Source organism: Clostridium muellerianum, assembly GCF_012926525.1.
Lineage (GTDB): Bacteria > Bacillota > Clostridia > Clostridiales > Clostridiaceae > Clostridium_AM > Clostridium_AM muellerianum.
In genome coordinates, this window is record NZ_JABBNI010000063.1 from 1 (window position 1) to 57,671 (window position 57,671).

General features: G+C 29.5%; 54 protein-coding genes (1 of these 54 running past the window's edge). 4 read left to right on the forward strand and 50 right to left on the reverse strand.

Annotated elements, in window-relative coordinates:
* The 12 genes from HBE96_RS20855 to HBE96_RS20910 form a co-directional block, all read right to left on the reverse strand.
* The coding region (locus tag HBE96_RS20855; RefSeq protein ID WP_169299630.1) for a sigma-54 interaction domain-containing protein at nt 1-1,047 on the reverse strand (1,047 nt) is incomplete at its 3' end.
* A 209-nt stretch (nt 1,048-1,256) separates the two neighbouring features.
* Nucleotides 1,257-2,261 carry an electron transfer flavoprotein subunit alpha/FixB family protein gene (locus HBE96_RS20860; RefSeq protein ID WP_169299631.1) on the reverse strand — a complete coding sequence of 335 codons (1,005 nt, stop codon included), beginning with the start codon at nt 2,259-2,261 and terminating at the stop codon, nt 1,257-1,259.
* Nucleotides 2,262-2,279: 18 nt separating this feature from the next.
* Nucleotides 2,280-3,059, reverse strand: a complete 780-nt coding sequence (locus HBE96_RS20865; protein ID WP_169299632.1) for an electron transfer flavoprotein subunit beta/FixA family protein — start codon at nt 3,057-3,059, stop codon at nt 2,280-2,282.
* Nucleotides 3,060-3,071: 12 nt separating this feature from the next.
* The gene (locus HBE96_RS20870) at nt 3,072-4,211 is read right to left on the reverse strand and encodes an acyl-CoA dehydrogenase (protein ID WP_169299633.1); all 1,140 of its coding nucleotides are present in this window, start codon (nt 4,209-4,211) and stop codon (nt 3,072-3,074) included.
* A 162-nt stretch (nt 4,212-4,373) separates the two neighbouring features.
* A complete protein-coding gene (locus HBE96_RS20875) occupies nt 4,374-5,552 on the reverse strand; it encodes an acetyl-CoA C-acetyltransferase (RefSeq protein WP_169299634.1) in 1,179 nt (392 codons plus the stop codon).
* Nucleotides 5,553-5,611: 59 nt separating this feature from the next.
* Nucleotides 5,612-6,457: a 3-hydroxybutyryl-CoA dehydrogenase gene (locus HBE96_RS20880; RefSeq protein ID WP_169299635.1), complete on the reverse strand. Its 846-nt coding sequence runs from the start codon at nt 6,455-6,457 to the stop codon at nt 5,612-5,614.
* 31 nt (nt 6,458-6,488) lie between these two features.
* A complete protein-coding gene (locus HBE96_RS20885; RefSeq protein ID WP_169299636.1) occupies nt 6,489-7,268 on the reverse strand; it encodes a short-chain-enoyl-CoA hydratase in 780 nt (259 codons plus the stop codon).
* A 416-nt stretch (nt 7,269-7,684) separates the two neighbouring features.
* Nucleotides 7,685-10,297 carry an ATP-dependent chaperone ClpB gene (clpB, locus tag HBE96_RS20890; RefSeq protein WP_169299637.1) on the reverse strand — a complete coding sequence of 871 codons (2,613 nt, stop codon included), beginning with the start codon at nt 10,295-10,297 and terminating at the stop codon, nt 7,685-7,687.
* A gap of 203 nt (nt 10,298-10,500) precedes the next feature.
* The gene (locus HBE96_RS20895; RefSeq protein ID WP_169299638.1) at nt 10,501-11,757 is read right to left on the reverse strand and encodes a helix-turn-helix domain-containing protein; all 1,257 of its coding nucleotides are present in this window, start codon (nt 11,755-11,757) and stop codon (nt 10,501-10,503) included.
* 18 nt (nt 11,758-11,775) lie between these two features.
* Nucleotides 11,776-13,080, reverse strand: a complete 1,305-nt coding sequence (locus HBE96_RS20900) for a helix-turn-helix transcriptional regulator (RefSeq protein ID WP_169299639.1) — start codon at nt 13,078-13,080, stop codon at nt 11,776-11,778.
* A 542-nt stretch (nt 13,081-13,622) separates the two neighbouring features.
* On the reverse strand, nt 13,623-13,787 hold the full coding sequence (locus HBE96_RS20905; protein ID WP_169299640.1) for a YtxH domain-containing protein: 165 nt from the start codon (nt 13,785-13,787) through the stop codon (nt 13,623-13,625).
* 96 nt (nt 13,788-13,883) lie between these two features.
* Nucleotides 13,884-14,798, reverse strand: coding sequence for a ribonuclease H1 domain-containing protein (locus tag HBE96_RS20910; RefSeq protein ID WP_169299641.1), 915 nt, complete (start codon nt 14,796-14,798; stop codon nt 13,884-13,886).
* A 263-nt stretch (nt 14,799-15,061) separates the two neighbouring features.
* On the opposite strand from HBE96_RS20910, the gene HBE96_RS20915 reads away from it, so the two are divergent.
* Nucleotides 15,062-16,807, forward strand: coding sequence for an ATP-dependent metallopeptidase FtsH/Yme1/Tma family protein (locus HBE96_RS20915; RefSeq protein WP_169299642.1), 1,746 nt, complete (start codon nt 15,062-15,064; stop codon nt 16,805-16,807).
* A 231-nt stretch (nt 16,808-17,038) separates the two neighbouring features.
* On the opposite strand, the gene HBE96_RS20920 is transcribed toward HBE96_RS20915, so the two are convergent.
* The 3 genes from HBE96_RS20920 to HBE96_RS20930 all read right to left on the reverse strand — a co-directional run bounded on the left by HBE96_RS20920 (nt 17,039) and on the right by HBE96_RS20930 (nt 19,646).
* Complete coding sequence (locus tag HBE96_RS20920; protein ID WP_169299643.1) at nt 17,039-18,010, reverse strand: rhomboid family intramembrane serine protease; 972 nt, start codon at nt 18,008-18,010, stop codon at nt 17,039-17,041.
* A 76-nt stretch (nt 18,011-18,086) separates the two neighbouring features.
* A complete protein-coding gene (locus HBE96_RS20925; protein ID WP_169299644.1) occupies nt 18,087-19,145 on the reverse strand; it encodes an HD-GYP domain-containing protein in 1,059 nt (352 codons plus the stop codon).
* 105 nt (nt 19,146-19,250) lie between these two features.
* Nucleotides 19,251-19,646 (reverse strand): DUF6762 family protein, encoded by a 396-nt coding sequence (locus HBE96_RS20930; protein ID WP_169299645.1) that lies wholly within the window; start codon nt 19,644-19,646, stop codon nt 19,251-19,253.
* Between the two features lie 114 nt (nt 19,647-19,760).
* Between HBE96_RS20930 and HBE96_RS20935 the strand changes: the two genes are divergently transcribed.
* Nucleotides 19,761-20,090, forward strand: a complete 330-nt coding sequence (locus HBE96_RS20935; protein WP_169299646.1) for a hypothetical protein — start codon at nt 19,761-19,763, stop codon at nt 20,088-20,090.
* 16 nt (nt 20,091-20,106) lie between these two features.
* Here HBE96_RS20935 and HBE96_RS20940 read toward each other — a convergent pair whose 3' ends face one another.
* The 9 genes from HBE96_RS20940 to HBE96_RS20980 all read right to left on the reverse strand — a co-directional run bounded on the left by HBE96_RS20940 (nt 20,107) and on the right by HBE96_RS20980 (nt 30,710).
* Nucleotides 20,107-20,541, reverse strand: a complete 435-nt coding sequence (locus HBE96_RS20940; RefSeq protein ID WP_169299647.1) for a Fur family transcriptional regulator — start codon at nt 20,539-20,541, stop codon at nt 20,107-20,109.
* A gap of 50 nt (nt 20,542-20,591) precedes the next feature.
* Entirely contained in the window at nt 20,592-21,143 is a 552-nt protein-coding gene (locus HBE96_RS20945; protein ID WP_169299648.1) for a manganese efflux pump MntP, read from the reverse strand.
* A gap of 215 nt (nt 21,144-21,358) precedes the next feature.
* Nucleotides 21,359-22,081: a YgjP-like metallopeptidase domain-containing protein gene (locus tag HBE96_RS20950; RefSeq protein WP_169299649.1), complete on the reverse strand. Its 723-nt coding sequence runs from the start codon at nt 22,079-22,081 to the stop codon at nt 21,359-21,361.
* A 9-nt stretch (nt 22,082-22,090) separates the two neighbouring features.
* Nucleotides 22,091-23,716 (reverse strand): S41 family peptidase, encoded by a 1,626-nt coding sequence (locus HBE96_RS20955; RefSeq protein ID WP_169299650.1) that lies wholly within the window; start codon nt 23,714-23,716, stop codon nt 22,091-22,093.
* A 194-nt stretch (nt 23,717-23,910) separates the two neighbouring features.
* Nucleotides 23,911-24,798, reverse strand: a complete 888-nt coding sequence (locus HBE96_RS20960; protein WP_169299651.1) for an SLAP domain-containing protein — start codon at nt 24,796-24,798, stop codon at nt 23,911-23,913.
* Nucleotides 24,799-24,983: 185 nt separating this feature from the next.
* Nucleotides 24,984-25,340, reverse strand: coding sequence for a hypothetical protein (locus HBE96_RS20965; RefSeq protein WP_169299652.1), 357 nt, complete (start codon nt 25,338-25,340; stop codon nt 24,984-24,986).
* A gap of 225 nt (nt 25,341-25,565) precedes the next feature.
* Nucleotides 25,566-27,182, reverse strand: a complete 1,617-nt coding sequence (locus HBE96_RS20970; protein WP_169299653.1) for an ABC-F family ATP-binding cassette domain-containing protein — start codon at nt 27,180-27,182, stop codon at nt 25,566-25,568.
* A gap of 265 nt (nt 27,183-27,447) precedes the next feature.
* A complete protein-coding gene (locus HBE96_RS20975) occupies nt 27,448-29,583 on the reverse strand; it encodes a sodium-translocating pyrophosphatase (protein ID WP_169299654.1) in 2,136 nt (711 codons plus the stop codon).
* Nucleotides 29,584-29,906: 323 nt separating this feature from the next.
* Entirely contained in the window at nt 29,907-30,710 is an 804-nt protein-coding gene (locus tag HBE96_RS20980) for an SLAP domain-containing protein (protein ID WP_169299655.1), read from the reverse strand.
* A gap of 187 nt (nt 30,711-30,897) precedes the next feature.
* Here HBE96_RS20980 and HBE96_RS20985 point away from each other — a divergent pair, with 187 nt between their 5' ends.
* Together HBE96_RS20985 and HBE96_RS20990 are read left to right on the forward strand one after the other, a co-directional pair.
* Nucleotides 30,898-32,166, forward strand: a complete 1,269-nt coding sequence (locus HBE96_RS20985; RefSeq protein ID WP_169299656.1) for a cell wall-binding repeat-containing protein — start codon at nt 30,898-30,900, stop codon at nt 32,164-32,166.
* A gap of 156 nt (nt 32,167-32,322) precedes the next feature.
* Nucleotides 32,323-33,201 (forward strand): hypothetical protein, encoded by an 879-nt coding sequence (locus HBE96_RS20990; RefSeq protein ID WP_169299657.1) that lies wholly within the window; start codon nt 32,323-32,325, stop codon nt 33,199-33,201.
* Between the two features lie 43 nt (nt 33,202-33,244).
* Here the strand turns inward: HBE96_RS20990 and HBE96_RS20995 are convergent, their stop codons facing one another.
* The 26 genes from HBE96_RS20995 to HBE96_RS21120 form a co-directional block, all read right to left on the reverse strand.
* Nucleotides 33,245-33,718: a hypothetical protein gene (locus HBE96_RS20995; RefSeq protein ID WP_169299658.1), complete on the reverse strand. Its 474-nt coding sequence runs from the start codon at nt 33,716-33,718 to the stop codon at nt 33,245-33,247.
* A gap of 267 nt (nt 33,719-33,985) precedes the next feature.
* The gene (locus HBE96_RS21000) at nt 33,986-35,170 is read right to left on the reverse strand and encodes an ABC transporter permease (RefSeq protein WP_169299659.1); all 1,185 of its coding nucleotides are present in this window, start codon (nt 35,168-35,170) and stop codon (nt 33,986-33,988) included.
* Nucleotides 35,167-36,342 (reverse strand): ABC transporter permease, encoded by a 1,176-nt coding sequence (locus tag HBE96_RS21005; protein ID WP_169299660.1) that lies wholly within the window; start codon nt 36,340-36,342, stop codon nt 35,167-35,169. Before HBE96_RS21005 ends, HBE96_RS21000 begins: the two co-directional genes overlap by 4 nt.
* A 15-nt stretch (nt 36,343-36,357) precedes the next feature.
* The gene (locus tag HBE96_RS21010; RefSeq protein ID WP_169299661.1) at nt 36,358-37,407 is read right to left on the reverse strand and encodes an HlyD family secretion protein; all 1,050 of its coding nucleotides are present in this window, start codon (nt 37,405-37,407) and stop codon (nt 36,358-36,360) included.
* Nucleotides 37,408-37,828: 421 nt separating this feature from the next.
* Nucleotides 37,829-39,010, reverse strand: a complete 1,182-nt coding sequence (locus tag HBE96_RS21015; RefSeq protein ID WP_169299662.1) for a TolC family protein — start codon at nt 39,008-39,010, stop codon at nt 37,829-37,831.
* Between the two features lie 23 nt (nt 39,011-39,033).
* Nucleotides 39,034-40,227: a TolC family protein gene (locus HBE96_RS21020; protein ID WP_169299663.1), complete on the reverse strand. Its 1,194-nt coding sequence runs from the start codon at nt 40,225-40,227 to the stop codon at nt 39,034-39,036.
* Nucleotides 40,228-40,270: 43 nt separating this feature from the next.
* Nucleotides 40,271-41,473, reverse strand: a complete 1,203-nt coding sequence (locus tag HBE96_RS21025) for a TolC family protein (protein ID WP_169299664.1) — start codon at nt 41,471-41,473, stop codon at nt 40,271-40,273.
* Between the two features lie 42 nt (nt 41,474-41,515).
* On the reverse strand, nt 41,516-41,938 hold the full coding sequence (locus HBE96_RS21030; RefSeq protein WP_169299665.1) for a MarR family winged helix-turn-helix transcriptional regulator: 423 nt from the start codon (nt 41,936-41,938) through the stop codon (nt 41,516-41,518).
* 187 nt (nt 41,939-42,125) lie between these two features.
* The gene (locus tag HBE96_RS21035) at nt 42,126-45,650 is read right to left on the reverse strand and encodes a cell wall-binding repeat-containing protein (protein WP_169299666.1); all 3,525 of its coding nucleotides are present in this window, start codon (nt 45,648-45,650) and stop codon (nt 42,126-42,128) included.
* A 378-nt stretch (nt 45,651-46,028) separates the two neighbouring features.
* On the reverse strand, nt 46,029-46,394 hold the full coding sequence (locus HBE96_RS21040; protein ID WP_169299667.1) for a hypothetical protein: 366 nt from the start codon (nt 46,392-46,394) through the stop codon (nt 46,029-46,031).
* 167 nt (nt 46,395-46,561) lie between these two features.
* Nucleotides 46,562-47,236, reverse strand: coding sequence for an ABC transporter ATP-binding protein (locus HBE96_RS21045; protein WP_169299668.1), 675 nt, complete (start codon nt 47,234-47,236; stop codon nt 46,562-46,564).
* Nucleotides 47,229-48,383: an ABC transporter permease gene (locus HBE96_RS21050; protein WP_169299669.1), complete on the reverse strand. Its 1,155-nt coding sequence runs from the start codon at nt 48,381-48,383 to the stop codon at nt 47,229-47,231. Before HBE96_RS21050 ends, HBE96_RS21045 begins: the two co-directional genes overlap by 8 nt.
* Nucleotides 48,384-48,513: 130 nt before the next feature.
* Nucleotides 48,514-49,410, reverse strand: a complete 897-nt coding sequence (gene galU, locus HBE96_RS21055; protein WP_169299670.1) for a UTP--glucose-1-phosphate uridylyltransferase GalU — start codon at nt 49,408-49,410, stop codon at nt 48,514-48,516.
* 47 nt (nt 49,411-49,457) lie between these two features.
* Complete coding sequence (locus HBE96_RS21060; protein WP_169299671.1) at nt 49,458-49,853, reverse strand: nucleotidyltransferase substrate binding protein; 396 nt, start codon at nt 49,851-49,853, stop codon at nt 49,458-49,460.
* A complete protein-coding gene (locus tag HBE96_RS21065; RefSeq protein ID WP_169299672.1) occupies nt 49,840-50,157 on the reverse strand; it encodes a nucleotidyltransferase domain-containing protein in 318 nt (105 codons plus the stop codon). Before HBE96_RS21065 ends, HBE96_RS21060 begins: the two co-directional genes overlap by 14 nt.
* 146 nt (nt 50,158-50,303) lie before the next feature.
* Nucleotides 50,304-50,585, reverse strand: a complete 282-nt coding sequence (locus HBE96_RS21070; protein ID WP_169299673.1) for a hypothetical protein — start codon at nt 50,583-50,585, stop codon at nt 50,304-50,306.
* Nucleotides 50,586-50,974: 389 nt separating this feature from the next.
* Entirely contained in the window at nt 50,975-51,289 is a 315-nt protein-coding gene (locus HBE96_RS21075; protein ID WP_169299674.1) for a type II toxin-antitoxin system RelE/ParE family toxin, read from the reverse strand.
* A gap of 1 nt (nt 51,290) precedes the next feature.
* Nucleotides 51,291-51,548, reverse strand: coding sequence for a type II toxin-antitoxin system Phd/YefM family antitoxin (locus HBE96_RS21080; protein WP_169299675.1), 258 nt, complete (start codon nt 51,546-51,548; stop codon nt 51,291-51,293).
* A gap of 16 nt (nt 51,549-51,564) precedes the next feature.
* The gene (locus HBE96_RS21085; protein ID WP_169299676.1) at nt 51,565-51,756 is read right to left on the reverse strand and encodes a hypothetical protein; all 192 of its coding nucleotides are present in this window, start codon (nt 51,754-51,756) and stop codon (nt 51,565-51,567) included.
* Between the two features lie 42 nt (nt 51,757-51,798).
* Complete coding sequence (locus HBE96_RS21090; protein WP_169299677.1) at nt 51,799-52,380, reverse strand: metal-dependent hydrolase; 582 nt, start codon at nt 52,378-52,380, stop codon at nt 51,799-51,801.
* 157 nt (nt 52,381-52,537) lie between these two features.
* Complete coding sequence (gene rfbC / locus HBE96_RS21095) at nt 52,538-53,101, reverse strand: dTDP-4-dehydrorhamnose 3,5-epimerase (protein ID WP_169299678.1); 564 nt, start codon at nt 53,099-53,101, stop codon at nt 52,538-52,540.
* Nucleotide 53,102: 1 nt separating this feature from the next.
* Nucleotides 53,103-53,999: a dTDP-4-dehydrorhamnose reductase gene (gene rfbD, locus HBE96_RS21100; protein WP_169299679.1), complete on the reverse strand. Its 897-nt coding sequence runs from the start codon at nt 53,997-53,999 to the stop codon at nt 53,103-53,105.
* An 18-nt stretch (nt 54,000-54,017) separates the two neighbouring features.
* Entirely contained in the window at nt 54,018-54,929 is a 912-nt protein-coding gene (gene rfbA, locus HBE96_RS21105; protein ID WP_169299680.1) for a glucose-1-phosphate thymidylyltransferase RfbA, read from the reverse strand.
* Between the two features lie 38 nt (nt 54,930-54,967).
* Nucleotides 54,968-56,017, reverse strand: coding sequence for a dTDP-glucose 4,6-dehydratase (gene rfbB, locus HBE96_RS21110; protein WP_169299681.1), 1,050 nt, complete (start codon nt 56,015-56,017; stop codon nt 54,968-54,970).
* A 124-nt stretch (nt 56,018-56,141) separates the two neighbouring features.
* Nucleotides 56,142-57,599, reverse strand: coding sequence for an oligosaccharide flippase family protein (locus HBE96_RS21115; RefSeq protein WP_169299682.1), 1,458 nt, complete (start codon nt 57,597-57,599; stop codon nt 56,142-56,144).
* Between the two features lie 30 nt (nt 57,600-57,629).
* A protein-coding gene (locus HBE96_RS21120) for an EpsG family protein (RefSeq protein WP_169299683.1) crosses the window boundary here: on the reverse strand, nt 57,630-57,671 show its end. The gene runs 1,038 nt beyond the window's last position; the window shows 42 of its 1,080 coding nt (coding positions 1,039-1,080); its start codon lies off the right edge, out of view — the gene reads right to left on this strand; it ends in the stop codon at nt 57,630-57,632.

Consider the following 57,671-nt stretch of genomic DNA (forward strand, 5'->3'; position numbering starts at 1 on the left):
ATCTTTTCTTCTTTCTCTTAATGGTAATACCGTAATTGGTATCACATTTAAACGATAATACAAATCTTCCCTAAAAAGCTTTTTATCTACCATATCTTTCAAATCTCTATTAGTTGCTGCTATAATTTTTACATCTATTTTAATGGTTTTAGTTCCGCCTACCCTTGTAATTTCGCTCTCTTGAAGTACTCTAAGAAGTTTAACCTGCATATCTAATGGCAGTTCACCTACTTCATCCAAAAATAGGTTTCCATTATTGCACATTTCAAATAATCCAATTTTGCCTTCTTTATTAGCACCGGTAAAAGCTCCTTTTTCATAACCAAAAAATTCTGATTCCATAAGGTGTTCAGGAATAGCACCACAATTTACCTTTATAAAATTCTTATTACACCTTGTACTATTTCTATGTATATACTTAGCAACCTCTTCTTTACCTACACCTGTCTCTCCAAGTAAAAGCACCGTAGTATCTACCTTTGCTACTTTTTGGGCCATTTCTAAAACGTTAATCATATTTTCATCTTCTACTACAATATCTGAAAAATTTAAAAGATCACTTTTTATATTGTTCGGTTTATAATGCTCTTTATGAGAAATTTCTTCATCTTTTTCTATTTGCTCTTTTAATTCATACAGTTCCGTAATATCCCTTACACTTGTAACTACCATAGTTACGTTTCCTTCTGTATCAAGTATAGGATTACTGGAAACTAACACTGTTTTGCCTGTCTTCAACTTTTGTTCAATTGTTATACCTTTTTTCTCTCTTAAAACTATAAGACTTGCAGACTTTGACATATATCCGCTTTTTTCTAAAACCGCCGTATTTTTTTTGAGCACTTCTTCTCTATTCATACCCGTGATTTTTTCCCAACTCTTGTTTACTAATATAGTATTAGCATACTTATCTGTAACGTAAATACCATCATTAGAGCCTTCAATAATATCCTGTAATTCTTTTAATTTAAACTTAGTACACTCTAACTCCATTTCTACATCATTCAAACTAGAAAAGGAGTTGTTCATTAACTTATGAATTTCCATGATATAATGTAACCTCCTAATCCCTATACATTTTAGTAATATTAAAATAAAATATAAATAATTGTATAAAATGCAATTATTTATATTTTGTATCAATTATACTATATAATTATATTTAATTCAAAAAATAAAAAACTCCGTATATAAGTTTTCACAAACTTATATACGAAATTTTTTATCTATAATCTGAAGTGAGTGTTTAATAAGTATTAGTTATTTAAGGCATTTATTTGAGATACCATTTCTGGTATAACCTTCTTATAATCTCCTACTATAGCTAGATCTGCTATTTTCATTATTGCAGAACTCTCATCTTTATTTATAGCTATAATATAATCACTATCCTGCATTCCTGCCAAATGTTGAATTGCTCCTGATATTCCACAAGCTATATACACTGTAGGTTTAACTGTTTGCCCTGTTTGTCCTACCTGACATGACTTGTCGATCCATCCATTTTCTACTGCTGGTCTTGATCCTGCTACTGCTCCTCCAAGAACATCCGCTAATTCTTTTAATGTAGCAAAGCCTTCCTTGTTTCCTATTCCTCTTCCACCTGATACTATGAACTTAGCTTCTCCTATATCCATAATATCTTTTGCTATTTTAACTACTTCATCTACTTTTACTCTTATATCTGTTTCTTTTAAATCAGCACTTATTTTTTCTATTTTGCCTTTTCTTGATGTATCTTTTTGTAATTTTTCAAATACTCCAGGTCTTACTGTTGACATTTGTGGTCTATTTTCTGAGCATTCTATTGTTGCCATCAAGTTTCCTCCAAATGCTGGTCTTGTCATTTGAAGATGTTTTGTTTCTGCATCTATATCTAAACCTGTACAATCGGCTGTAAGTCCTGTTGAAAGTCTTGCTGAAACTCTTGGTCCTAAATCTCTTCCTATATATGTTGCTCCTACAAGTATTGCTTCTGGTTTTCTTTCATGTACCAGGTCACATATAATTTTTGCATATCCATCTGTTGTATAATGTTTTAATAATGGGCTGTCTGCATATATTACTTTATCTGCTCCATATGCTACTAATTCTTTTGCTATTTCATCAGCTTCACTTCCAAGTAATAATGCTGTTACTTCTGTTCCTAATTTATCTGCTAACTCTTTGCCTTTTCCTATAAGTTCTAATGCCACTTTTTGTAGCTTTCCATCTCTCTGTTCAGCAAATACCCATACGCCCTTATAATCTGCTATATTCATGCTAAAAAACCTCCTAATTTATACATAGTGTTTTTCTTTTAATTTTGAAACCGCATAAGCTGCTGCTTCTTTAAATGGTTTATTTACAACTTCTCCTGCACCTTTTGCTTCCTTTGTTGCTGATTTCTTTACCTTTGTTGGTGATCCTGATAATCCTAAAAGAGATTTGTCTACACCTATGTCATTTGCAGTCCATACTTTTACTTCTTGTTTAAATACATTAAATATATTTTTCATATGCATATATCTTGGTACATTTAACTCTTTTATTGCTGTTAAAAGTACTGGTGCCTTTACAGTTAAAGTCTCATATCCATCTTCCCATGCTTTTTTAACCTTTATTTTATCTCCCTCAATATCTACCTTTTCTACATATGTTATTTGAGGTATTCCTAGATGTTCAGCTATTTCTGGTCCAACCTGTGCCGTATCTCCATCTATTGCTTGTCTTCCTGCAAAAATTATATCGTAATCTAATTTTTTTAATGCTCCTGCAAGTGCATGTGATGTTGCTAAAGTATCTGCTCCTGCAAATGCTCTATCTGTTATTAGTATAGCTTCATCTGCTCCCATAGCCAAAGCTTCTCTTAAAGCTACTTCTGCCTGTGGTGGTCCCATACTTATTACTGTAATCTTAGCTCCTGCATTCTCTTTTAATACTAATGCTTCTTCTAAAGCATTTTTATCATCTGGATTTATTATTGATGGAACACCTTCTCTTATTAATGTTCCTGTCTTTGGATCTATTTTAACTTCTGTTGTATCTGGTACTTGTTTTAAGCAAACAACTATATTCATTTAAAAAACCTCCTATCTTAATCTGCTTCCTGATATAACCATTTTTTGAACTTGAGATGTTCCTTCATATATTTCTGTTATCTTGGCATCCCTCATCATTCTTTCTACTGGATAGTCCTTAGTATATCCATATCCACCGAATAACTGTACTGCCTTAGTTGTTACCTCCATAGCAGTATCTGCAGCAAATAATTTTGCTCTTGCAGCATCTATTGTAAAAGGAAGTCCCTTTTCTTTTTTCATTGCTGCCTTATATACTAAGTTTCTTGCAGCTTCAATTTTTACGTCCATTTCAGCTACCATCCAAGCTAAGCCCTGGAATCTGCTAAGTGATTTTCCAAATTGTTTTCTTTCTTTCATATATTTTATAGCTTCATCTAAAGCACCTTCAGCAAGTCCTAATGCTTGTGCTGCTATACCAATTCTTCCTCCATCAAGAGTTTTCATTGCTATAGGGAATCCTTTCCCTTCTTTTCCTATTAGGTTTTCTACTGGTACTTTAACATCTTCAAATACAAGTTCTGTTGTTGATGATGCTCTTATTCCCATTTTATTTTCAACTTTTCCAAATGAGAAACCTGGCATTCCTTTTTCTAAAATGAAACCTGATATTCCCTTATTTCCTTTACTTCTATCTGTCATAGCAAATACTATAAATATATCAGCATAAGCACCATTTGTTATGAATATTTTCTGTCCGTTTAATACATAATGATCACCATCTAAAATAGCCTGACTTTGTTGTGCTGATGAATCTGTACCTGCATTTGGTTCAGTTAAACCAAATGCTCCTATTTTCTCTCCCCTTGCAAGAGGTGCTAAGTACTTTTGTTTTTGTTCTTCTGTACCGAATTGTTGTATTACACATGCGCAAAGAGAAGTATGTGCTGAAAGTATAGTTGATGTTGTTGCACATACTTTTGCTAATTCTTCTACCGCTAATATATATGAAAGTGTATCTCCACCAGCTCCACCGTACTCTTTAGCAATAGGCATTCCCATCATTCCGTACTTAGCCATTTTCTTTACAGTTTCTAGTGGATATCTTTCTGTTTCATCTATTTCTGCTGCTAAAGGTTTAACTTCATTTTCAGCAAATTCACTTACCATTTGTTTTACAAATTCCTGTTCCTTTGTCAATGTAAAATCCATAAAAAGTCCTCCTAAATCTATTTTATTTAATTCAATAGTACACATTTCTTTAAATATGTAGCTAAAGTTAAAAATAACTTTAGCTACATATTTTAAAATTAAATAAGTTTTAAAGTCTCAAGCCGGTAGAGGTCTCAAGCTCCCACTCTTTAATTTTTTTAATTAACATTTTTCAACTATTACGGCTGTTCCCATTCCTCCGCCTATACATAAAGTTGCTAATCCTCTTTTAGCATCTCTTCTTTGCATTTCATATAAAAGTGTAGTTAAAATTCTAGCTCCTGAACATCCTACTGGATGACCTAATGCTACAGCTCCTCCGTTTACATTTACTTTCTTCATATCAAATTTCAAGTCTCTTGCTACTGCTATACTTTGAGATGCAAAAGCTTCATTTGCTTCTATTAAATCTAGATCATCTACTGTTAAATTAGCTCTTTCTAAAGCTAATTTAGTAGCATAGAATGGACCATAGCCCATTATAGCTGGATCTAATCCTTTTGTTCCATAAGATACTATTTTAGCCATTGGCTTTAATCCTAATTCTTTTGCTTTATCAGCACTCATAAGTACTAGAGCTGATGCTGCGTCATTTATTCCTGAAGCATTTCCTGCTGTAACTGTTCCACCTTTTTTGAAAGCTGGTTTTAATTTAGCTAATGCTTCCATTGTTGTTCCTGGTCTAGGTCCTTCATCAGTATCAAATACTACCTCACCTTTTCTAGTTTTAATAACTATAGGAACTATTTCATCTTTAAATTTTCCTGCTTTTATTGCTGCTTCTGCTTTATTTTGAGAATCTACTGAAAAAGCATCTTGTTCTTCTCTTGTTATATGCCATTGATCTGCTATATTTTCAGCAGTCATTCCCATATGGTAATTATTAAATGCATCAAATAGACCATCATGAAGTAAAGAATCTTGCATTTCTGTTGCTCCCATTCTTTGTCCCCATCTTCCTGATTGAAGTACATATGGTGTTCTTGACATGTTTTCCATTCCACCAGCAACTATAATATCTTCATCACCTGTTTTTATTATTTGTGCTGCTAAGCTTATACTTCTAAGTCCTGAACCACAAAGTATGTTTACTGTCATAGCTGGAACTTCTACTGGAATACCAGCTTGAACTGATGCTTGTCTAGCTGCGTTTTGTCCAAGTCCTGCTTGATATACACAACCCATCATTACTTCTCCAACTTGTTCTGGTTTTATTCCTGCTCTTTTTACAGCTTCTTTAATGACAGTAGCTCCTAAATCAACAGTTGTTACATCTTTTAATGCTCCTCCAAATTTACCTATAGCAGTTCTAACTGCGCTAACTATAACTACTTCTCTCATGTTAATTCCTCCTAAAATTCTTATTTTGTACAATTATGAAATCTATTTATACGGCTTTATTACTTTGTATAGTCATAAAATCCTTTGCCAGTTTTTCTTCCTAATAATTTTCCTCTTACCATTTTTCTAAGTAATGGATGAGGTCTGTATTTTGAATCACCAAATTCTGTATATAAAACATCCATAACAGCTAAGCATACATCAATACCAATTAAATCTGCTAAAGCTAAAGGTCCCATTGGATGATTAGCACCTAACTTCATTGCTAAGTCAATATCTTCTGCTTTAGCAACTCCATCAGCCAAAATTCCAGCTGCTTCATTTATCATAGGAACAAGTATTCTGTTAACTACAAATCCTGGAGCTTCTTCTACTTCTACTGGCTCTTTTCCAATTTCTTTAGCTATTTCAACTATTTTATTTTTAGTTTCTTCTGAAGTACAAATTCCCTTTATAACTTCTACCAATTTCATTACTGGAACTGGATTAAAGAAATGCATTCCTATAACTTTATCTGGTCTATTTGTAGCACTTGCTACTTCAGTAATTGATAAAGATGATGTATTTGAAGCAAGTACTGCTTCTTTCTTACAAATTCCATCTAACTCAGCAAAAATTTTCTTTTTAATAGACATATTTTCTATTGCAGCTTCTACTACAAGATCTGCATCCTTTGCTAAACTCATATCTGTAGTAGGTTTTATTCTACCAAGAATTTCATTTTTAACTTCTTCAGTCATTTTTCCTTTTTTAACACTTCTATCAAGATTTTTAGTAATATTTGAAATTCCTTTTTCAACAAATCTATCTTCAATATCTCTCATTACTACTTCATGACCTGATTGAGCAAATGTTTGGACAATTCCTGATCCCATTGTTCCTGCTCCTAATACAAATACCTTCATATCTTATACCCCCAAATAATAATTTTTTAGTTTATTTTAATGTAAAGTTTGGTTTCCTTTTTTCTAAGAAAGCACCCATTCCTTCTTTTTGATCTTCTGTTGCAAAGCATAAACTGAATAAGTCATTTTCAATTGTCATTCCTGTATCAATATCAGTTTCAAAACCTTTATTTATAGCTATTTTTGAATATCTTATAGCTGCCTGTGCCTTTGAAGCAATTTTTTCTGCTAATGCCTTTGCTTCATTCATTAATTCTTCAGGTGCAACTACTTTATTAACAAGTCCTATTTTTTCAGCTTCTTCAGCCTTAATAATATCTGCTGTATATATTAATTCTTTTGCTTTTCCTGTTCCTATTAATCTAGAAAGTCTTTGAGTTCCTGCAAATCCAGGTATAATTCCTAGTCCAACTTCCGGTTGTCCAAATTTAGCTTTTTCTGAAGCTATACGCATATCACAACTCAAGGATAACTCGCAGCCACCACCTAATGCAAAACCATTAACTGCTGCAATAACAGGTTTCTCCATAAGTTCTATTTTCCTAAATATGCCCAAACCTAACTCAGCAAATTTTCTTGCCTGTTCTGGAGTTTTGTCTTTCATTTCTGCTATGTCAGCTCCAGCTACAAAAGCTTTACCTTCCCCTGTAAGTATAAGTACATAAACACTATCATCATTTTTTATGTCGTCAATACCTTGGTTAATCTCATTTAATACATCACTATTTAATGCATTTAAAGCTTTAGGTCTATTAATAGTTAATATACCAATATGATTTTCCTTCTCTAATTTTATATTTTTATATTCCAAGATAATCACCCCTTATGCCATTTATTATTAGCAAAAGCCGTGCCAATGATATTGATTTTTTAACATATATCTTTTTAAAATATTCTGTAAGTATTGAGATAGTTAAAATATTAACATTTCTTCCATTTTATTGATAATATGTAATATAATTATGTTGCAAAATCACAACACAATGCATATCAGCAACAGGCCTATGCCACTATGCCGATTGTTGCTTATAGTTTATATGTTTATAATTTTCAGAAAACCGAGTTGCAGAATTGCATCTTTTCGTTTCATTTTTAACGATACGCAATATAATATTACCATCATAAATAAAAGCTGTGAAATTAAGGTATTAAACCTATATTTCACAGCTTTTAAATTAAAATTATATTAAATTTTTCAAACTACATTTTAAATATAGCTTCGCCATATTATTGTATACTGCCTTTTATATTTTCAATAATAATTTCATCACTTTTCACATCAACACCTATGGTACACCCTTCATATACATCACCACTGATAATTTTCTTTGCAATAGCTGTTTCTAATGTATTTTCAATATACCTTTTTAAAGGTCTTGCACCATACACTGGATCATATCCTTCTTTTGCCATAAGTTCTTTAGCAGTTTCCGTTATTTTAAGAGATATGTTTTTGTCTTTTAATCTTTTTCTTATATCTTCAAGAAATATTTCTATTATACCTTTTATTTCTGATGTTGATAAAGGTTTAAACAATATAATGTCATCCAACCTATTTAAAAACTCTGGTTTAAACTTTAACTTCATTTCATTCATAACTCTGTCTCTAATATGCTGCTCTATTCCTGTGCTTTCTGTATTCTCTAATAAATAACCACTTCCAATATTTGAAGTCATAATTATTATACAATTTTTAAAATCTACAAGTTTTCCTTGATTATCTGTAAGCCTTCCATCATCTAATATTTGAAGAAATATATTAAACACATCCTCATGAGCTTTTTCTATTTCATCAAATAGTATTACACTATAAGGTTTTCTTCTTACAGCCTCTGTAAGCTGACCACCTTCTTCATACCCTACATATCCTGGAGGAGCTCCTATAAGTCTAGATACAGAATACTTCTCCATATACTCTGACATATCTATTCTTATTATGTTTTCCTCACTATCAAATAAGGTTCTAGCTAAAGTTTTAGCCAATTCTGTTTTTCCAACTCCTGTAGGTCCAAGAAATATAAATGATCCTATTGGTCTTTTAGGGTCCTTCATACCAGCTCTTGCTCTAATAACTGCATTGGACACAGCTGTTACAGCTTCTTTTTGTCCAATTACTCTCTGTGAAAGTTCACTTTCTAATCTTAAAAGTTTTTTTCGCTCACCTTCTACAAGTTTAGATATAGGTATTCCAGTCCAATTTGAAATTATCTGTGAAATTTCCTGCTCTGTTACCTCTTCTTTAAGCATAGCCCCTTGATTATTTTCTTTCAGTATTTTCTCTTTTTCCTTTATTGAAGCTTCAAGCCTTGGTATTAATCCATACTTAAGCTCTGCTACTTTATTTAAATCATATTCTCTTTCAGCTTTTTCAATATCTCCTCTAGCATTATCTAATTGCTCTTTTAAATTTCTAATTTCAGTTATCTGAGATTTTTCTTTTTCATATTTGGCTGTCATTTCATTATCTCTATCTTTTAGATTACTTAATTCTTTTTCCAAGAATTTAAGTCTTTCCATAGAAGCATTGTCTTTTTCCTTAGATAATGCTTCTTTTTCAATTTCTAACTGAAATATTTTACGTTTTACCATATCCATTTCTGTAGGCATGCTATCTATCTCTGTTCTTATCATAGCACAAGCTTCATCGATAAGATCTATTGCTTTATCTGGCAAATATCTGTCTGTTATATACCTGTCCGAAAGCTTTGATGCTGCAATAATAGCTGAATCATGAATTCTTATACCATGATATATTTCAAATCTTTCTTTAAGCCCTCTAAGTATTGATATAGAATCCTCCACCGTAGGCTCATCTATCACTACAGGTTGAAATCTTCTCTCTAGTGCTTTATCTTTCTCTATATATTTTCTATACTCATCAAAAGTAGTTGCCCCTATACAGTGAAGTTCTCCTCTGGCAAGCATTGGTTTTATAAGATTTCCTGCATCCATAGAACCTTCTGTTTTTCCCGCTCCAACTATAGTGTGAATCTCATCTATAAAAAGAATTATCCTTCCTTCGCTGTTTTCTACCTCTTTCAATACTGCCTTGAGTCTTTCTTCAAATTCTCCTCTAAACTTTGCTCCTGCAATGAGAGCTCCCATGTCTAAAGAAAATATTATTTTATTTTTAAGCCCTTCTGGTACATCTCCTTTTACAATTCTCTCCGCTAAACCCTCCACTATAGCAGTTTTACCAACTCCAGGTTCTCCTATAAGTACAGGATTATTTTTAGTTCTTCTAGAAAGTATTCTTACAGTCCTTCTAATTTCATCATCTCTTCCTATAACAGGATCTAATTTATGCTTTTTAGCTTCCTCTACTAAATTTCTACCGTACTTTACTAGTGCCTCATAAGTACCTTCTGGATCTTGAGTTTCAACTCTTTGATTTCCTCTAACCTGAGATAAGACACTTAAGAAAGCGTCTTTAGTAATATTAAATTTATTTAATATCCCTTTTACTTCTTTAGAGTCCACATCCATAATTCCAAGCATTACATGTTCTACACTTATATAAGAGTCTTTAAACTTTTTAGCTTCCTTTTCTGCTTTTGCAAAGACGTCTTCAAATCTTCTAGTTGCATAAAGAGATGAATTTTGAGCCCCTTCCCCTAGAACCTTTGGCATTGTATCTAAAACCTTGCTTATTTCATCTCTTAGTAACTTTATGTCTACTCCCATTTTACTAAATATATTAGGAATAAGCCCATCTTCCTGAGATACTAAAGCTTCCAAAAGATGGATAGTATCTATTTGCTGGTGGTTATGCCTAACAGCCACTAATTGAGCTTCATTTAAAGCTTTCTGAACTTTTATAGTTAACTTTTCTATATCCATAAAATAACCTCCTATTAAAATGTCATAACTTAAACATTATGTTTATCTCGCAAAACACTCTATTATCATTGTTCCTTTTAACTCCTATTATAATCAATTTTACTAACTATTCAATATAAGTTGTAATAATAGTTATTACAAAATTATTAATTTTAAGTATAAAAAAATCATCCTCAATATTAGGGATGATTTTTTATTAAACACTACATCTTTTTTTCTAAATTAATAGCAAAATTAAAATACTTTATGGATTCTCTTACATTATGCATCCTATAGTACATATCACCCATTTCCATATACCTTCTATATATCTCATTGTTACTAGCAAACTTCAACAATGCATCCAGAGATAAGTTCATATACATTTCTGCAGATGTAAGATCTCCTCCCTTTTCCAAAATCAATGATTTATAATAATATGCTCTTTCTATAAAAGTTATATCGTTTAAAGTTATAGCACAATTTACAGCTTCATTGCAAACTGTTTGCGCTTTATCTAACACATTATTTTCAATTAACTTATCTATGCTCATTAACATAAACTTAACTAAGTCTTTCTTGTTATCCTTAGGATAACATTCTAATGCTTTATTTACGTAACTTATTGCCTTATCCTTAATGTTTAAACTAAACATTACTACAGCACAATTATATATTGCTTGAGACTTATGAGCTAAGTTATCGTCATATAAGTCATAAGACTTTTGTTCATACTCGTTAAAGTTATCCATATTATTTCGTCTAAGACATAGTATAGCAAGCATATGATAAGCTTCTGCTTTTTTTATATCATTTTCTATATAATTAACTAACTTTGTAAGATTTACAGCTATTTCATACGCTGTTTCATAATCCTCTAACATTACATAACAGGCTGCCTCATTATAAGTTGCCCTTGCCAACAAAGCATAATCTTTGTTTTTTTTAGAAACTTCTCTTACATTGCTATAATAATTAGCAGCTTGAGAAAATTCTTTTGTACTATAAAAAAATCTAGCTATATCCATGTAATACATTACACCATTTTCTTCTGTAAAACATTTTTTCCAGTAATCATAATACTTAGATATTATAAGCTGTATTTTTTCAATTTTATTTTTATCTAAATAATAATTAAACAATAAATGCATTATCTCAAAAGATACATCAAAATAAAAATATTGCTCTGCAAACTTTAAGTTATATTCTAATACACTTTCATATTCATCTGAGTATCCATTTTTATATACATCCCTAATATTTTTTACTACTTGAGATTTAATATCCTGTTTTAAATATGATGCATCAATCTGAAGTTTTTCTGCTATAAATTCCAATATCCAATCTTCAGGTTTAATTTTATCATTTTCAATACAGCTCATTTTTGAGACCGATATCTTATCCCCACATAAATCTTTTAAGGTGTATCCTTTATATGTCCTAGATCTTTTAATCTTTTCACCTGTAGAAAGTATCTCCATAATTCTCACCTATTCACACTAAGAGTCTTTTAATATTCCAAGTCTTCTAAAAGTTTCCACGCCTTCATTTAAATACCTAGCAGCCTCATTCTCTCTATTGTTGTCCATATAAAACTTACCAACCATAATACTTATTTCAGCAATTTCCTTAGTGTAATCCATATTCCTAACAAAACTTAATGCCATAAGTAAAGTATTTTCTGCATCAGTTAAGTTAGATTCCAACATATCTATTCTATATTTAAGTAGATAATAATGTATTAAAATTCTATCACTGCCATCTTCAATGCTATCCATTATATTTTTAAGCATCATTTTAGCATTTTCTATATCTTTAAGTTTTATATAATTTTCACATATACTTACTAAAGTTTCCACAATACTAGAATCTTTAATCTTTACCTTTAATTCTCTCGCTTTGTTTAAATGTATAAAAGATTCCTCTAAATTACCAAACTCATAGAATAACTTTCCAAGACTATTCTCTATTTTCGCAATATGTGTAACATCATTAATTTCCCTATACACATTTAGAGTTTTTCTAGAGTATTTTATGGCATTATCTATATCACCTTTTTTATTATACTCTTCAGACAATAATAATAATATCTTAGCATATTCTTTTTTATTATCCATCTGTCTAAATTTTTCTTTTGCTAAATAAGAATAATTCATAGCCTTTTCTGTATTTTCCAGCTTAAAATAAACACAAGCTATATTATAATATATTTGTCCAAGTAAAAAGTCATTTCCTATATCATTTTCATTATATACACTTTCTGCTTGTTGAAAATAGCTGCAAGAAGAATGATAAGCTTTTAACTTTATCGTTATTTCTCCAAGATTTACAAATGTTTTAATGGTTTCTTCATAATTATTATTTTTTATAAATATTACATTAGAGGAAAGAAAAAACTGCTGTGACAAAGCATATTCTTCTTTAATCATGTATATAACGCCTCTAAGATATAAATTTTTTGCTTTTCTATATTCTAAATTATACTTTTCCGCATAATATAAAGCTTTTTCTATGTACTCTTCACCTTGATTTAAATCTTCATTTATTATATAAGATTCTGCTATATTTTCAAAATAGGTACATATCTTTTCTGCCTGTGTCTCCTCTGATTCCATAAGGTATTCTATAGAAGTATTAAGCGCACTAGCAAGATACTCAAGCAAATCCATACTAGGATTTGATTTTCCAGACTCTACGAGACTAATTTGTCCCGGAGTAATTCTATCCCCTGCTAAATCTTTAAGCGTCATATTAAGATCTTTTCTTCTTCTTTTTATTTTTTCTCCTAAAGACAATATCTCCATAAACTCACTCTTCCTTTATTACACATATATTTATGCATACATAAACATTCGGGAAAAATTTAGACATATATTATTATAAGTATATGTCTGAAGTAGAACCTATTTTTAATTCAGTTTGTCTACAATTATTAATCCATACACTACATTTGTATAAACAAATGAGTTTTTAAGATTTTTGAACATTTACTACATAACTAAAAAATACAGCAAAGTAAAAAAATTTTACAATGATTATTTTTTATAATACATTTTGTAATTTGTGGTTAAAAATTTTAACCATATTAAACTTTTTCAAATTACACATATCATTATAACATATTTTTTAATGATAACACAAAAATTTTTAATTTAACTATATTATTATCATTATATATGGTATTTATCTTTTCCATTTATGCTTTATTAAGCAAAAAAAATTGCGTATTATAGAATTTATATAAATTTCATAATACGCAATTTTAATCGTTATTAAAATTTTTAGGTGTCTAAAAAACGATACATATATGTTACAACATTATAATATTTTAATGTACAATTGTTTCCTACATCATTTTATCTCTCATGTTATCATAAGCATCCTCTGCCATATTCTTCATATACTTTGCAGTTCTTTTTATTCTTTTTCTTGTTGTTCTATCCATTCCTGGAACTAACATCATCCCTAAAGCAGCTCCTACTAAAGCTCCTGTCACAAATTTACCACGCATATTCTATTCCTCCTTCTTATACATAATTAAATATTTTTGGCTTCATATATAGAATATGCATTTTTGTATATATTAAACAAAGAAAATTATACTAAATTACTGAACACATTTATCTAATAAATAAATAATAAAATTGTTTTTTTCTTCACCACTTAAATTAAATATTAAATTCTCAGCTTCTTTTGGATTTTCATTATATCTTTTAATAACATCCTCAAATGCAGTTTCACCTATTTCATTTTTTTTATCACTAGAATTAATTACATTTATTTTTTTTTCTCCTTTAGGAGCTAACTTCATAATTTCCTGTTTTATCTCTTCGCTTGACACATTTAAAGAATTTGCAAGCAGCCATTTTTCCACAACTTTATCTGACTGAATCAATAACTTTTCCTTACACTTTTCATCTACAAGTTCATTAAAAAAGTCGCCTGTATGACTATCTACTTTAACAAAAATCACCTGAATACCTTTATTCATTAATTTATTCATCTTTTCATAGTATTCTGCCGATGACTGTTCCCTTCTTTCCCAAAATCCTGTAGCATGATGGCAAATACCTTCATAATCATGAAATATAACTACTTTTCTATCCCCTTTATCTAAAGCGTATTCTACTCCTTTAATAGCTCCTTCTAGTTCACCAGCTATTTGCCTGATGTTTCTTTTAGAACTATCTTTTGATGCTTTACTGTCTATATATTCAACTATATTGTTTCTAACAGCCACTACACCATATGAATACATTTCTGTACTACTGTTATAACTACCATCAACATAAATATGCAAACAATCCTCAGGATAATTTAGGTCTTCTTTTTTTAATAATTTACTGCCTTCACTTAGATATTTATTTGCACTATTAATATCCTCAAAACTTTTATACTTAGCCCCCTTAACCCCTTTAACATACTTTAAACACTCTGACCAAGTATTAACTATTTTATTTTCTACTTTCTCATTAGTCTGAAAGTTAAACCCTTCTTTTATTGCATACACCTTTTTTCCCATACTTAACCTCTTTTATTTCCATTCTTACATACTAGAATTTAATGTTCACTTTATAAATAAAGTATACAATAAATTAAAATTTCTGCAATGAATATTTTAGACTTGTTATTTTTTTGAAGATGCCTTATATATACAAATTCCATAAATTACTTTAGCAAATTTTATGATTTTCATTAGACTAAAAATCAAAAATACTATAATATCATAATCAAGGTATTTGAATGGCGTAAAAAACGTTTGAATTTTGGAAAGGTGAGGTATTTATGAAAAAAATTAAGAATAAGTTTATATTAATCCCTATGTTTACCGCTCTGGTTTTCCTAGGCTCTTCTATATTTTTTAATTATGGTCTTAAATCTGCAGACTACAAATCTTATGTACTGTTTTTAAAAGATGTATCCAATAAAAATATCTCTACTGTATACACAACTAATTCTTCTAAAATAACTGTTAAGTTAAAAAATGGATCTATGTATGAAACAGACAATCCTAGAACAAATGACTTTAAAGAATCCATGCTAAAAAGCAACATCACTGTTTCTGAAGATATTCCCTATAATAATAAAGGTCTATTTTCTTCAATCGGTTTAATTATATCTATTATTGCCATTATTGTTATGTGGCTAAAGTCAGCAAACATTACTTCTAAAGGTATGCTATCAGTAGATGCCCTAGATACAATGGAAGTTGAAAATACAGACTATAACTTTGAAAGCATCGCCGGTAACGATGAAGCTAAAGAAAGCGTAAAAGATTTAGTTGATTTTCTAAAAAACCCTGATAAATATGCCTCATACGGTGCAAGAATGCCAAAAGGTGTTATGCTTTATGGGGAACCTGGTACAGGAAAAACTCTTCTTGCAAAAGCTGTAGCTGGAGAAGCTGGTGTTCCTTTTTACGCTGTTTCTGGTTCTGACTTTATTCAGGTGTATGTAGGTGTAGGTGCTAGTCGTATAAGACAATTATTTAAAAAAGCTAGAAATAACAGTACAGGAAAAGCAGTTATATTTATTGATGAAATTGATGCTATAGGTAAAAAAAGGGATTCAGGTAAAAGCAGCGGTGGATCTGATGAAAGGGATCAAACTTTGAATGCACTTCTTACTGAAATGTCCGGATTTAATGAAAAAGAAGGAATTATAGTAATGGCAGCTACCAATAGATTGGATATGCTGGACCCTGCTCTACTTAGACCTGGAAGATTTGACAGGCACATAGAAATAACACTTCCCGACATAAGCGCTAGAGAAAAAATTATTAATTTACATTTAAAAAATAAGCCTACTGGAAATATAAATATAAAAGAATGGGCACAAAAAACTTCTTATTTTTCCGGAGCTAAAATTGAAAACTTATTAAATGAAGCTGCGATACTAGCTTGTAAAGAAAATAGCAAAAATATAGATGATTTACATTTAGATAAAGCATTTTCTATAGTACTAGCAGGTCATGAAAAGAAAAATAGAGATTATATAAAAGATATTGACAGAAAAATTACCGCTTATCATGAAGCTGGACATGCTCTTGTTTCTCTAAAAATTCTTCCTAATGAAACAGTATCAAAAATAACTATTATACCTAGTACTAAAGGTGCTGGAGGATATACATTAAGTATACCTGAAGATAATTTATATCAGAATAAAACTTATTTAAAAAATAGGATAATGGTACTACTCGGAGGAAGAGCAGCCGAAGAAATTATATTTGGAGCTGATTATATAACTACAGGTGCCCATAATGATTTAAAACGTAGTACAAGCATAGCTTTTAACATGACAACTCATTATGGTATGGGTGAAACTTTAGGTCTTTTAAACATGGAAGAACTTTTAAACTTAAACTTAAATCCAGATCAAATTATTAAAGAATGTAAAGAATTTATAGATTCCGTGTATGAAGATGTTAAAACATTACTTTTAAATGAAAAGCACAATTTAGAAAAAATAACTAACATGCTTTTAGAAAAAGAAACTTTATATAAAGAAGACCTTATTTTAGAGGACAATTGACAAAGTACAGAGGACAGTGAAGGTAAATTTTCTTCCTTACGTCAGAAAACTAATACAAATTTAAAGCTTGTTTTGCTAACGCAGAACAAGCTTCAAATTTATGTAAATCAGCAATGTTTCACTTTAGTGAAACGATCTATCCAAAACTTAATTGAAGATTTTTCGTAGTGAAGCGGAGAAAAATCCTCCTTCACTGTCCTCTGTCAATTGTCCTCTGTCCTCTAAAAAAGTTTAGTACCTTCTCCCTATTCCTAGTAAAAGAGTAATAGCAGTTCCTCCAACAAGTCCTCCCAAATGTCCAAAGTTATCCACATTACTCATTGAAAATCCCATAAATAAGTTTATAGCTATTACTGACATGATGTTTGTAAGAAAACCTCTGCCTATTCTGTCTTTCATTTTTACTGAAAATACTAGTGCTGCTCCAAGTAGGCCAAATATTGCTCCTGATGCACCTATGGATACTGAAGATGAAAACATATAACTAAAAATTGATGAAACTATGCCTGCTAAAAAATATATAAATAGATATTTAATCTTTCCATAAATCTTTTCAATAAGTGGCCCTAAAGAATATAATGCATACATATTTAAAGCTAAATGTACAATTCCACCATGCAAAAACATGCAGGTAACTAATCTATAATACTCTCCTCTAGCTATAAGATAGTTAACTTTAGCACCTAAAAATACCAGTACATTTATGTTACTATCTATAAAGTTTCCTGATAGATATGCAGTTAAAATATATGCAAGTACATTTACACTAATTAAAATGTATGTTATAATTGATGCTTCTGATTTTCCATAACTTGATACTGACCTATTCATACAATCTAATAACTCCTCAACTTTACTTTCCAATCCATTGCTATAATAAAGTATTTTTTTATCCACAATGTTAATAAAAATATATTCACACTGTGGATAAGTTCTGTCACTTATATTATTGCCAACTAAAATTTGTATTAATCTTATATTGTCACATTTTAGAGCATTTTTTAGTGAATTTATAAAATTTACTTTATCTAAAGAATTATAATTGTTTGCATCCGAAAAAAATATTACTTCTGCAGAATTTTCTCCTCTTCTTACAGCTCCCCAGGTACTTTGTAGTCCTGGCATCATTCCTTGAAATTCTATAATGCCATAGCCATAATTTTTACATAATGTGCTTATTAATTCTTTTATATACTTTTCCATATTTCCTCCTTATGTTTCTAAAAAAGCGATTTAAAAAACCTCCGAAACTTTAGTGCGGAGGTTTGAGTTATTAATATTAAACAACACCTTCTATTACAATGCTAGGGTTTTTAAGAAGGTCTATTTCATAAAAAGGTATAGGCTCTCTTGTTTTCACATCATACAATAATCTTATTATTGGTCTATCGGGAAATCCTTTATTTTGACTTATTACATATCCTTCGTCACCATTTGAAAGTCTAACACAGGACCCTAGTGGATAAATAGAAAATGTATTTTTAAAGTTTGCAACTACATTACTATCAAAACTAGTCCCAGATCCCGAAAGAATTAATTCATAGGCATCATTAGATTTAAACTTATCTCTATAACACCTGTCATTGCTGACTGCATCATATACATCACATACACATATAACCTTAGCAAACCTAGATATTTGGTTACCAGTTAATCCATATGGATATCCTTTCCCATCAACTCTTTCATGATGTTGTTCTACAACTTTAATTATAGAATCAGGCATAGTAACATTCTTTTTCAATATTTCAGCTCCATATATAGTGTGCTTTTTCACTTCTTCAAATTCTTCTTTTGTTAAAGGTCCCTTCTTATTCAACAAATCAGTAGAAATCTTAGTCTTTCCTATATCGTGAAGAATTGCACCAATGACCATTTCCTTTAGATCCCATTGATTATATTTAGATGCTATACCTAAAAAAGCAGTCATTATACAAGTATCTAAAGAATGTATATATGTATAATTATCAAAAGTTTTTATGTCGTAAAGGCTTTTATTAACGTCTCCCAATTCTATTACATAACTTATCATTTCTTCTACCCTGTTTAAAGATTCTTTAAGTTCTTTACTGTTAACATTATTAACATTTTTCATTATTCCAGAAAGACTTTTTATTGTAACTTGTTTTAATTCTGTTAATCTTTCATCTTCTACATTTACATCATCTAATCTTTCATCTCTCACATAAACATAAAAAACTCCTAATTCTGTCAACTTATTTATGTAGTTAGTGTTTAACTTGACTCCTGCTCTTAAAAGCACACGTCCTTCATTACTTAAAATGCTTTTACCAATTACATCTCCTGGTTTTACTCTATTTATAAACTCTAACCTCATCCTTACACCTCAACAAAATTTAATTAAATTAACTACATAATTTCCATGTGTAACTTTATTCATCTGATAGCCACCTACTGTAGTACTTCTACTAAGTAAGATTTATTAATATTGTTCTTTTTTATCTTTTATATCCTCAAAAACTTTTTCTATGGAATTGTTTATCAAAACACATAGATCATTTATTTTTTCGTTCATTTTTCCATGATCTTCAACATAATCAAATTTTACTAGCCAAGTTGGATTATACTCATCATCTATATCTTCTATGCTGAATCCATTTTCAGAATATACCTTTTCATCAAACAAATCAAATATTGCGGAGTATTCCCATTCCTCTACATCACGATTAGTATCAAAATATACATTTACTTTATCACCATCAAAAAACATTTTTGTAATATATTCTGCACCATCAGAAACTTCATAACTACCCAATTCTTTTACTATAAAATTAGTTTCTTTATCTTTTTCCATTAATACTAAAGAAGAAAAATTCAATGTTATCACCATCCTTATATAAAAATGTATTATTTCTCATTAAATTAATAAGTATTTACTTATTTCCATTTTTTGGTTATTATTATATATGTATCATATTTTAGGAGGTAAGCTATGAAAAAGTTTTTAATTTTATTGTTACCTATTATTCTGGTAAGCTGTTTTATAAGATACAACTATACTATCAGTAAATCTACAGATATAAAGTATGTAATTGAAGAATACTTCACCACTGGTATTCTTAATAGTTATAAAATGTGCACTGTGTCTAAAGTAAACTTAAGCTTTTCTAACGGTAACATAGCTGTAGTAAAAATAGACGGAATGGAAGATAAATCTCCTCATAAGAAAGTATCTTATAATGTCTTTTTAGAAAAAAATAATAAAGGTAATTGGAAAGTAAAAAAAGTATATACCTTAGAACCCAATTTAAACTCTAATTAATAAAAGAATAGCCAATCTATTCTTTACTTTCATGCTTTTTCTTCTTACATTCATTGCAAATTCCTTCAAGATTAATATTTAATTCTTCATCCACAGCTGTAAAACCTGTTGTATTTTTTATCATCTCTCTAATTTGCTGCATTGGACAATCTATTTCTACTTTTTTATGGCATACTTTACACTGTAATATATGCTTGTGATCTTCCTGTTTTATAACATAATTATATTTTCCACAGCCTAGATCAAATTTTCTTATAATATCTTTCTTTTCAAATAATTCTAATGATCTGTATACTGTTGATAAGTCAATATTTATTTCTCTTTGTTTACATTCATCAAATATAAATTCTGCACTTAATGCCCTATCATTTTTCCGTAAAATATCTAATATATTAATTCTAGCTTTTGTTACTTTTATACCATGCTGCCTCAAACAATGATCTATTTCCATAACCTCACCCCGAGTTTTTCATATGATGAATTAATGAACTATAATTTCACTTAAAAAAACATCATCTTTACACCAAAAATAACTAATATAATTCCACCTATGTAATCTGCATATTTACTTACTATTTCTATACGTTTTAAATATTTTGCTAGTAAAAATGCCATAGAAGATATTATTAATGTAACTACACCTATAAATATAGTATCTTGCAAAATAGCAAAATTATCTCCCACTTTATTAAGAATAGTAAACCCTATAACCATAGCATCTATACTTACTGAAATCCCCAAGATTATAGACATACCTGGCTTTATCAGAGGACATTCTTCTTCACTTTGGAATCCTTCTTTAAGCATCATTACTCCAACTATAGCTATTAATGCACCTCCTATAATATTAGGAACTGAAGCTACATATCTATTAAATAGAAAGCCTGCATACGCTCCTATAATTGAAAATAAAAATTGAAAAAATCCAAAGGAACTGGCAAACAAAACTTTGTCATTTATTTTTACACTATTATTTAAGCCTATACACAAAGCCACCCCAAACGCATCTAATGAAAGAGCTATAGCAATTAAAAATAATGAGTAAAAATCCATACTTATTCTCCTTATTAATTACTTATCATTGTATTATAACAATACTATTTTACTTTATATCTATTATAATGTCTAGTTATGCACATGTATTTATAAGTTTAATATTCGTTATAGATGTCCAACTTTAAAATCTAAATTTTGTTATAAAATCAGAATTGAATTTTACCACTCATAGAATCAATGTAAGATTTAATTATGATATTGTATATCTATAATTAGTCTTCTAAAGACCTCATTAGTTTAAATCCGTTGTCTTTAAGCCATTGCCTTCTAACCCTATAATCTGGCAATATCTTCTGCACTGCACTCCAGTATTTTGGGGAATGATTCATATGTATCAGATGGCACAATTCATGCACTACTACATAATCTACTACTTCAATAGGTGCCATTATTATTTTATAATTATAATTTATATTTTTCTTAGAAGAGCAACTTCCCCAAAGAGTTTTTTGATTCTTTATCCTAATTTTTAATGGATATTCACTAATAATCTCACTGTAAAACTTAGTTCTTTCCACTAATATTCTTTCAGCTTCCCTTTTGTATATATTAGCTATAATTTTTTTTATTTTATGCTGATCTAATCTTATATTATAATCGAGATAAACTTTAAACATTCCATGAGAAATTAAAAATTCATAATTACTTTCCTTCCCACAAACTAACTCTAATTTCAAATTTACTCCAAGATATAAAATTTTAGTACCATTATTTAAAATTGTTTTTTCCTCTAAATTTTGATTTTTTATCATATTCAGTTTATTCAATATCCAATGAGTTTTTTTCTTAACTATTCTATCTATAGTTTCTTCACTAATACCAAAGGGAGAAGTAACTATAACTTCTCCCTTATTAGTTATTTTAATACCAATAGTTTTTCTTATCTTTCTAAAAACCTTATAGGTAAATGATTGTAACTTATTATTACTTTCCACGTTCTATTCCTACCTTACAGTATATGATTTAATTGTATCTTTTACTTTTACATAATAAGTTTCACCACTTTTTAACTCTTCCTTAGGTACTAAACTCACTTTTTTGCCATCAACTTTCTTTATATCAAAGGCAGCTCTTTCTCCTGTTTCAACATCTATAATTTCAATATCCATATTATTTTTAATAGTGTTTTCATCTACATCTTTATTAAAAGTTACATTAAACACTTTATCTTTAGATACACTACTTGAAGAATCTAAAGCTTTTACGTTAGAATAGAAGAACTTATACACATTATTAAAGTAATCTTGTGGTGCTTTAGTCCAACCTTCCTTAGTACCTATATAAACATTATCTTTTGAAACTGTGCTCAGTATATACTTAAATGCAGCCCAGTGAAGTTCATCCTTAGCAGTATTTAAATCTATCTCAAAATCTTTTCCTCCTGCATTTACCTTCACATAACCTGTTTTGTCTACATTATTTTTGCATTTCCCGGAAAATAAGTCTGCAACAGCTAAAGAATCTACATTTTCTACCTTAAAATCTGGAGATATTCCAGTTTTTTGTATAACATTTCCCTTAGGAGAATAAAACTTTTCTGTTGTTAACTTTAAATAGCTTCCATCTGATAAAGCAAACATTTGTTGTGCTACTCCCTTACCATAGGTTGTAGTACCTATGAAAAAAGCCTCGTTATAATCTTTTACTGCAGCAGATAAAATTTCTGAAGCACTGGCAGTATACTCATTGACAAGGAAAAATACAGGCTTATCTATAACGCTGCCTTTGTCACTAGCTAAATATCCCTGTTTTTGTCCTTGCTTATTTTCTATGATTATTGCACGCTTCTCTCCTATAAAGTTTCCTGCCATATCTAATGCGGTACTCATATATCCACCGCCATTATTTCTTAAATCAATTATGTAAAACTCAGGATTCTTAGACTTAAGTTCTTGCAACTTTTTAGTAAACAAATCAGATGTATCTGTTCCAAAGGAACTCACCTGTATATACGCAGCATTATCATTTAACATTTTTCCTTCTACTGTTGGTATGCTTATTGATCTTCTTGTAACATTAAAAGTCATTTCAGAATTTTCCCTTTTAATTACTAAGTTAACACTTGTTCCTTCTTCTCCCTTTATATAGGAAGAAGCTTCATCTGAAGCTACACCCGCTAATGATTTACCATCTGCAGATATTATTATATCTCCCTGTTTAATACCAACTTCTGCGGCTGGAGAAGTCTCTATAACACCTTTTACTTTAACTCCTTCTGGAACAATTCCTAAATATATTCCAATCCCATACATTTTATTATCTATAGTATTTACAAAACTTTGTTGTTCCTGCTTAGAAAAATATGCTGAATATGGATCATTAAGTCCTTTTATCATTTCTTCTATAGTAGGTGCATTTAATACGCTATCAGGCACTGTAGTAACATAATTTTGCTTAATTTTGTTCCTAGCTTCTTCTATTACAGAAGAATCAGCTGCTTGTACACTAAATGTAAAACTCGAAATAAAAAATAGTACAAAAGCAAAAGTTGATAGTATACCTGATATACTTGCTTTTTCGCTGCTACTACATTGTTTTTGCTGCTCAATGCACCTAATTTTGTTTTCCATTATTTTCATCCTCCTGAAAATTGTTATATTGTGTATTATAGAAATTATACATCATTTTGGAATTTATTAAAACAAATAATTTGTTAAAATTATCAATGTAAAATTTACTAAAATTGTAATTATAAAAAAAGCATTTTAAAAAATACTTTTTCTAAAATGCTTTTTTATTTACTCATAAATTATTTTTATTCACTTTAATTTTCATTCGAAGGTTCTTTAGCTACTTCCTGTAAGTTAAATTCAACTTTCCAATCATTTAAAGCAACATTTTCTTCTAACTTTAAATTTGTTGGAAATGCAAAGTTGAATATTCTAGCCTTAAGCGCTCCAACTTCAAAATCTTCAAGCTTAAATAAATTTGACTTTACAACATTTCCTTTATCGTCCTTTAATGTTATAGGTATTTCCTTTAACGCTATTTGTTTGTTATTACCATTTCTCATTACCACTGTAACTATTATACTTCCATTTTCTTGAATTCCTATGCTAAACGTAGAAATAGTAAATTCTCCTTCATTTACATCTGGAAGACCTTTTAAAAAGTTATCAAATACAAGCTTATCTTCCAATTCAATACTTTTAGGCAACTTTTCATAATTTACATTAACTCTTCTTGAAGCTTTAATTTTTGTATCAAAACCTAAACTCCAATCATCCATAGGAATTTTTTCTACATACACATTTTTCTTTTCAAAGCAGACTTTTACTGGTCTTGCTCCCTTAGGTGGAATTGCACCCAAATTTTTCAAATTAAAAATTTGATAAGCTAGCATCTGATTTTTAGAATTGTATATAATTAAAGGGATTTTATCCAATGATATTTCTTCTGAAAAACCATTTCTTATATAAGCCTTAACTTCTATCTTTTCTCCTAAATCATAAGCATACACACCAGAAACATTTAGCTGACCTTCCTTTATTGGTGGAAGTTCTTTTATTTCATCTTCTAATATATCTTTTTGAACATCTGACATTACATTATCATCATTTTCTAAAAGAGAAAGAACTGTAGGTACTTCTAATGTTTCAGCATTTACATCTGCAACTCTATTAGATTTGTTGTTTTTCATTTTTTTCATCATTATAATATAAACCTCCAAGTTTTGTGTACTAATTCCTTTATCATACTTATGTTAAAATCAATGATCTCTTATTTTCTTAACTATATTTTTACGTTTCTAACTTAATATAACATACTATATATTCAAAATCAAACTAAATCATCTTTTTAATATTATATCTGTTAGCATTTCATTAGTCCGTAATTTTAATTTTTTACAATTATATTTGCTATATTTTTGTTTTTTTGAACTGCTTGAACATTTATTTTTATACCTTTATATTCCTTTTTCAATGCTTCTACATACTTATTTACTAGTTCCTTAGCTTCTTTTTCACTTATATCATCTTTAAAAACCATAGTTGCAGTTACTATATTATTTCGAACATATACTTGACCATCTATTAAATCTTTTTCCTTCTTAATCTGATTTGTCCTTTTTACATCTTGAACTAGTTTATTAGGATCCTTATCAGGTTTAACAGCTTTATAGCATCCTGTTAAAGACATAAATATAGACATACATATTGTAATTAACATTAGCTTTTTTAAAATCTTTTTCATGAATTAAACATCTCCTCCTGATTTATATAAGCTATTATAATTTTTATCCGCTTTATAAAACAATATTTTAAACAAATAACTCAATATTAATTATATCATTACATTAATATAATTAATATTGAGAAATGTTCAATATTTTGTAAATAATTTCTTAATTTTATCCCCAACTACCCATTATAATATTAATTCTAAATAAAATTTATTTGGTACAATCATTATTAAATATTACTTATACATACTTTCTAATTGCTTTTGAATATCTTCACTTTCTAAATATTCGTCATAACTCATATTTCTATCCATTATTCCAGCAGGTGTAATTTCTATAATTCTGTTAGCAACAGTTTGAACAAACTGATGGTCATGAGATGTGAAAAGTATTGTTCCATCAAAATTTATTAAACCATTATTTACTGCTGTAATAGATTCAAGATCAAGGTGATTGGTTGGCTCGTCTAATATTAAAACATTAGAGCCGCTTAGCATCATTCTTGAAAGCATGCAACGAACCTTTTCTCCTCCTGAAAGGACACTAGCTTTCTTTAAAGCTTCTTCTCCTGAGAAAAGCATTCTTCCAAGGAATCCCCTTATAAAACTTTCTGATTTCTCTTCCGAAAACTGACGAAGCCAATCAACTAAAGTTAAATCTACTCCTTCAAAATACTTATTATTATCCTTTGGAAAATAAGATTGAGATGTAGTTATCCCCCACTTATATTCACCAGCATCAGGCTCCATTTCGCCAATTAATATTTGAAATAAAGTAGTCTTTGCTAACTCATTTGTTCCTGCAAAAGCTATTTTATCCCCTTTATTTACAATAAAACTTAAATTGTCTAAAACTTTTACACCATCTATAGTTTTAGTTAAACCATCAACTGATAAAAGATCATTACCTGCTTCTCTGTCAGCCTTAAAACCAACAAAAGGATATTTACGTGAAGAAGGTTTTATATCATCTAAACTTATCTTATCCAATTGTTTCTTACGTGAAGTAGCTTGTTTTGATTTAGAAGCATTAGCACTAAATCTTGCAACAAAGGCTTCCAACTCTTTAATTTTTTCTTCTTTCTTTTTATTTTGGTCCTTAGCCATTTGAAGAGCCAACTGACTTGATTCATACCAAAAATCATAGTTTCCAACATACATTTGAATCTTTCCAAAATCTAGATCAGCCATGTGAGTACAAACTTTATTTAAAAAATATCTATCATGGGATACTACTATTACAGTATTTTCAAAGTCCATAAGAAAATTTTCAAGCCAATTAATAGACTTTATATCTAAATGGTTTGTAGGTTCGTCTAATAATAGTATGTCCGGTTTTCCAAATAAAGCTTGAGCTAAAAGAACTCTTACTTTCTCCGCACCATCTAAATCTTTCATAAGCTTCTCATGAAGATCTATAGATATTCCAAGTCCCATAAGCAAAGATGCAGCTTCTGCTTCTGCTTCCCAACCATTAAGTTCTGCAAATTCACCTTCAAGCTCTGAAGCCTTTATTCCATCTTCATCTGTAAAGTTTTCTTTAGCATATATAGCATCCTTCTCTTTCATAATGCTGTATAATCTTTCATGTCCCATTATAACTGTCTCTAAAACTTTATGTTCATCGAACTCAAAATGATTTTGTTTTAAAACTGCCATTCTTTCTCCAGGAGTTATTATTACCTCTCCTGTATTTGCTTCAATTTCTCCTGAAAGTATTTTTAAAAATGTTGATTTACCAGCTCCATTAGCACCTATAAGACCATAACAATTTCCTGGTGTAAATTTTACATTAACATCTTCAAATAACTTACGTCCACCATACCTTAAACTAATATTACTTGTACTTATCATATTTATTAAATTCCTCCATTTATAAAATGTATATTCTATTTTAAATCTATGTCAATATGAACTAAAATCGTCGAAACACTGCACTATTATATCATATTTGAAGAAAAAAAAAAGCTATGAAATATACATTAACTTAACTTTTACAATTAAAAAAATGCGAAACAACCTTCTTTTCAGAGGACAATTGTCCTCTGTCCTCTGAAAAAGTTCATTCGCATTAAGCTTATATTAAATCAAAATCGTGTATGGACGAAAGTTAAGTATATTAACTAAACAAGGATACCATTACCAGTGTAAGAGTGCTTACAAGTTTTATTAGCACATGTATTGATGGTCCCGCAGTATCTTTAAATGGATCACCTACAGTATCACCAACAACAGCTCCCTTGTGAGTTTCTGATTTCTTTCCTCCGAAATTTCCAAGCTCTATAAACTTCTTAGCATTGTCCCAAGCACCACCACCGTTATTTAAAAACAATGCCATAATTACTCCAGTTATAGTACATATCATTAAAAATCCTGCACCAGCTTCTTTACCTAAAATTACACCAACTAAAATCGGAGCAGTTATAGGTATAATTCCTGGTAATATCATTTCTTTTAATGCACCCTTAGCAACTATATCAACACAGTTTGCATAATCTGGTTTTGCAGTTCCTTCCATTATGCCAGGTATTTCTTTAAATTGTCTTCTAACTTCTAAAATAACATACTGAGCAGCTTTTCCTACTGAACGTATAGCTGCTGAAGAAAAAATAAAAACTACCATAGCTCCTAAAAAAGCTCCTATAAACACCTCACTTTTCCCTATGTCCACAGGGAATACAGAATCCAAAGGTCTTCCAAGTATAGTTTTAACTTGTTCTAAATATGCAAAGAATAGTAAAAAGGTAGCCAAAGCTGCTGATCCTACGGCATAACCTTTTGTTAAAGCTTTAGTAGTATTGCCACAAGCATCTAATTTGTCTGTTATTAATCTTATTTCATCTGGTGCTCCAGACATTTCTACAATACCACCAGCGTTGTCTGTAATAGGTCCGAAAGTATCCATAGCAAGTATATACGCACAGCTAGAAAGCATCCCTATGGTAGCTATAGCAATACCATAAAATCCTCCATTAGCTATGTTAGGTAGTGCATATTCTCCTAATTTATAGGATGCAAATATTGCTATTGAAACAGCTAAAACAGGAAGTGCTGTAGATTCCATGCCCACCGATACCCCTGTAATTATATTGGTAGCTGCTCCTGTTTTTGAAGCTTCTGCAATGGATTTAACAGGTCTATATTTATAAGAAGTATAATAATCTGTAATTAACACAAATATATAACTTAACGCTATTCCACTAAAAGCACATAAATATAAATAAAAACATTTTATATTTCCACCATTAGGTAAATTACCTGAAAACATAGACTTAATAATAAAATATATAAATATTAAATTTAATATTGTAGTAACTAAATACCCTCTATATAGTGCAGTCATAGGATTATCTGTATTATCATCGGCTTTAACAAAGAATAATCCAATTATAGAAGATACGATACCTACACTTGCTGTTACCAGCGGAAACAAAATTCCTTTCCAACCAAAAACAGGATACAATGCAACTCCAAGTATCATAGCACCTATATTCTCTGCTGCAGTAGATTCAAAAAGATCTGCACCTCTTCCTGCACAATCACCTACGTTATCACCAACTAAATCTGCTATAACTGCTGGGTTTCTTGGATCATCTTCTGGTATACCTGCTTCTACCTTACCAACTAAGTCAGCACCTACATCAGCTGCTTTTGTATATATACCTCCTCCTAATTGAGCAAAAAGAGCTACAAAGGATGCTCCAAAACCAAATCCAACTATTAAGGAAGGCGCTTCCTTTATCAAAATATCATTATTCGACATTCCACCATAAATTAAAAATAATATAGTTACTCCTAAAAGAGAAAGCGAAGTAACTGCAAGTCCTGTAACAGCCCCTCCCCTAAGTGCTATAGTAAGCGCTGAGTTTAATCCCTTTTTAGCACCAGCTGCAGCACGTATATTTGAGTGAACTGCCATATACATTCCTATATATCCTGAAAGCCCTGAACACAACGCACCAGTTATAAAAGCAATTCCAACATGTCCTGCATATCTAAAAGCTATATTAGAACCTTTAGATAAATTACCAAAATAGTTTGCAATAATAATTAATAAGACAGTTATAAGTGCCAAAGAAAATATAGTTTTATATTGTCTTTTTATAAATGCCATAGCACCTTCTTTAATGGCATTTGATATATTTTGCATTTGTTCGCTTCCCTTTTCTTGTGAAAATATATACTTAACAAGAAAAAGTATTACCACTATGGAAATAAGTATGGAGAAAAAAATAAGAAATAAATATGAACTCATATTAATAACCTCCTTCTTATATCAAGTGTAATAACAATATATTTATTTACCTTTAAGGGTATAATAATCTTCCAAAAAATTCAAGTAGACCATTTCCTATTTTTACCACATAATAGTGTGTTACATGATAATATTTTAACTTTTATACATAAATCGTAAAATATCTTTTTTCTTTTAATCATCAGAATAAGTTTAAAAATCATATGCTCAATACATTTTTTAATCTCCTAATTTAATATAATAATCATACACAAAAAGGGCTATCTCAAAATGCGTATATACACATTCTGAGAAGCCCTTTTCCACAATATAATTTAAAACTTTTATTCATAAACAACTTTCCATTTATCTTTTTTCATTACTTCATCAGCGCTTAAATTGGTTTCAAAAGCCAAATTACACATTCTAGCTTTCATTGGACTTACCACAAAATTATTCAAATTAAAATTTCCATTAACTAGTATATTATCATTTTCATCCCTAATTGTTATAGGTATTTGTTCTATTTTTACCGACCTTTTTATAGAATTTCTTATTACAATAGTTACTACTATATTATTATTTTTTTGCACATTTATACTAAAAGTTGATATACTAAGATTTCCACCTTCTATTTTAGGAAGGTCTTCAAGAAATTTGTCAAATTCTCCTTTAAAATTCTGGAATTCTTCTGGAAAATTCTCAAATTCAAATTTTGCATAATTTACAGCTTTTATATTTTTCTCAAAAAGAATTTTACAATCCTGTGTAGAAAACTTTTTCATATCCACACAGGATTTTTCGAAATAAAGTTTCCACGGTCTTGCACCACCCGTTGGAATATCACCCATTTCTCTTAAATCAAATCTTTTAGAAGCCACTATTTCTTTTTTTGAATTTATCATAACTAAAGATACATATTCAAAATTAATATTTGTAGGTAATCCATTTCTAAAATATACTTTAGCCTCTATTTCATCTCCATCATCAAAAGTATAAACTGTAGATATATTTATATCATTTTCTTTTATAGGCTCAAATCCTGAAATTTCTTCATTCATAATATCTTTTTGTACATCTGATACTATAGCTTCAAATCTTTCTGGCAATGATAATTCAATTTTTACATTTTGTTTTTCTTCTGACATGCTATACCTCCACTTTTCTTAATATAATCTAAGTATACCACATATTAATAATTTTATATCATTGATTTGCCATTTTTAGTATACATACCTTGTAGAAAATGCTCAACTTTTACTATATAATTAGTAACATAATATAATATTTATGATAAGAAAATTTTATAATAAAATCTGGGGAGGATTATTTAATATGAATAATAAAACTAAAATAGCAGCTTTAGCAAGCACTGCTTTAACAGCACTAGTTTTAGCTACAGCTTTTAATTCAGCAAATGTTTCTGCAGCAGCAGGTTCAGTTTCAAGAACTAGTGGAGCAGACAGATATGCAACAGCTTCTCAAGTAGCTACAAAAAACTGGACTACTTCTGATAATATAGTATTAGTATCTGGAGAAGGTTATGCAGATGCTGTAAGTGCTTCTGCCTTAGCAAAAAAACTAAATGCACCTATACTTTTAACTCCAGCAAAGAACCTAGATTCTAAAACTAGTGAAGCTTTAAATACATTAAAGCCTAAAAACATTTACGTTGTAGGGGGAAATGCTTCTGTTTCAAAAGAAATTAGAAATTCCTTAAAAAGTAACTATAACCTTATAGAACTTTCTGGAACTGATAGATATGCAACTAATGCAGCAGTAGCTGAAAAACTTGTAGAATTAGGAGTTGATCCAGCTAATGTTATGATGGTAGGGGGAGAAGGTTTTTCAGATGCCTTATCTGTGGCTCCTGTAGCTGCTTCAAAAGGACAAATACTTCTACTTGGAATGAATGATGCTAATTATATAAAGCCTGTAACTGATTTTATAAAAAGTCATAAATCCGTAGTAACTGTAGTGGGAACAATTAATGTAATAAATAACGATATTTATACTGCTATTAACGGCGCTAACAGAATAAATGGTGGTAAGGATAGATTTGATACAAACTTAAAAGTACTAGATGCCTTTAAATCTGATTTAAAAATGGACAAGGCTTATATAGCAAATGCTAGTGGAGACGGTTATGCAGATGCTTTAGTAGCATCTGCTTTAGCTGGTAACGCATCTGCACCTCTTGTAATTGTAGATAATGAAAATTCTTCAGCTACAGCAAGTGCAATTGACTACTTAAAATCAAATATAACTTCAACTACAGATCTTCAAGTTGTAGGCGGTTCAGGTGTTGTCTCAGAAAATACAATATCTAAAATAAATGCTGTAGTTCCAACAACTCAAACTCCACCTGTAACTACAGCACCAACTGTGGATATGACTACTGTAACATGCCGTAATCCAATAGATAACTTTTCAACAGCAGTAACATTCAAATTAACTGGAACAGATGCTGAAAATTACACAGTAACTGTAAAAGGTAAGACTGCTGCATATTATTCATCAACTAAATTATTTGGAGTAATGCTTGATAATAAAGTAGTCTCAACAGATCTTAAAGCTTCAGATTTTGTAATTACACATAAGTAAATACTATATAAGTTTAATATATACTATTAAAGAAAAGGAAAGAATAAATTTTTATACATTCTTTCCTTTTCTTTTAATCTATTATTTGACTATATAAACCTATTATGTTAAATTTAAATTTGTGAAATTTATTTTTTTATCTTGGAGGTTTGAAAAATGAAAAAAAAAGTTATACTAATAGTTGTATTAGTTGTATGCGTGCTATGTATAGGTTTATTTGCCTTTAATAAAAGTAAACAACAAAAAAGCACTACTTCTTCAATGAATGGTACAAACTCTCAATTTAGAGTTAAGGCTGCTTTTGCGGATATAGACACTGATATGATAATACAGGATGCAGATTTAAAAGATGATGATCCTAATGCAGATTATGTATTTATAACTTTCACCAATGCTGTATCCGATACTAAAAAAAGCGATAGTACAAATCCATTTAACATAAAAAATTATAAGTTAGATGGAAAAAATTTACCTGATAAATCTAAAGTAGTTCAAGAGAAGGATTATAATTACAAAGTTACAATAGTATTACCTAATGGATATCTTAAAGGGGCTAACTCTAATCATTCATTAGAAATATCAAAGGACTTAAAAAGCAAAAATGGATTAAATATAACTGGAGATTTAAGTTTAAAATTACCTTATAGTAAGTCTGAAGATAGTACTTCAACCAAAACTGAATCTAAAAATACAAAAGATACTTCAAACTCAACTAAATCATCAAATTCTAGCAATGGTTCTAGTAACTCTGCTAAACCTGTTACTTCTGAAGAAAAAGCTGCCATTGCTAAAAATAATGAAAATATGCCAAAATACACAGTTGAAATTATGAAGACTATACCAATGACTACAATAATATTAGTTAAATTAGACACACCAACTCCTGAAAACTATAAAGTATCTATTACCGGAGTTAATCTTCAAATAAAAACTAATAAAGAAGGCAAAAAAGTATTTGTAAATAGCGTGGATAAAGAATATGAATTAGATGAAGTTAAACAACTTATAAAAATTGAAAAAGTAAATCAAAAATAGTTAAAAAGCAGGATATATAAATTTTATATCCTGCTTTTTAAAATTACTCTATTCCATCTAAATCAAAGTTCTCATCACTAGTACTATCGACTGGCTGAACTGTTCCAGAGTTATTTTTTAATTTTAAAGTGCTTAAAGTTTCAGTTGGTGTTGATGGATTCTCCATAAAAGAGACAAAATCGAAGTTAAGATTATTCATCATTTTAGAAAGTGCTTCACTTTGTATAGCACTATTAGGCACATATACATTTCTTGAATTATCAAAATAAGCTTCTATACTAGTTTTATTGTTCATAAAGTGACTATACAGAGCACCTTCAACAGTATCCCCCATATAGTAACTTGCTGCAGACTGTTTTAATTCATCATAATTATACTCATACTTACTGCCATCACTTGTAGCTATAACTATTGCACTTGCTTTTGCAGAAACTTGTCCAGCATTAATTACTGAAAAAATCATAAATCCGCACAAAAATAACATGGTGGTTAAAAAATAAACTTTCTTTTCTTTCATAATTTCCTCCTAATAGTTTAAATTCATTTATTAACGATAAAACAAATACCCTATATAAAATTTTATCGTTATATTTATATATCTCTTTATATATATAATACTAAACTTTTTTTATAATTTCACTACTTTACTACAAAATTTTATTCTGTTATTAATGTTGACTCGTTCAAAAATTTTTTATAAAAAAACCTACAGCATTTTAACAAAAGCTATAGGCATTTTCAACTTATTAAATTATTTATTATTAAATTAATGTACCAACAATGTTTATGCTGCTTCTTTTTTAACCTCTGAAAACTTTTTATACATATATTTATATACTACAATTTTAATTATATACAATGCAACTCCTATAGGCAGCCACACTAATGCATAATGAATTCCTTGCTGTATATATGGTCTTAGAAAGTCTATATTTGCACCCTTTAAGCTTATTACCCTTAAAGGATCAGCTACATATATAACAGGCCATATAGTCTTAACAACATGACTAAATCCATTTGACATCATATACTCAGGCCATGAATACCCTGCTGTAAGGAATGTAGGCACAGACAAACACATAGAAAACCTATTAAAGTCTGCAACCTTATTGAAAATTACAGAAAGTATAAAGGATACCCCAGTAAGATCTATAATAAGTATAGTCATTAACCTAAAATAGTTAGGCACAGTTCCCCTAAGAGGCATGTTAAAATATCTTCCTGCACAATACAAGCATAGTATAAACCCTATATAAGCACATAACATAGCTAAAACTATCCTTGAACAAATAACAACCACCTTTTTAATTCCTTTTTTTGATCGAAGTTTCATTTTTATTATATTAGGTTTTTCTGTAATTAAAATAGGTGTTATTACTGCTAAATAAGTCTGTTGTATTAAAATCGCTATAAGACCATAAATTAAATACTTTCCATAGCATAATTGAGGGTCATATAATATACGTTCAGTAAAAGATAAAGAACTAACTGACTGCTGAGCCAAATAAGGTATCATATTGTTTCCTTCCAGTACATTAAGTTGAATTTTTGCATTTAAAGTATTTAATATGGCACTTCCATAGGATAATGCATTATTACCTATAACTATATTTGTTTCATCTATTAGCAATATAGTTTTGGGAGCCTTCATTTCTACTACATCTTTACCAAAGTTTTTCGGTATAATAATAGCTGCTTGAACTTTTCCTGACTTTATCTTTTCATTAATATCATCATAGGACTGAGCATGGTAATTAACCTTAAAACCTGGATGATCTTCAAATTGCCTTACAATAGTTTGGGATGTAGATGAATTATCTAAATCTAAAACGCCAAAAGGTATTTGTTCAACAAATACCTTGCTGAATACTAAACAGAAAACCCAGGTGAAGAAAATAGGTAAAAGTACAAGAATTGCAACATTTTTTACTTTTGCAACTGTAACTTTAACAAGTTCTTGTTTATTCATACCTCCACCGCCTCTCCAGTATTCTGTATGCTGTTTTTCTTATTCTTAATATGATTATATCCACTTTTAACTGCTTTTTTTGTATAGAATATTCCTAATGAAAATACCCACATGCACAGTATAAACTTAATAAACCAATTTATCTCTGGATTAATATAATTTGGCCCTATGCCATTTAAAAATATTCTTCTCATAGGTCCTGCATAATGTACAAAGGGAAGAACATTTGATAAACTTTGAAAAAATGGTGGCATTGCAAGTAATGGAAAAGTGTATCCTCCAAGTATACTTGTAGGTAAAACCGTTACTGCTCCAATCTGTATTGAAAGTATCTTTTGAGTTACAATTAACCTAATTAAAACCCCATAACTTACTATTGCAATACAAAATAATATAGTCAGCAAAACAGTTTCTTTAGTTGTACCTCTAAAAGGCACTCCAAAATATTTAACCTGTATTCCTAAAGTTATTAAAGTAGAAGCTGCCCCTGCGAGGCCTCCTAAAATAGTCTTAATCCATATGCTTACATAATGTTTTTCCTTTCTAACCAGGTCTGCACCTAACATTACAAAACATACTTGAACAACAGAAATTAACATTCCTATATTTAAAAAGTTACTATAATTTCTAGCAGGATTGTTTAAAAGCCTGTAATTAAAATACATAGGCAGCATATAGTTTCTAGACACCTCTGGCATTACTCCAAGCTTTCCCTGCATAACCTTCTGTATATATCCTGTCTTTATAGATAAAAGTATTTCATCCATTCTAGATTTTGCCGCACTAGTAATTGACATTTGTGATCCATCATAAAATACAAGAACTTTAGGAGCATTTCCTCCTGTTAAATCCTTTGCAAAAGATTGAGGAATAATAACCCCAACTCTTACTTTATTATTTTCTATTAACTTCTTAACATCATAATCATCCTGACTATAATCAGTTACATTAAATATTTCATTATTTTTTATTTCCTTAATAAGCATTTGACTATAAGAAGAATTATCATGATCTACAATTATAGTTGGTATATTTTTAATTTCTCCCTCACGCATTTCGTTTCCCAAAATAAAACTACATGCAATAGGAATTAAAAATATAAAGAAAATAAAAGTTAAAACTGATTTTACTTTTAAGCCTATTTTCATAAAGGTCAGTATTTTATCTTTCATAATAGATTAATCACTTCACTTTCCAAAGTCAACAAGAGCTGTCATACCTTGGTGGAGTGTTTTATTTGTATCTGTTAATTCAACCTTAACACCGTAGGATAGTACATCAAAATCTCCATTATCGTTTGTAGCTCTCTTAACTGCAAAATCTGGTTTTTCATTTATTCTTACTATCTTACCTGTAAATTTTTCTTTAGGATAGCTTGGAAGTTTTACTGAAACAGTTCCATTTAATTTTACCTTTGAAAGATCTGTTTCTTTTACATTACATTCAATCCATGGCTTAGTTGTATTTGTTACTACAAGAAGAGGCATTCCTGTTGATACAAGTTCACCAACCTCTACATTTAATTGGTTTATAACTCCATCTGCTGGTGCTGTAATTGTAGTATCAGCTATATAACTTTGTACTTCGCTTTGTCCACCTTGAGCTTGTTTAATCTGTGCTTGATAAGCCTGTATTGCTGCATCCGCTTCATTTACCTGTGCTGCTGCTGCTGCTATATCTTCAGATCTTGCTCCAGCTTTTGCCATATCATATTGCTGTTTTGCCACATCATATTGAGCTTTAGCTTTATCTAAATCTACTTGAGCTGCATATCCTTTGTCATTTAGTTCCTTTACCCTATTATATGTAGATAGGGCTAAGTCATATTGGGCTTTAGCTTCCTCAATTTCCTCTGGTCTTGCTCCATTTTGAGCTTTTGAAAGAACTGCTTGCGCTGCCGCTTTTTTTGCTTGTGCTGCTTTTACTTGTCCAGCAGCTGCATCAATTTGTGCTTTGGACTGAGCATCTTTTGCAACTAATGTACTATTATCTATAGTTATTAAAACCTGTCCATTTTTTACACTGTCACCCTCTGCAACATTTATAGCTGTTATTTTTCCTGCAATCTTAGAGTTTATATTTACTTCCTTGGTTTCTATATTTCCCTGAACTACTAAATTTGAGCTACTCTTTTTTGTTAAATTGTCTCCAGTGAGTGCAGCCGCATTATTAGTGCATCCTGTAAAAAAACTTGTTATTATAATTAATGATGTGAAAATTAGACCTCTTTTCTTCATGGAAAAACCTCCTTATCATATTGTAGTTATATTTTTTATTAAGATATAATCTTTTACTACTATTTGTGAATTATTACTTCACCATAAGTAGCTAAATATATAAATAGTAAATATGTTTACTATTTATATAATAATTATACACATACTAATATTATTGTCAATATACCCAACTTTCAGTTTGTATTAATTAGGGCTATAAAGCTTGACTTTTTATAAAAAATCATATTATATAGCAGCCTAGTATCAATAATTATAAAGATTTAGAAATCAATTAAAACTCCAATTGTCTATAAAAGCTTTATGCTGACAACCTTCAAATTAAAATAAAATGTAAGCAAATAAAATTCACTTACATTTTGTACAAAAGCATACATTAAACTAAAACCTTAATATCAGGTCTAATTACCTGTATGCTACTTTTTTATTGAATAGAAGATGCTGTTGAAGCGTGACCATCTAAAGCATATTTAAGCTGTTCCTGCACAACCACATAATCATTTACAGCCTGTTCTGTTGCAACTTTTTGAGTATTTAAAGCTAATTCTGCTGAATCTAGTGATACCTTGTCTATTAATCCAGTATCAAAGCTTTGTTTAGCCTTATCATAACTTAACTGCGCGCTTTCTTGTGCTGTCATTTGAGCTTGTACTGCATCTTCTTTGTTCTTTAAAGTATAATATGCTTTCCACAAATTTACACTAGTGTTCGTATTAGTATCATATGATTTGTTTTGTAAATCCTCTAAATCCATTTTAGAATTCATAGGCTCAGTAAGAGAATCAAAAGCATACTTTGTTTGTATATCTACCTGTATTTTTTTAATATCAATGCTTTTTTGCATACTAGTTAAATTATAATCTCTACTCACAGCCTCTTTAATTCTATCTTCTATATTTTCATCATTAAATTTAACAAATTGCTTTTTAGTAGGTATTAAGTTCAAAGAACTATTTGCATCTATATTTAAATATTTTTTAATATTTGATATAGCTTGCTGTTGCTGCATATAAGGTGTTGCCAATTGGGACAAAAGTTTACTTTTTTGTACATTTAATGTATTAAGGGAATCCTTAGTCAATTGTCCCAAATCTATTTTAGCTTGAGTAGCTTTTATCTGTTCATTTAAATCAGCTATATTTTTATTAATATTGTCCACCTGTTCTTTAGCTGTTATAGCATTCATATACTGTTTTTCTATATCAAATTTTATAGTATTAATTTTTTCATCTTTACTATTCTTAGCATTATCAATACTTTGCTGATCTTCAACTGGTGTAACTTGCTTTTGTATCATAATTCCCGCATATTGTGCAGCAGGATAGTTAACCTGACTTTTACCATTGGACTCTATACCTATAACAGTTCTTTTATCGTTATCAAGCTTCTTATTAAGAGAATCTATTTTATTATTAATAGATTGTACTTCTATATTATTGCTCTCCACACTATTTAAAGCCTGGTCCAATGTTAAATCTGATATATTAATACTTGTAACTATACCATTACTATCACTTATACCAGTTACCACAGATGCTGCCATAGCAGTAGTTGTTAAACTTAAAGAAATAGCTAAAGTGATTATAAGACTTAATCTTTTTCTCATATTTTTACCTCCATATTTGCATTTTAATAATCTATACCTGATGTTCCTATAGATTTAGTAGAAGGTTGCGCAGATGCATGGCCATCTAACATGTACTTAAGTTCTTCTTGTATTATCATATATTCATTTTTTGATCTTTGACTCATATTCTTCTGTTTATCCAAAGCTAAAGCAGCTGTATCTAAAGCCAACTTATCTGTCATCCCATTATTATAATTACTTTTTGCTTTATCATAAGCATCTTGTGCGCTTTTTTCACTTAAAGCTTGAGTTTCAACTGCACTTTCATCACTTTTTAGAGTATAATATTTGTTCCATAAATTTGTTCTTGCAGCAGCCTTTGTTGCAGTTAAATTACTTTGCGCTGTTAATAAATCTGATTCAGCACCAGTAAGTCCTCCACTTATATCATTATCATATTGTTCATATATTTCCTTCTGCTTTTTAGCAATATCTAAAGAATTTTTTGCTTCACCTACACCATAATCTTTTTCTACAGCTTCATTAATTATATTTTCTATACTTGTATCATCAAATATAGAAAATTCCTTTTTTGCAGTAGCTAAATTTAAATTTCTATTTAAGTTTACATTTAAATACTGCTTTATAATTAACATTGAATTATCTATATCAGCATTAATAGAATCAGTTTGACTCATAAGCTGACTTTTTTGCACATTTAAAGTGTTTAAAGAGTCACTAGTTGCTAATCCTAAATCGATTTGCTGCTGTAATTTACTAATTTGTGCATCTATATTTGTTAAAGTCTTGTTTATATTATCTATTTGATCATTAGAAGTTAAAATATTTAAATATTGCCTTTCCATATCAAACTTCATATTGTTAAGTCTAACCTCTAAAGCATACTGTTGATTTTTAATCTCTTGCTGATCTTTTGCTGGAGTAATATCCTGCTGTACTCTAACCTTTATTTTGTCTACCCCATTTGCACTAGTACTAAGCGCTATAGCCGCCTCATGATCTAAATCATACTTTCTATTTAAATAATTAGTTTTATCCTTCATAAGTTTTATTTCTGTATTGTTTTTTTCTATACTACTTACTGCATCATACATTGTTAAATTTAAAGTACTATTATCTACTTGCACACTAGCACTATTACCATTACTTGTATTAATATTTTCTGCTGCAAAGGAAGTAGTAGATGTACTTAAACAAATAACCATTGCAATTAAAATACTTAATTTTTTTCTCATGATTTTACCTCCAATTTTGAATTAAAGTTATAAATGACCATGTTTAATTATTAGCACTTGCAAGAGTTGAACCGTCTGCACCAATATCTGAAGCATAATTAAGATTTGTTTGTGCTAACCATATATCTCTTTGAATAGACTTTAATGCAATTTCTTTAGCTTTAAGACCTACTGCTGCTTTATCAAAGTCAATTTTACTTATTAAACCTAAATTATAACTCTGTGATGCCTTATCATAAGTCTTTTTCATAGAGTCATAGTCCTTCTTTGCAGGTTCTAACTTTTTAACTTTAACCTGTAAATCATTATACAGATTATTTATTTCTATTGATATGTCAATTTTATCTGTCTCTAATTTATTCTTAGCAGCTTCTACAGGATAATTAGCCACTTCATATTGAGGTGACTTATCGCTATTGTATACTCCTCTTACAGAATAAAACTCCATCTTCTTTGTATCAATCATCTCATTATCATTTTTTATTTTAATTCTATTTGCAAGTGCATCTTTTACATAATCATCATAACTTTTAGAAGATGTAGAAGTTGCTAAATTATCCTTAGTAAAGCCTGTATATCTTGTATTAATATCCACACCTAGAAGCTGATTAAGCTGTTTCGTATATGCATCATATTGTCTCTGATACTGATTTAACTTTGCTTTTTCAGCAAGATAAGATGCTTCACTAGTTTTTACATCTGCTTTTGATACTAATCCAAGCTGCAATTGAAACTGTGCCTTTTTATACTGATCTTCCACATTATTAAAATTCTGCTGTTCTACATCTAATCCTTCTTTAAGACTAACAAGGCCTGAATATAATTTATATACACCAGCTTTTAATTCATTTTCTGAAGCTTGTTTTATATTCGTATATTGAAATATAGCATACTTATACTCTAATTGAATAAAATCCCTTCCCTGTATAAGACTTAATTTTTGGCTATTTATAAGATTTAACTTTAAACTATCATTCTTAATCGTGCTACTAAGTTTTTCAAGGGAAGTAAGTTGATCATCATAACCTGCAGCATTCCTTTGAGAATCTACATAATTATTTTTAAGTTGACTTATACTCAAATCTAACTTTTTAAGTGAATATGAGTTTTCGATAGCCATATCTATAGCCTTATCTACATCCAATAAATTTTGTGCAGACTGTGCAGCACCTGCTGCAAAAACTGTTGATGAAAATAATGTAGTAGTTAAAGCTGCTGTTATGCATAATAATCTAAGCCTCTTCATATATAAAAACCTCCTCTATAATTACCCTTTTTATTCTTTATACTAATCCATAAACTTTTCCAATATCTTCAAGCCCCTTAAAATGCAATCAATTTCGTCATCACTGGCATTTTTAAATAAATCTTCAAAATAATCCATTCGGCATTTTATAATTTGTTTTTCCTGTTGTAGTCCTTCATCTTTAATGTATATAAGTACCTTTCTTCTGTCTTTTTCATCTCTCTCCCTTCTGACAATGCCTAATTTTACAAGCTTGTCTACTATTACAGAAACAGTGCTATTGGGAATGCATAAAGTTTCACTTAATTCTGTCAACGTTTTTACATTTCCAATTCTCAATTGATTCATTATCATCAGAGTAGTTATAGTAAACTTTTTGTGTTTACCACTACTTATTTTCCTATTTACTAACTTGGAAATAGAATTAATTTCTTCTACTAACTCATAAATTTTATTTCTATTCATACTATTTCCTTTCAATATTAAATATTTCAATGATGAAATAATTTTACCACATTGGAAATTTTATTTCCACATGTTTTTATTATAAACTCAACTTTGACACATACAAAACTTGGATTTAATATAAAATTGAATAAAAAGACAGAGGCTTCAACATAAAAGCTGAAGCCTCTGTTTTTTATAATATATTTTAAGAAGATACTATATTTATATTTCTTTCCTTTAAATCATCACTTGATGGAATATAATTAACATACTTTCCATCAGAATCCCTTTCAGTTGTTATTAATACTGTATTCTTAACTTTTACGCTAACCTTTCCTGTAAATGCTTGTATATTATTATTATCATTATCGAAATTAAATATAACTGTATTTTTGTTTATTGCTACTGAATCAGGTTTTATTTCTGTGCCATTAGTACCTATAAATACAAAATCATCTGCCTTTATACCGCTATTTGCACTAAGTATTGTATCAAAGGTTATATAAACCCTTCCACCATTTGCATCCTTTGATGCTGTGAAATATTCTGGAGCCGTTTTAGGATTAGCTTCATAATCATATATTGTATTTTGTATACTTGCTGCTTCATCTGATAAAGTATATATAGACGCACCAGTTTCATCTGTTGTTTTAGCATATGTCTTTATTGCCAAATATGCTTTCTGCCCTTGAGATTTTATAAGGTCTATCTTGGTAGTATTAGCATTGCTATTAATTTTTCCATTAGCAAATCTTATTTGAGATACTACATTCTTTTCACTAGCAGTAGCTAAATCTCCATCCTTAAATGTAAGTATTACCTTATTGCCATCGGCGCTTGCACTAGTTGGAGCCACTTTCCCCAATGAAAAATCACTTGGATTTAAATTATCTATAGCCCTATCAAATTGAATTGAAGCTTTTAAGTCATCACCTTCATAATAAACTTTAATTGTATTAGCTTTTACTTTAGCTCCTGTTGAATTAACAAATATTGCACTTGTATATGCTACACCATCTAATACGTTTAAAGATTTATCTTTAACATTAGAAACTATTAACTTAAGCACATCATTAGTTATACCAGTATTCGCAATGTTTCCTTGTGCATCAGCTATTTTAACATGATATCTTGTAGGAAATTCAATTATAACACTTTTATTATCCCCACCAAATATAACATTTGCATCATCTGGTAAAGATTTTGTATCTCCTTCACCGTTTGCAAATTTATAGTTATTCTTATTTATAACAGTATTTACATCCATAGCTTCAGTAAAATAAATAACTACCTGATCCTTTCCTGAAAAACTATTTTGCTTATAATATACCCCTGTTACCTTTGGAGCTATATCATCAACACATGTGAAAGTATCTGAGTAATCATCCATTGTATTTGGTTTAGTTACTGTATCTATAATATTTTTAATTGTTAGCTTATAATTTGAACCTGTTAATCTCCAATCGTCATTAGAATTATCAGGATTTACCTTCTTTAATTTAATATCATAAATATTTGTGTTGCTATTTTCATTTCCACCGCCAGTACTGTATATTGCATCAATATGATTACTTATATTTACACCCTGATTATCATCTAGCTTATAGTTTGATTTATTAGTAGCATAAAAATAATTAACATCTTTACTGAATCTTACACGAATAGTTTCACTGTCAATGGCCTTAACACTTACAACTGTTGGCTTTGTCTCATCTTTAATAGCATTAAAACTTACTCTAGTATCATTACCAACCTTATTGCCATAGGCATCTTTAACATTATTGCTAATATAAAGAGTATTTGCTCCTGGTTGAATATTACTTAAACCTTTTATTTTAATTGTACAATCATTATTATCATTATCAAAACTAACTGCAGACATATAATTTAAATTCACACCATTTAATTCATAGTTTTTGCTGTCAAAGGCTGTTTTCCTGTCCATTGCTCTGTCAAAAATAATATGAACTTCTCCACTTGCAGCTTCATTTATTGAAATAATTGATGGATTAGTAGTATTGGCAGCTATTTTAAAATTTAAATTACTTTTCTTTAAGGCAAACCCAGCTGCATCACTTAATATTTCATTTGTTTCTCCATCTGAAATTTCTAAGCTATGATCACCTACCGGTATTGGCGTAGCAAAATAAAATTGAACATCGTTTGTCCATGTACTGCCATTTACTATAATCCCATTTTTTATTTTGGTTAAAGATGGATTACTATCTATACCATAATTAGCTATGTTTTGCCCATCAATCTTAATTTTACTTTCTAAAGATAAAATATCTTTTATATTAGCAACTTCAGAAAATTCTAATGTTAATAAATTATTTCCTTCCATATTTATTGATTTTAATTTAGGAACTTCAGTATCCCAAAATGTTACATTTTGATCAAAAGCATCTATAGTCTGACTCTTATCTTTATTTAAAATAGATTTTTTAACAGAAATTATAACACCATCATATTGTTTTCTTGGACTTGCTAAAGTTATTAAAACTGTCTTATCATCAATAGCTTTAGCTACTGCTCCATTTTCGTCTATTGCATTTCCATTAACATCTACTGGTGTCAGCTCAATACCATCAATTTTGTAATTTCTTACGTCTTCAGCAGAACTATTGTAAACAGCAGTATTAAAATGAACTTTAAATTGATTTAAATTCACTGCTTCTATAGATTGAATAGTTGCTTGTCCATTCCCGTCTTTACTATCGGCTGCAGCAGCATTTATAGCATCTCCTGTATTTTTTGAAACAACTCCTGTACCTCCTATAACATTTAAATCTGTTTTAGATGTGGCATTATCTTTAATATATACTATAGCATTAGTTGTTCCATATGAACCTTCAGTATCAACTAATATTAATGGCGCATCTGATTTTCCAGCTACTGCTGAAGCAACTAAAGCATCTGCATATCCATCACCTGATGCATTAGCAATATACATTTTGTCCATTTTGAGAGTATCCTTGAATGCATCTAAAACCTTCATATTAGTATCAAACCTATCCGTTCCGCCATCTATTCTCTTTACCGCATTCACTGCACTGTAAATAGAATTATTTATAACATTTTTAGTTCCAACTACTGTAACCTTTGAATTATTCTTGCTTACAAAATCTATAACTGGTTTCATGTATTCAGCACTGTTCATTCCAAGTAAAAGAATTTGACCTTTAGCAGCTGCTATTGGAGCTACTGATAAAGCATCTGAAAAACCTTCCCCACCAACCATTATAACTTCATCAGCTTTAACTCCCAAATCAACTAATTTTTGAGCAACCTTTGCATTAGTCTCATATCTGTCAGCTCCCCCTAACTCTATTAAATTATAGTTAGCTTTTAACTTAGTTCTTACTGAAGCTGAAACTGAAGCATTTCCACCTATAATATATATATTTTTAGTATTTAATGCAGTTAATGCATTTTCGGTATAAGTACTTAATGATCCTGGCGATGTCAAAAGTATAGGTGCATTTAGCCTTTTAGCTAATGCTGAAGCACTTACTGCATCTGCATAGCCTTCACCTGTTACCAATATTACATCATCACTGTTTGTCCAATTTGATGTAGCAACTTTAGCTGCAGTAGCATATCTATCAATCTCACCTATTCTTGTAATTGTTCCTTCTGCTGCTTTAACTGTACCAACTGATAAAGCTGCAGCTAAAACCAATGACATTAGTGCACTGCTTGCAAACACTTTTCCACTTTTTATATTCATATTTACTACCTCCTGTAATAAATAACTTGTTATCCTTCAACTTTAATGTTTTCTGAAACTATTAATTAAAATGCACATAAAACTACGCCTTATAACTTTATTTATATAGTAATTTCATTTTAATGTTAGAATATTATATATTCAATGCATTAATTTATGGTACTTATTGAACATTAAACTAAAAGTAAAAAAAACATGAAAACTTAATTCCATGTTTTTTATAATATGAAAAATATCACATGACCATTTGGTTAAACCAAACCACACAAGTCATTATTATCCACTACTTATAATATATATTGTAAATGCAAAAACCTTTAACTATGATTTTCACAAAAAAGAAAAGAGCATTTAAAAACGCTCTTATAAACAATACAATTACTTTATTGCTCTAATTTGCTTAATTACTTCTTCATGCTCATCTACTTCTTCAGTTAACTTTGTTACTTTTCCTTGAACGTCTGCAAGCATATAAATCATTTTTTCCTGTTCCGCTCTTGTTACCTTAATATTTTCTTCTAACGATCTTTGAATAAGATACATTTCATCTTGCCTTTTTTCAACGCTGTCCAACCTTCCATCCATGTTGTCTAGTCTTCCGTCCATACGGTCTAATCTTCCATCCATGTTATCCAATCTTCCGTTCATGCTGTCCAATCTTCCGTCCATACTGTCTAATCTTCCATCCATGCCATCTAATTTAGCTAATATTAATTCGAACATCTGCTTTGTTTCTTTATCCAAGCTTTTCACCACCACTTATATGATTACATTGTAAAGAAATTATATCATCACAATTGCTTTTTATCAATGCACAAAAAATTACATTTCATAGAAAAATATTTTACAATTAAATCCATTATTATTGCAAACTATGTGAAAAGCACATAAAATAATTAAGAAAATTCTTTTCATTTTATAATTGCTCCATCCTTTATTTCTATTATTCTATTTGTCTTTCTAGCTATTCTTTCATCATGAGTGACTATTACAAAAGTGGTTCCCAATTGAACGTTTATATCTTTAAATATATTATATACACTTTCAGCAGAATTAGAATCTAAATTTCCTGTAGGTTCATCTGCTAATATGATTTTAGGTTCATTCATAAGTGCTCTAGCAATAGCTATCCTTTGCTGCTGTCCCCCAGACAAATCATAAACTTTCTTTTTCTTAACACTTAATAACCCTACTAATTCAAGAAGCTGCTCTGCCTTTTCACGAGTTTTTCTGCCGCAAAAAAGACTTTTTATGCTGTGGGGCAAAAGTACATTTTCAATAACATTAAATTCAGGTAATAAATAATGGAATTGAAAAACAAAGCCTATATTTTTATTTCTAGTAGAAGCAAGAGATCTTCTGCTCATTTTATCTGTTCTATTACCACCTATATAAATTTGTCCATTTGTAGGTTTATCTAATGTTCCCATTATATTTAAAAGAGTAGTTTTTCCACTGCCAGAAGCACCCATTATTGAATTAAAAGACCCTTCTTCAATACTTAAATTTGTATTATGTAATACCTCCGTTCTAATTCTTCTACCATATACTTTACTAACATCTTTAAGTTCTATTATATTAGGCATTTTTTATTACCTCCACTGGATTAAGTTTAAATGCTTTTATAGCTGGTAAAAAAGCTGCTAAAGTTGATGCTGCTACATCTATAAGTACAGATTTTAACATAAATCTATGATTTATAACTATATCTATTATAGGTTTTCCTTCACCAGTGACTATATGCCTATTAAACTCTTTTATATACAACATAGTTAATTCAACACCAACTGCAGTACCAAGTATCCCTAAAATAAAAGCTTGTAATAAAAATACAAATGCTGCTGAACTATCCTTAAGTCCCATAGCTTTTAAAATACCTATCTGTTTATACTTTTGAACCACACTTATGCCAAGAATACTAATTATACTTAATACAGCTGCAAGTAATACAAAAAATTGAATTATTACAGAGCATACTTTTTGACCAGACATAGCACTAGCTAAAAGCTTATTTTGACTTTTCCAATTTTCTATTCTTAAACTTTTATCCCCAAGACACTGATTTATCTTGTTAGCTGTAATATCTGCATTATAAGCATCTTTAACTAAAATTTCCATGGATGTAATACTATTTCCATTACCTGCTATATTTTGAGCAGTAGCAAAATCTGATATAATCCAACTACTATTTATCAAGATAGCTCCTAAATCATAAAATCCTACTACTGTAGCTTCAGTTTTATTACCACCAAAAGTTAAAACATCAATTTTATCTCCTAAATTCACTCCTAACTTCTTTCTCAAATCTTTACCAACAATGACCTGTCCACTACCACTAATCATTTTTCCTTCATACACTTTACTTTTCATATCATATACTGAATTAACATCCTCGGGATAAAATCCTCTTACTTGCACATTTTCCTTTTTATCATTAAACTGCACAAATCCATTAAGATTCACTACAGGTGCTATAGTAGTAGCTCCAACATTTAAATCATTTATTTTATTTTTCTTATTTTGCCAATCTTCTATTTTTCCACTTTCAGATGATATGGTAATATTCACAAAACTACCTATAACCTTACTTACTAAACTGCCTTCAAGTCCCTGACTTAAAAGTCCAATAAATATTTGTACTGACACCCCTATAGAAATACCAAGTATTATTAAAAGAGTCTGTATTTTACTATGTATTAAAAAGTGCCATGCTATCCTTAGTGATTTTATCATTAATTTTTTCCTCCTAGTAACTTTTTATCTGATGACTACCTTGTCTTCTTCCCCATTAAATAAGATCCATTGGTAATCATCATAACCATATATGTACACTAGCACATTTTCATCAAAACTTTGTTATAAATTACTTATGTTCACATTCCTTATTTAAAAAATTTCCTTGATTCAATGAAAAAAGATATTCTCCAAAGGGTTTCTTAAGCTCTTCTCTCTTTAATGCAAATTCTACAGTAGCCTGTAAAAAGCCCATTTTATCACCTACATCATATCTTCTACCTTCAAAATTATATGCATACATAGCTTCATTACTCATAAGTACTTTTAACGCATCTGTAAGCTGTATTTCTCCTCCCTTACCTGGAGTTGTATTATCCAATATATCAAATATACTAGGTGTAATTATATATCTTCCAAGTATTGCTACATTAGAAGGAGCTTCCTTTATAGAAGGCTTTTCCACTAAATCTTTTACCTTATAAACTCTATCTTCAATATGCATTCCTTTAACTATACCATACTTGGACACATTTTCTTCTAACACCTTTTGCACTCCAAGTATTGAAGTTTTGTATTCATCATAACAATCAATTAGCTGTTTCAAACATGGTACTTCACTATCTACAATATCGTCTCCAAGCATTACAGCAAAAGGTTCATTACCTACAAATGTTCTAGCACAATTTATAGCATGTCCCAAGCCCTTAGGCTCTTTTTGTCTTATGTAATATATATTAGCCATATTGGATATGTCTTTAATAACCTTAAGCAACTCATCTTTACCATGAGCTATTAATTCTTGCTCAAGTTCAATGGATTTATCAAAGTGATCTTCTATAGCTCTTTTATTTCTTCCAGTTATAATAAGTATTTCTTCTATACCTGAGGCAACAGCCTCTTCTATTATATATTGTATAGCAGGCTTATCCACTATAGGAAGCATTTCTTTAGGCTGTGCCTTAGTTGCAGGCAAAAACCTTGTGCCTAATCCTGCTGCTGGTATTATTGCTTTTTTTACTTTCATATTATCCGTCCTCTCTATAAGTTATTAATCTTTGTTATTTTTTTATGTCAAATTACTTCTTCTATTTTGTTTAACAGTTTTTCTAGTAAAAAAACATAATCTTTCTTTACATTATTATATATCTCTAAAGCAGTTTTCTCATCATACACATGAGATGTTCTATTTCTATCAAGCATCATTCCAATCCACTTATCCCCATCTTCAATTAATCCATATTTAAAAGCAGCCTTTATTGTACTTCTAGGACTTTGAATATCCTGAATTCCTTGATACTCTAAATATATTTTCATAAGTTTCCATGACATTTCAAAAGTAAATTCAAATCTTTGAATAACAGCATCAACAATGATATCGTCATTTATTTCTAATTTAGTACTTTCCTTTAATCTTTTATAAGCATTCTGGTAATCTATAAATCTTTCATTTAATCTATCTTTTAGCATAAATCTCCACCCCATCCCTTATAATATTATTTTTAAGTGATTTTTTGGACAAATTTTCAAAATAGACAATATCAAAATCTATAATAGTATTTATTTCCCTTATTTCGTCTTCCATAATATTAAGTTCATTTTTATCTATCATCTTTCCACATATAGCAATATCTATATCTGAATTAATTTTATAATCCATTCTTGCCCTTGAACCAAATACCAAAACTTTTTCAACACATTCATATTTTGATACAATATCTATTATTTGATTCAGTAAATTTTCCTGAATCCCTAATCTTTCATAAAGTTTCACTAAATCACATCCCTAAACAAATATATTAATTAATATTATTATATCATAGTATATATTATAAGATTCTTTATTCTTAAGCAACAAAAAACAGAAGCTTAAATTACTTCTGTTTTTATCTTGCACTTTTCATATATCTCACAAATTAGTTACTTTACTGCTTTTAACTTTGATATATCATTCCAATTTTTTGATGTTATCATTTCTACTGCTGTAAGATCTTCTCTAATACCTTTAACTTCACCTTCAACTCTTGCAATTGCGTAATTAACTTTATCTATTTCTGCTCTATGAACCTCACTTGCATGTTCCAAAACTCTTAATATTTGAGTGTGTTCACCTAATATTTGAGTATGATTATTTAATATTTCGGTATGCTTATCAAGTTTGTCATTAATGTTTTTTAATAGTTCTAAAATGTCGTTTTCCATTTTTTCACCACCAATAAATTTTATATCTACATCTTAGCATTAATATTTTTCAATTTCAAGTAACTTAATTCAATTTCATTAATTCCAAATTTAGCCTAAAAGCTACATACATTTAAATGAAGCAAGCATTATTCTATGAAACTTTAAGAGTTCTATTTTTTCTAACATATTTACTTCTAATTTCGACACAAAGTACCAGATAACAGGTTACATTGTGAGGAAGAATGACGAGCTTGCTCCTAATCCCCATGAAATGTATCATTTTCACACCCTTCCAGGCTTTTGTTTATACTTTGTTAATGGCCCTCCGAGATCGTTATGATGCCTTAGCTGAGCTCGGCTGGACATACAAAAAACAGGGTTTTAAAATTCCCTGTTAGTAATTTTATCTATAATAAATTTAACCAATCTCTCCTACTATATAATACTCTAATAATAGTAACTGTTTTACTTTCATCATTAACAACATAAAATATAATATAGTTATTCACTATAATTTTTCGTATACCATTATAAGCTAATCTTTCATCAACTACTAATGCATTCCTTAGTGGCATATCTGCTAAAGAATTAATTTCTTTAGCAATTTTTGAAATTACCTTTTTTGCAGTTTCAGGTTCTAAAAGTTCTTTAGATATATAAACACCAATTTCATATAGATCCTCTTCAGCAGGTTCAGTAATTTGAATATTGTAAGTACTCATTTTATAAACCTTTCTGTATATCAGCCAATGCTTCTTTAAATGGTCTCACTTTTTTCTTTTGCATTGCATCTACACCCTCGTCAATCAATTTATACAATTGAAATTTACCCACAAGTTTTTCATAGGTTTCAATACTCATGACAGCTAAATCTCCCTGCCCATTCTTAGTTATATACACTGGTTCATTATACTTATGGCAAAACTCTGATATTTCACCATAATTGTTTCTCAAATCTGAACTTGGTCTTATTGATGGCATAAAACACACCTCCCGATTAATATATCAACATTATATCATAATTTCGATATATTAACCATATAATATATTCTTCTCTAATACCTTTAACTTCACCCTCAACTCTTGCAATTGCGTAATTAGCTTTTTCATTTGTCCCTTCTGCTCTTGCGCTTTTTATTCTTGTCATTTGATCATGTAATTCTGCTTCTCTTGCTTCTAAAAACATCATCTATTCTACTAACTAAATAATATATTTCAAAACTTTTATTCATTATAATATGCCTTGCTTTAAGAAATTTTCATATCCTTTATTTTTATATAATTTATAGACAAAATAAACTATAATTATTAATCCCATCACTTCAGAAATAAATACACATGGTTTTTCAAAGTATATAACCACTCCACTAAAATACGGAAATTTTTCAGTAATAAAAACCATAATATTATTAACAAACTTAAATCTTTTTAAAACTATAAAATGATCTAAATTTATAGTTGATAAAAACATTATATTAGGCATTACCATCATTTTATCAAAAATCTGATGAATAAAAGTACATATTCCTAGCAACAAAATACTTTTATTTTTACTTTTAAGAAACATAACTATTCCAAGTATTATAAGCAGTGCCGAAAATATAAATGAATGTGCGATGAAATGACCTTCATGATTTTGTAATCCATATATAACCTGAACTATTGGCTTGTCAATAATATCTGGAAGGATTGAACCTAGGATTACTATTCTATAATCTATTAATCTATTATTTTTAGGCTTTTTTCTATTAATAACTTTTTCACATACCTTAATAACTCCAGTAGTTATCCCTACATGTCCAAATATCAGCATATCATACCTCTTTTTTAATCTACCCTCGTCTATAGGGTTTCTTATTCAAAAATTAAATTATAAAAATATAGTTAAACCTTCTTCACCTTTTCACTTTCCTTATTTAACACTATTTAATAAAAATACTTCAAGCTTTCAATAACTTGAAGTATTTTTATTAAAATTCTATTTTACTTTTTTTAAGTGTTTGCCACTTCATATCCTTATCTGATAAAATAAGTTTTTCTTCCTTTATATCACCTAATGGCCAATTTATATTTATATCTTCATCCTTCCAAAGTAATCCACCTTCATCTTCTGGATGATAAAATTCAGTACACTTATAGCAAAATTCCGCTTCATCAGATAGAACTAAAAATCCATGTGCAAAACCTTCTGGTATGTAAAATTGTTTCTTATTTTCTTCTGATAAAGTTACTCCAACCCACTTTCCATAAGTCTTAGAATTTTTTCTTAAATCTACTGCTACATCAAAAACTTCACCTTTGATAACTCTTACAAGCTTTCCTTGAGGATGTGTCTTTTGAAAGTGTAGTCCACGAAGAACTCCCTTTTTAGACTTAGATTGGTTATCTTGAACAAATACCATATCAAGGCCTGCTTCTTTAAATTCATCATAATTATATGTTTCCATGAAGTATCCTCTGTTATCTCCAAAGATACCTGTTTCTATTATATATACTCCCTGTATTTCTGTTTCCACAAATTTAAATTTACCCAATTTATATTCTCCCTTCAGATTGTTTTAAATCTTCAATAAATGCTTCAAGTGCTTTTTCCCAATCTCTCATTTCATTTCCTGTCGTAGAACGAAGCATCATGTTATCAAGAGATGAAAAACTAGGTCTTTTAGCTGCTCTATTTAATTTATCCGAAGTTACTTGGTTTACTGTACAATCTATTCCAGCATATTCTACAATTCTGCAAGCAAAATCATACCAACTACATTCACCTTCACCAGTACAATGATATAAACCATATTCTTCTGTAAGTGCAATTTTTAAAATATGATATGCCAAATCTTCTGCATTAGTAGGATTTCCTCTTTGATCATCTACTACATCTAAATGACCTCTCTCCTTAGCTGCATTCACTATAGTGTATACAAAATTTTTCCCATACTTCCCATAAAGCCAAGCAGTTCTAACTATAAAATACTTACTACAGTTTTCCCTAACATACTGCTCCCCTAAAAGTTTAGTCTTTCCATATACGCTTACAGGCTGAGGTATATCGTACTCTTTAAATGGAATATTTCCCATTCCATTAAACACATAATCTGTAGACACATGTAAAAGTTTAGCATTTACTTTTTCAGCTGCTATAGCTAAATTTCTAGGTCCTATAGAATTTACTTTAAAAGCATTATCTAAGTCACTTTCACATTTATCTACATTTGTATAAGCTGCACAATTTATAATAATATCAGGTTTTAAATCCCTAACAAAATTTAAAACCACATCTAATTTAGTTATATCCATTTCTTTAAAATCTACATATTTAACTTCTACATCATAATAGATTTTATCTATTTTTCCAAGTTCAGAATTTCTTCTTTCAATTATAGAACGTATCTGGCTTCCAAGCTGTCCTTTCGCTCCGGTAATCAATATTTTCATTGAGCTTCACTCCCAAATTTATAATATGCTTTTAGTAACTGCTGCTTCCTTCATAGAAATATTTTCATCCTTAACTAAACTTAAAAGATATTTACCATAATCAGTTTTAGCTAAAGGTTTTGCAATCTTAATGAGCTGTTCTTCATTAATATATCCATTTTTATAAGCTATCTCCTCTATACAAGCTACATAAAGTCCCTGTCTTGTTTGAACTGCTTCTACAAAATTTGCTGCACTTAAAAGTCCATTTGGCGTCCCAGTATCAAGCCAAGCCATACCACGTCCAAAAAGTTCTACCTTTAAACTGCCTCTTTTTAAATATTCATTATTAATACCTGTAATCTCTATTTCTCCTCTTTTAGATGGTTTAAGATTTTTAGCAATCTCAACTACAGAATTATCATAAAAATAAAGACCTGGTACTGCATAATTGGATTTAGGTTTATCAGGTTTCTCTTCGATAGATATTACATTATTGTTATCATCAAACTCTACTACGCCAAATGCCCTAGGATTGCTTACATGATAACCAAAAATTGTAGCTCCTTCTTTTCTCTTCACTGCATTTTTAAGTCTTTCTGTAAAACCGTATCCGTGAAATATATTATCTCCAAGCACTAAAGCTACATTATCACTGCCAATAAATTCTTCTCCAACTATAAAAGCATCTGCAAGTCCTCTTGGCTTATCTTGAATTGCATACTGAAAGTGAACTCCTATATTACTTCCATCCCCTAAAAGTTCTTTAAAAGTACCTATATCTCTTGGCGTAGATATTATTAATATATCTCTTATATCTGCCAGCATTAGCACTGATAATGGATAATAAATCATTGGCTTGTCATATATTGGAATATTTTGTTTTAATATAGCTTTGGTCATTGGATAAAGTCTTGTTCCAGAACCTCCGGCTAAAATAATTCCCTTCATTTGTAAAACCCCCGTCTCATTGAAATTATAGCCTTATTTTATAAGTACATTTTGCTATAATACTTTTGGTATTCTCCAGATGTTACATTTTTCATCCATTGTTTATTATCTAAATACCACTTTATAGTTTTCTTTATTCCATCTTCAAACTTAGTTTCAGGATACCATCCCAATTCATTTTTAATCTTAGTTGGATCTATTCCATACCTTCTATCATGACCTTTTCTATCTTCTACATATTTTATTAATTGTTCTGTCACTTCTGAATCTACATTATCATGAATGTATGAAATTATAGTTTTTACAATATGTATGTTTGTTCTTTCATTATGCCCACCAATATTATAAACTTCTCCTAATCTTCCACCATTTATAACCATATCTATTGCCTTGCAGTGATCCTCAACATAAAGCCAATCTCTTATATTTAATCCATCTCCATATATAGGAAGAGATTTTTTATTTAAACAGTTATTTATTATAAGAGGTATTAGCTTTTCTGGAAATTGATATGGCCCATAATTATTTGAACACCTTGTAATGTTTACAGGCATTTTATAAGTATCATAATAAGCTTTAACCATTAAGTCTGCTGAAGCCTTGCTTGACGAATACGGACTGTGAGAATCTAAAGGAGTAGTTTCCATAAAAAATCCTGTTTCTCCAAGTGAACCATAAACTTCATCTGTAGATACTTGAAGATACTTTTTACCTGCTTTAAACCTTTCGTCTTGCTGCCAAGCAGATTTAGCCGCATTAAGAAGAGTTACCGTTCCTAAAACATTAGTTTTAACAAACACTTCTGGTTCCCTTATACTTCTATCTACATGAGATTCTGCTGCAAAATTTACAACATAATCTATATCATATTTTCTGAATAAACCTTCTACAACTTCCTTATCACAAATATCTACTTGTACAAATTTGTAATTAGGATTATTTTCAATTGATTTTAAATTTTCTAGATTTCCTGCATAAGTAAGTTTGTCTAAATTTATTATTTTTATGTCATTATATTTATCTAACATGTAGTGAATAAAATTGGAGCCAATAAAACCGGCACCTCCTGTTACTAGATATGTTTTCATAGTTTCTATGTCCTCCATAATTAGATTTTTTGATTTATATCCTTACCTATCATTGAAGTCATTTGTAAATTCACTTCATTTACTCTCCCTCTCAACATCCCTTTACAAACACTTTACATTATTCTTACTTACAAGATTGATAAGATTTATTTTTTAAAAATTTAAAAATAGAATATATATTTTCATTTTTTAATAAGAATAAACTTATAAAGTAAGAAATTATACTTATCATTACAATCAAAAATAGTTTTTGAATTAAATTACTATTTATTTTATTAATGAAGATAGCAATAATTACAATCTCAAAAGATGCTAAAATATATTGCCAACAATTACCCAAACATTTAATAAATTTATTCATGTAATTTAATCTGTTTAGTAAATATAAACAACATAGTAGAACAATAATTTCCGAAATCACTGTTGCTACTGCTGCCCCATTACCACCCCATTTAGGAATCATAAAATAATTTAATATACAATTAACAATGGCACCACAAAGTGTCGAGTAAAGAGAATACTTTTCCTTATCTATTGGTATAAAAATCTGGATAGCTATTATATAATTTAATCTTGAACAACAAATACCTATTGCCAATATTCTCATTTGCATGAATGCATCAATAAATCCTATTCCACTGAATAAGACAATAATATCCTTACTTAATACAAATAAACCTACAGAAATTGGTATTGCAACCATCATAATAAAATCAACTGTTTTATATATTAAATAATCATACTTATCTGTATTATTTCTGCTTATATAGTAAGATAGCCTTGGAAGCAATACTGTACTTATAGACGAAATTAATGTTACCAGAGCTAAATTGATTTTAGTAGCGGCAGTATACAATCCAACCTCTCTAGCACTTTTAAGCATTCCAAGTATAGTTACATCTAAGTTAACATATATGGTAGATGCAATTGTTACACTAAACATAATTAAAATAGGTTTTATGTGTCTTTTAATATTACTTATACTTTTTAATGAAAAAGTAACAAACTTTCTAGCATATCCGAAATCAAGAATATTAGATCCAACATTTGAAAAAATAATTAAGCCCGCATATATCATATAATCATTTTTACTTTTCACAAAAACAAATAATAATATTAGGGAAATAACTTGAAATATTAATGATCTCATAATTATATAAAAATATTTTTCAAATACATTAAAAATCCACGAAACCCCTATAGTAGTAAATATTATTGAAATGCTATAAAAATATATTAAATTCTTATATTTATTGAAGTCAAAAGTATTTAAAACTACTACTAAACATAAGTATGATATAAAAGTAAAAATAAAATTTAAAGATAGCAATTCACTATATACTGAGTTTAATTTACTTTTATCATCCTTAACTTTAGCACATTCTCGTATAGCATATGTAGGTATTCCTAAAGAAGCTAGCAATATAAAATAGCTTATAAAGGTATTTGCAAAATTTATTCTACCAATTTCTGTAGGACCTAAAATCCTTGATGCATATGGAAATGTTATAATAGGGAACAAAATTTTCAGCGTTGTATAAACAATATTCAATATTGAATTAAATTTTATAGTTTTTTTCATAATAAATCCTCTATATTTAAAACCTTTAGTTTATTTAAAATATAAATTTTTAGTTAAAACAGGTATTAATAT

Bases quoted from the DNA above. Each gene is read 5' to 3' on its own strand.
- HBE96_RS20925 (WP_169299644.1), bottom strand. From the start codon at position 19,145: ATGAGGTTAGAGTTTATAAATAGAGTAAAACCAGGAGATGTAATTGGT.
- HBE96_RS20960 (WP_169299651.1), bottom strand. From the start codon at position 24,798: ATGATGAAAAAAATGAAAAACAACAAATCTAATAGAGTTGCAGATGTA.
- HBE96_RS21000 (WP_169299659.1), bottom strand. From the start codon at position 35,170: ATGAATAAACAAGAACTTGTTAAAGTTACAGTTGCAAAAGTAAAAAAT.
- HBE96_RS20910 (WP_169299641.1), bottom strand. From the start codon at position 14,798: ATGGGAAAAAAGGTGTATGCAATAAAAGAAGGGTTTAACTTTCAGACT.
- rfbD (WP_169299679.1), bottom strand. From the start codon at position 53,999: ATGAAAATATTGATTACCGGAGCGAAAGGACAGCTTGGAAGCCAGATA.
- HBE96_RS21090 (WP_169299677.1), bottom strand. From the start codon at position 52,380: ATGCTGATATTTGGACATGTAGGGATAACTACTGGAGTTATTAAGGTA.
- HBE96_RS21115 (WP_169299682.1), bottom strand. From the start codon at position 57,599: ATGAAAAAAACTATAAAATTTAATTCAATATTGAATATTGTTTATACA.
- HBE96_RS20860 (WP_169299631.1), bottom strand. From the start codon at position 2,261: ATGAATATAGCAGATTATAAGGGCGTATGGGTATTTGCTGAACAGAGA.
- HBE96_RS21070 (WP_169299673.1), bottom strand. From the start codon at position 50,585: ATGGAAAACGACATTTTAGAACTATTAAAAAACATTAATGACAAACTT.
- HBE96_RS21075 (WP_169299674.1), bottom strand. From the start codon at position 51,289: ATGAGTACTTACAATATTCAAATTACTGAACCTGCTGAAGAGGATCTA.
- rfbB (WP_169299681.1), bottom strand. From the start codon at position 56,017: ATGAAAACATATCTAGTAACAGGAGGTGCCGGTTTTATTGGCTCCAAT.
- HBE96_RS20995 (WP_169299658.1), bottom strand. From the start codon at position 33,718: ATGAAAGAAAAGAAAGTTTATTTTTTAACCACCATGTTATTTTTGTGC.
- HBE96_RS20870 (WP_169299633.1), bottom strand. From the start codon at position 4,211: ATGGATTTTACATTGACAAAGGAACAGGAATTTGTAAAACAAATGGTA.
- HBE96_RS20920 (WP_169299643.1), bottom strand. From the start codon at position 18,010: ATGGAAAAGTATATAAAAGAATTAATAAGCACATTATGTAAAAATTAT.
- HBE96_RS21010 (WP_169299661.1), bottom strand. From the start codon at position 37,407: ATGAAGAAAAGAGGTCTAATTTTCACATCATTAATTATAATAACAAGT.
- clpB (WP_169299637.1), bottom strand. From the start codon at position 10,297: ATGGATATAGAAAAGTTAACTATAAAAGTTCAGAAAGCTTTAAATGAA.
- HBE96_RS20970 (WP_169299653.1), bottom strand. From the start codon at position 27,182: ATGATAAGTACAAGTAATATTAGTTTAAGGTATGGTGGACGTAAGTTA.
- rfbA (WP_169299680.1), bottom strand. From the start codon at position 54,929: ATGAAGGGAATTATTTTAGCCGGAGGTTCTGGAACAAGACTTTATCCA.
- HBE96_RS21050 (WP_169299669.1), bottom strand. From the start codon at position 48,383: ATGATAAAATCACTAAGGATAGCATGGCACTTTTTAATACATAGTAAA.
- HBE96_RS21035 (WP_169299666.1), bottom strand. From the start codon at position 45,650: ATGAATATAAAAAGTGGAAAAGTGTTTGCAAGCAGTGCACTAATGTCA.
- HBE96_RS20940 (WP_169299647.1), bottom strand. From the start codon at position 20,541: ATGGAAATAGATCATTGTTTGAGGCAGCATGGTATAAAAGTAACAAAA.
- HBE96_RS20945 (WP_169299648.1), bottom strand. From the start codon at position 21,143: ATGGATTTTTACTCATTATTTTTAATTGCTATAGCTCTTTCATTAGAT.
- HBE96_RS20905 (WP_169299640.1), bottom strand. From the start codon at position 13,787: ATGCGTGGTAAATTTGTGACAGGAGCTTTAGTAGGAGCTGCTTTAGGG.
- HBE96_RS20915 (WP_169299642.1), top strand. From the start codon at position 15,062: ATGAAAAAAATTAAGAATAAGTTTATATTAATCCCTATGTTTACCGCT.
- galU (WP_169299670.1), bottom strand. From the start codon at position 49,410: ATGAAAGTAAAAAAAGCAATAATACCAGCAGCAGGATTAGGCACAAGG.
- HBE96_RS21015 (WP_169299662.1), bottom strand. From the start codon at position 39,010: ATGAGAAAAAGATTAAGTCTTATAATCACTTTAGCTATTTCTTTAAGT.
- HBE96_RS21085 (WP_169299676.1), bottom strand. From the start codon at position 51,756: ATGATGTTTTTAGAAGCAAGAGAAGCAGAATTACATGATCAAATGACA.
- HBE96_RS20935 (WP_169299646.1), top strand. From the start codon at position 19,761: ATGAAAAAGTTTTTAATTTTATTGTTACCTATTATTCTGGTAAGCTGT.
- HBE96_RS20955 (WP_169299650.1), bottom strand. From the start codon at position 23,716: ATGGAAAACAAAATTAGGTGCATTGAGCAGCAAAAACAATGTAGTAGC.
- HBE96_RS20990 (WP_169299657.1), top strand. From the start codon at position 32,323: ATGAAAAAAAAAGTTATACTAATAGTTGTATTAGTTGTATGCGTGCTA.
- HBE96_RS20895 (WP_169299638.1), bottom strand. From the start codon at position 11,757: ATGGAGATACTTTCTACAGGTGAAAAGATTAAAAGATCTAGGACATAT.
- HBE96_RS20985 (WP_169299656.1), top strand. From the start codon at position 30,898: ATGAATAATAAAACTAAAATAGCAGCTTTAGCAAGCACTGCTTTAACA.
- HBE96_RS21080 (WP_169299675.1), bottom strand. From the start codon at position 51,548: ATGCCATCAATAAGACCAAGTTCAGATTTGAGAAACAATTATGGTGAA.
- HBE96_RS20965 (WP_169299652.1), bottom strand. From the start codon at position 25,340: ATGAAAAAGATTTTAAAAAAGCTAATGTTAATTACAATATGTATGTCT.
- HBE96_RS21025 (WP_169299664.1), bottom strand. From the start codon at position 41,473: ATGAAGAGGCTTAGATTATTATGCATAACAGCAGCTTTAACTACTACA.
- HBE96_RS21060 (WP_169299671.1), bottom strand. From the start codon at position 49,853: ATGCTAAAAGATAGATTAAATGAAAGATTTATAGATTACCAGAATGCT.
- HBE96_RS20880 (WP_169299635.1), bottom strand. From the start codon at position 6,457: ATGAAGGTATTTGTATTAGGAGCAGGAACAATGGGATCAGGAATTGTC.
- HBE96_RS20865 (WP_169299632.1), bottom strand. From the start codon at position 3,059: ATGAATATAGTTGTTTGCTTAAAACAAGTACCAGATACAACAGAAGTT.
- HBE96_RS21020 (WP_169299663.1), bottom strand. From the start codon at position 40,227: ATGAGAAAAAAATTAAGTATTTTAATTGCAATGGTTATTTGTTTAAGT.
- HBE96_RS20975 (WP_169299654.1), bottom strand. From the start codon at position 29,583: ATGAGTTCATATTTATTTCTTATTTTTTTCTCCATACTTATTTCCATA.
- HBE96_RS21045 (WP_169299668.1), bottom strand. From the start codon at position 47,236: ATGCCTAATATAATAGAACTTAAAGATGTTAGTAAAGTATATGGTAGA.
- HBE96_RS21005 (WP_169299660.1), bottom strand. From the start codon at position 36,342: ATGAAAGATAAAATACTGACCTTTATGAAAATAGGCTTAAAAGTAAAA.
- HBE96_RS20875 (WP_169299634.1), bottom strand. From the start codon at position 5,552: ATGAGAGAAGTAGTTATAGTTAGCGCAGTTAGAACTGCTATAGGTAAA.
- HBE96_RS20900 (WP_169299639.1), bottom strand. From the start codon at position 13,080: ATGGAGATATTGTCTTTAGGAGAAAAAATAAAAAGAAGAAGAAAAGAT.
- HBE96_RS20980 (WP_169299655.1), bottom strand. From the start codon at position 30,710: ATGTCAGAAGAAAAACAAAATGTAAAAATTGAATTATCATTGCCAGAA.
- HBE96_RS21030 (WP_169299665.1), bottom strand. From the start codon at position 41,938: ATGAATAGAAATAAAATTTATGAGTTAGTAGAAGAAATTAATTCTATT.